The 57008-nt window shown below is 71.9% G+C and carries 50 protein-coding genes (2 of these 50 only partly in view); 19 read left to right on the forward strand and 31 right to left on the reverse strand.

What is annotated here, in order from left to right; translation table 11 throughout:
- From OG753_RS12645 to OG753_RS12655, 3 genes are all read right to left on the reverse strand, one after another.
- On the reverse strand, positions 1–193 hold the beginning of the coding sequence (locus OG753_RS12645; protein ID WP_405788471.1) for an amidohydrolase family protein. The gene continues 917 nt to the left of window position 1, outside the view; 193 of the gene's 1110 nt are visible here — the first part of the coding sequence; the start codon lies at positions 191–193; its stop codon lies off the left edge, out of view.
- A 127-nt stretch (positions 194–320) separates the two neighbouring features.
- Positions 321–689, reverse strand: coding sequence for a hypothetical protein (locus OG753_RS12650; RefSeq protein WP_383190125.1), 369 nt, complete (start codon positions 687–689; stop codon positions 321–323).
- A gap of 24 nt (positions 690–713) precedes the next feature.
- Complete coding sequence (locus OG753_RS12655; RefSeq protein WP_327266720.1) at positions 714–1661, reverse strand: heme o synthase; 948 nt, start codon at positions 1659–1661, stop codon at positions 714–716.
- A 327-nt stretch (positions 1662–1988) separates the two neighbouring features.
- Here OG753_RS12655 and tkt point away from each other — a divergent pair, with 327 nt between their 5' ends.
- The 5 genes from tkt to pgl all read left to right on the forward strand — a co-directional run bounded on the left by tkt (position 1989) and on the right by pgl (position 8779).
- Complete coding sequence (tkt, locus tag OG753_RS12660) at positions 1989–4076, forward strand: transketolase (RefSeq protein WP_405788473.1); 2088 nt, start codon at positions 1989–1991, stop codon at positions 4074–4076.
- Positions 4077–4111: 35 nt separating this feature from the next.
- Complete coding sequence (gene tal, locus OG753_RS12665) at positions 4112–5230, forward strand: transaldolase (protein WP_327261905.1); 1119 nt, start codon at positions 4112–4114, stop codon at positions 5228–5230.
- A gap of 5 nt (positions 5231–5235) precedes the next feature.
- Entirely contained in the window at positions 5236–6762 is a 1527-nt protein-coding gene (gene zwf / locus OG753_RS12670) for a glucose-6-phosphate dehydrogenase (RefSeq protein WP_030016635.1), read from the forward strand.
- Positions 6759–7793 (forward strand): glucose-6-phosphate dehydrogenase assembly protein OpcA, encoded by a 1035-nt coding sequence (opcA, locus tag OG753_RS12675; protein WP_405788474.1) that lies wholly within the window; start codon positions 6759–6761, stop codon positions 7791–7793. Before zwf ends, opcA begins: the two co-directional genes overlap by 4 nt.
- Positions 7794–7996: 203 nt before the next feature.
- Positions 7997–8779 carry a 6-phosphogluconolactonase gene (pgl, locus tag OG753_RS12680; protein WP_327261907.1) on the forward strand — a complete coding sequence of 261 codons (783 nt, stop codon included), beginning with the start codon at positions 7997–7999 and terminating at the stop codon, positions 8777–8779.
- Positions 8780–8846: 67 nt separating this feature from the next.
- Here pgl and pgi read toward each other — a convergent pair whose 3' ends face one another.
- The 13 genes from pgi to OG753_RS12745 all read right to left on the reverse strand — a co-directional run bounded on the left by pgi (position 8847) and on the right by OG753_RS12745 (position 24672).
- Positions 8847–10502, reverse strand: a complete 1656-nt coding sequence (gene pgi / locus OG753_RS12685) for a glucose-6-phosphate isomerase (protein WP_405792625.1) — start codon at positions 10500–10502, stop codon at positions 8847–8849.
- A 150-nt stretch (positions 10503–10652) separates the two neighbouring features.
- Positions 10653–10988: an RNA polymerase-binding protein RbpA gene (locus OG753_RS12690; RefSeq protein WP_010352468.1), complete on the reverse strand. Its 336-nt coding sequence runs from the start codon at positions 10986–10988 to the stop codon at positions 10653–10655.
- A gap of 182 nt (positions 10989–11170) precedes the next feature.
- A complete protein-coding gene (gene secG, locus OG753_RS12695) occupies positions 11171–11401 on the reverse strand; it encodes a preprotein translocase subunit SecG (RefSeq protein WP_327266723.1) in 231 nt (76 codons plus the stop codon).
- Between the two features lie 129 nt (positions 11402–11530).
- Positions 11531–12307, reverse strand: coding sequence for a triose-phosphate isomerase (tpiA, locus tag OG753_RS12700; RefSeq protein ID WP_401281513.1), 777 nt, complete (start codon positions 12305–12307; stop codon positions 11531–11533).
- 6 nt (positions 12308–12313) lie between these two features.
- Positions 12314–13528, reverse strand: a complete 1215-nt coding sequence (locus OG753_RS12705) for a phosphoglycerate kinase (protein WP_327261909.1) — start codon at positions 13526–13528, stop codon at positions 12314–12316.
- 131 nt (positions 13529–13659) lie between these two features.
- Positions 13660–14667, reverse strand: a complete 1008-nt coding sequence (gene gap / locus OG753_RS12710; RefSeq protein WP_314249046.1) for a type I glyceraldehyde-3-phosphate dehydrogenase — start codon at positions 14665–14667, stop codon at positions 13660–13662.
- 231 nt (positions 14668–14898) lie between these two features.
- The gene (locus tag OG753_RS12715; RefSeq protein ID WP_405788479.1) at positions 14899–17859 is read right to left on the reverse strand and encodes a M14 family zinc carboxypeptidase; all 2961 of its coding nucleotides are present in this window, start codon (positions 17857–17859) and stop codon (positions 14899–14901) included.
- A 142-nt stretch (positions 17860–18001) separates the two neighbouring features.
- Positions 18002–18997 carry a DNA-binding protein WhiA gene (gene whiA, locus OG753_RS12720; protein ID WP_037792880.1) on the reverse strand — a complete coding sequence of 332 codons (996 nt, stop codon included), beginning with the start codon at positions 18995–18997 and terminating at the stop codon, positions 18002–18004.
- Positions 18988–20052 (reverse strand): uridine diphosphate-N-acetylglucosamine-binding protein YvcK, encoded by a 1065-nt coding sequence (gene yvcK / locus OG753_RS12725; RefSeq protein ID WP_327261911.1) that lies wholly within the window; start codon positions 20050–20052, stop codon positions 18988–18990. The genes whiA and yvcK overlap by 10 nt, the downstream gene beginning before the upstream one ends.
- On the reverse strand, positions 20049–20996 hold the full coding sequence (gene rapZ, locus OG753_RS12730) for an RNase adapter RapZ (RefSeq protein ID WP_030388929.1): 948 nt from the start codon (positions 20994–20996) through the stop codon (positions 20049–20051). Before rapZ ends, yvcK begins: the two co-directional genes overlap by 4 nt.
- A complete protein-coding gene (uvrC, locus tag OG753_RS12735; protein WP_327261912.1) occupies positions 20993–23008 on the reverse strand; it encodes an excinuclease ABC subunit UvrC in 2016 nt (671 codons plus the stop codon). The genes rapZ and uvrC overlap by 4 nt, the downstream gene beginning before the upstream one ends.
- A gap of 249 nt (positions 23009–23257) precedes the next feature.
- Complete coding sequence (locus OG753_RS12740; RefSeq protein WP_405792627.1) at positions 23258–24058, reverse strand: hypothetical protein; 801 nt, start codon at positions 24056–24058, stop codon at positions 23258–23260.
- A gap of 5 nt (positions 24059–24063) precedes the next feature.
- Complete coding sequence (locus OG753_RS12745; protein ID WP_405788480.1) at positions 24064–24672, reverse strand: papain-like cysteine protease family protein; 609 nt, start codon at positions 24670–24672, stop codon at positions 24064–24066.
- Positions 24673–24901: 229 nt separating this feature from the next.
- Here OG753_RS12745 and OG753_RS12750 point away from each other — a divergent pair, with 229 nt between their 5' ends.
- Positions 24902–25834 (forward strand): hypothetical protein, encoded by a 933-nt coding sequence (locus OG753_RS12750; protein ID WP_327261914.1) that lies wholly within the window; start codon positions 24902–24904, stop codon positions 25832–25834.
- 14 nt (positions 25835–25848) lie between these two features.
- Here OG753_RS12750 and OG753_RS12755 read toward each other — a convergent pair whose 3' ends face one another.
- The gene (locus OG753_RS12755; RefSeq protein ID WP_383197740.1) at positions 25849–26280 is read right to left on the reverse strand and encodes a Rieske (2Fe-2S) protein; all 432 of its coding nucleotides are present in this window, start codon (positions 26278–26280) and stop codon (positions 25849–25851) included.
- A gap of 133 nt (positions 26281–26413) precedes the next feature.
- On the opposite strand from OG753_RS12755, the gene OG753_RS12760 reads away from it, so the two are divergent.
- The gene (locus OG753_RS12760; protein WP_405788482.1) at positions 26414–27289 is read left to right on the forward strand and encodes a carbohydrate kinase; all 876 of its coding nucleotides are present in this window, start codon (positions 26414–26416) and stop codon (positions 27287–27289) included.
- Between the two features lie 14 nt (positions 27290–27303).
- On the opposite strand, the gene OG753_RS12765 is transcribed toward OG753_RS12760, so the two are convergent.
- Complete coding sequence (locus OG753_RS12765; RefSeq protein ID WP_405788483.1) at positions 27304–27921, reverse strand: TetR/AcrR family transcriptional regulator; 618 nt, start codon at positions 27919–27921, stop codon at positions 27304–27306.
- Positions 27922–27987: 66 nt separating this feature from the next.
- On the opposite strand from OG753_RS12765, the gene OG753_RS12770 reads away from it, so the two are divergent.
- Positions 27988–28638, forward strand: a complete 651-nt coding sequence (locus tag OG753_RS12770) for an NAD(P)H-binding protein (RefSeq protein ID WP_327261918.1) — start codon at positions 27988–27990, stop codon at positions 28636–28638.
- A 184-nt stretch (positions 28639–28822) separates the two neighbouring features.
- On the opposite strand, the gene uvrA is transcribed toward OG753_RS12770, so the two are convergent.
- Positions 28823–31813, reverse strand: a complete 2991-nt coding sequence (uvrA, locus tag OG753_RS12775) for an excinuclease ABC subunit UvrA (protein ID WP_405788484.1) — start codon at positions 31811–31813, stop codon at positions 28823–28825.
- Between the two features lie 187 nt (positions 31814–32000).
- Between uvrA and OG753_RS12780 the strand changes: the two genes are divergently transcribed.
- The 3 genes from OG753_RS12780 (at position 32001) to OG753_RS12790 (ending at position 34900) form a co-directional block, all read left to right on the forward strand.
- Complete coding sequence (locus OG753_RS12780) at positions 32001–32690, forward strand: maleylpyruvate isomerase family mycothiol-dependent enzyme (protein WP_405788486.1); 690 nt, start codon at positions 32001–32003, stop codon at positions 32688–32690.
- Positions 32691–32710: 20 nt separating this feature from the next.
- Positions 32711–33367, forward strand: a complete 657-nt coding sequence (locus OG753_RS12785; protein ID WP_327261921.1) for an MBL fold metallo-hydrolase — start codon at positions 32711–32713, stop codon at positions 33365–33367.
- A 216-nt stretch (positions 33368–33583) separates the two neighbouring features.
- The gene (locus tag OG753_RS12790; protein ID WP_405792629.1) at positions 33584–34900 is read left to right on the forward strand and encodes an MFS transporter; all 1317 of its coding nucleotides are present in this window, start codon (positions 33584–33586) and stop codon (positions 34898–34900) included.
- A 62-nt stretch (positions 34901–34962) separates the two neighbouring features.
- Here OG753_RS12790 and OG753_RS12795 read toward each other — a convergent pair whose 3' ends face one another.
- The 4 genes from OG753_RS12795 to uvrB form a co-directional block, all read right to left on the reverse strand.
- The gene (locus OG753_RS12795) at positions 34963–35946 is read right to left on the reverse strand and encodes a TerC family protein (protein WP_327261922.1); all 984 of its coding nucleotides are present in this window, start codon (positions 35944–35946) and stop codon (positions 34963–34965) included.
- 239 nt (positions 35947–36185) lie between these two features.
- Positions 36186–38147 carry a TerD family protein gene (locus tag OG753_RS12800; RefSeq protein ID WP_405788488.1) on the reverse strand — a complete coding sequence of 654 codons (1962 nt, stop codon included), beginning with the start codon at positions 38145–38147 and terminating at the stop codon, positions 36186–36188.
- Positions 38148–38191: 44 nt separating this feature from the next.
- On the reverse strand, positions 38192–38770 hold the full coding sequence (locus OG753_RS12805; protein ID WP_030762430.1) for a TerD family protein: 579 nt from the start codon (positions 38768–38770) through the stop codon (positions 38192–38194).
- Positions 38771–38857: 87 nt separating this feature from the next.
- Positions 38858–41014 carry an excinuclease ABC subunit UvrB gene (uvrB, locus tag OG753_RS12810; RefSeq protein ID WP_327261924.1) on the reverse strand — a complete coding sequence of 719 codons (2157 nt, stop codon included), beginning with the start codon at positions 41012–41014 and terminating at the stop codon, positions 38858–38860.
- Positions 41015–41248: 234 nt separating this feature from the next.
- Between uvrB and OG753_RS12815 the strand changes: the two genes are divergently transcribed.
- The 3 genes from OG753_RS12815 (at position 41249) to OG753_RS12825 (ending at position 44426) form a co-directional block, all read left to right on the forward strand.
- The gene (locus OG753_RS12815; RefSeq protein WP_405788490.1) at positions 41249–42169 is read left to right on the forward strand and encodes a glycerophosphodiester phosphodiesterase; all 921 of its coding nucleotides are present in this window, start codon (positions 41249–41251) and stop codon (positions 42167–42169) included.
- Between the two features lie 83 nt (positions 42170–42252).
- Positions 42253–42825 carry a methylated-DNA--[protein]-cysteine S-methyltransferase gene (locus OG753_RS12820; RefSeq protein WP_327261926.1) on the forward strand — a complete coding sequence of 191 codons (573 nt, stop codon included), beginning with the start codon at positions 42253–42255 and terminating at the stop codon, positions 42823–42825.
- A gap of 362 nt (positions 42826–43187) precedes the next feature.
- A complete protein-coding gene (locus tag OG753_RS12825; protein ID WP_405792631.1) occupies positions 43188–44426 on the forward strand; it encodes an MFS transporter in 1239 nt (412 codons plus the stop codon).
- On the opposite strand, the gene OG753_RS12830 is transcribed toward OG753_RS12825, so the two are convergent.
- Both OG753_RS12830 and OG753_RS12835 read right to left on the reverse strand, forming a co-directional pair.
- Positions 44416–44802: a cupin domain-containing protein gene (locus OG753_RS12830; protein WP_327261927.1), complete on the reverse strand. Its 387-nt coding sequence runs from the start codon at positions 44800–44802 to the stop codon at positions 44416–44418. The genes OG753_RS12825 and OG753_RS12830 overlap by 11 nt on opposite strands.
- Positions 44803–44906: 104 nt before the next feature.
- Complete coding sequence (locus tag OG753_RS12835) at positions 44907–45677, reverse strand: class I SAM-dependent methyltransferase (RefSeq protein ID WP_405788492.1); 771 nt, start codon at positions 45675–45677, stop codon at positions 44907–44909.
- Between the two features lie 82 nt (positions 45678–45759).
- Here OG753_RS12835 and OG753_RS12840 point away from each other — a divergent pair, with 82 nt between their 5' ends.
- Positions 45760–46704 carry a pseudouridine-5'-phosphate glycosidase gene (locus OG753_RS12840; RefSeq protein ID WP_405788494.1) on the forward strand — a complete coding sequence of 315 codons (945 nt, stop codon included), beginning with the start codon at positions 45760–45762 and terminating at the stop codon, positions 46702–46704.
- On the forward strand, positions 46701–47600 hold the full coding sequence (locus OG753_RS12845) for a PfkB family carbohydrate kinase (RefSeq protein ID WP_327261930.1): 900 nt from the start codon (positions 46701–46703) through the stop codon (positions 47598–47600). The genes OG753_RS12840 and OG753_RS12845 overlap by 4 nt, the downstream gene beginning before the upstream one ends.
- A 49-nt stretch (positions 47601–47649) precedes the next feature.
- Here the strand turns inward: OG753_RS12845 and OG753_RS12850 are convergent, their stop codons facing one another.
- Positions 47650–48333, reverse strand: a complete 684-nt coding sequence (locus tag OG753_RS12850) for a uridine kinase (RefSeq protein WP_405788496.1) — start codon at positions 48331–48333, stop codon at positions 47650–47652.
- Positions 48334–48427: 94 nt separating this feature from the next.
- Here OG753_RS12850 and OG753_RS12855 point away from each other — a divergent pair, with 94 nt between their 5' ends.
- Positions 48428–49873 carry a WGR domain-containing protein gene (locus OG753_RS12855; RefSeq protein ID WP_327261932.1) on the forward strand — a complete coding sequence of 482 codons (1446 nt, stop codon included), beginning with the start codon at positions 48428–48430 and terminating at the stop codon, positions 49871–49873.
- Positions 49874–49906: 33 nt separating this feature from the next.
- Here OG753_RS12855 and OG753_RS12860 read toward each other — a convergent pair whose 3' ends face one another.
- Complete coding sequence (locus tag OG753_RS12860; protein WP_405788499.1) at positions 49907–50278, reverse strand: cupin domain-containing protein; 372 nt, start codon at positions 50276–50278, stop codon at positions 49907–49909.
- A 139-nt stretch (positions 50279–50417) separates the two neighbouring features.
- Here OG753_RS12860 and OG753_RS12865 point away from each other — a divergent pair, with 139 nt between their 5' ends.
- Positions 50418–51110: a DUF2293 domain-containing protein gene (locus tag OG753_RS12865; protein ID WP_405788500.1), complete on the forward strand. Its 693-nt coding sequence runs from the start codon at positions 50418–50420 to the stop codon at positions 51108–51110.
- Here the strand turns inward: OG753_RS12865 and OG753_RS12870 are convergent.
- Complete coding sequence (locus OG753_RS12870) at positions 51103–51777, reverse strand: chaplin (RefSeq protein WP_405788501.1); 675 nt, start codon at positions 51775–51777, stop codon at positions 51103–51105. The two genes, OG753_RS12865 and OG753_RS12870, sit on opposite strands and share 8 nt — an antisense overlap.
- 162 nt (positions 51778–51939) lie before the next feature.
- On the opposite strand from OG753_RS12870, the gene OG753_RS12875 reads away from it, so the two are divergent.
- Positions 51940–52488 (forward strand): hypothetical protein, encoded by a 549-nt coding sequence (locus tag OG753_RS12875; protein ID WP_327261936.1) that lies wholly within the window; start codon positions 51940–51942, stop codon positions 52486–52488.
- Here OG753_RS12875 and OG753_RS12880 read toward each other — a convergent pair.
- The 3 genes from OG753_RS12880 to OG753_RS12890 all read right to left on the reverse strand — a co-directional run.
- Positions 52469–53674 carry an SWIM zinc finger family protein gene (locus OG753_RS12880; RefSeq protein WP_405788502.1) on the reverse strand — a complete coding sequence of 402 codons (1206 nt, stop codon included), beginning with the start codon at positions 53672–53674 and terminating at the stop codon, positions 52469–52471. The two genes, OG753_RS12875 and OG753_RS12880, sit on opposite strands and share 20 nt — an antisense overlap.
- Positions 53671–56499: a DEAD/DEAH box helicase gene (locus tag OG753_RS12885; RefSeq protein ID WP_327261938.1), complete on the reverse strand. Its 2829-nt coding sequence runs from the start codon at positions 56497–56499 to the stop codon at positions 53671–53673. The genes OG753_RS12880 and OG753_RS12885 overlap by 4 nt, the downstream gene beginning before the upstream one ends.
- Positions 56500–56608: 109 nt before the next feature.
- Positions 56609–57008: the end of a helix-turn-helix domain-containing protein gene (locus OG753_RS12890; protein ID WP_405788503.1), read on the reverse strand. Its footprint extends 935 nt past the window's final position; only the last 400 of its 1335 coding nucleotides appear in the window; the start codon falls outside the window, past its right edge — the gene reads right to left on this strand; its stop codon occupies positions 56609–56611.

Here is a 57008-nt window from a genome sequence, read left to right on the forward strand (position 1 = left end):
CGTGCGGCTCCAGCCCCAGCAGTGGCGCGCACCAGCGGCGCACCGCGAAGCCGGTCTGCGTGTCGAAGAAGGTGGTGCCCGCGGCGGGCGGGCCCGCCGAGCGCATCAGCTGGGCCTCGAAGGTGCCCAGGCCCAGCTCCGTACGGAGTACTCCGTGGCAGTACTGGTCCACCAGGGGCGGCGTTTCGATCATCCGGGCATCCCGTTGCGGACGTGAGGAAGGGGCTTCCACACGTCCTAACGGGTGAGCGGGGTGTGAGGTGTTGCTCGGGCTGTTGACCGAGACGGCACTCCCCCGCCCCCCGGACGGGTTCTACGGCCTACGCGGCCGGGTTCGCCGGTCCGCCGATCTGGAGACCGGCCATGCGCGTCCACTCGTACGGACCCGTGCGCACGCGCGCGGCGAACTCGCCGTCGAACTCGTCGTGAAGGGTGAGCCCGGCCTTCTCCGCGGCCAGCTGCGCCGTCCCGAAGGTGGGGGCCACGAGGTCGCCCCAGCCGCCGTCCGTGCCCACGAGCACGATCCGGGTGCCGGCCTGGCCGATGTGGGCGAGCTGGCCCTCGGCGCCGCCGTGCTGCTTGGCGAACGCGCCGATCTGCTTGGCCAGCTTCGCGGCCTTGCGGTCCTGCTTCTTGTCCGCGGCGCCTGCGGCGGCCGCGGCGTCTGCCGTGTCTGCGGTGTCTCCCATGGAACCCATGCTACCGGCGAGTAATCAGCGGAGGAAGGGATCCACGGCCACCGCCACGAACAGCAGCGACACGTAGGTGATGGACCAGTGGAACAGGCGCATCTCCTTGAGCTTCACGCCCGTGATGCCGGCCTTGGCCCGGGCGTGCAGCGTGTGCGCCTCCCACAGCCACCAGCCGCCCGCGACCAGCGCGACCGCGGTGTAGAACCAGCCGGTGTACCCCAGCGGGGTCAGCAGCAGCGAGACCGCCACCATCACCCAGCTGTAGAGGACGATCTGGCGCGCCACGGCCCTGTTGCCCGCGACGACGGGAAGCATCGGCACGCCGGCCCGCGCGTAGTCGTCCTTGACCTTCATCGACAGCGGCCAGTAGTGCGGCGGCGTCCAGAAGAAGATGACGAGGAACAGGATGACCGCGGCCCAGGAGACCTCGTTCTTGACGGCCGACCAGCCGATGAGCACCGGCATGCAGCCCGCGATGCCGCCCCAGACGATGTTCTGCGCGGTGCGGCGCTTCAGCAGCATCGTGTAGACCACGACGTAGAAGAGGAGCGCACCGAGCGACAGCGCCGCCGACAGCCAGTTGACCAGCAGGCCGAAGAAGAGGGTGGAGAAGACCGCCAGGGAGAGGCCGAAGGCCAGGCACTCCCGCGGGCTGACCATGCCGGTCACCAACGGTCGCTGCGAGGTCCGGTCCATCAGCGCGTCGATGTCGCGGTCGATGTACATGTTCAGCGCGTTGGCGCCGCCCGCGGACAAGTAGCCGCCGAGGCAGGTCAGGAGGACCAGCCGCAGCGACGGGACGCCCTGCTCGGCAAGGAACATCACCGGCACTGTGGTGATCAGCAGAAGTTCGATGATCCGCGGCTTGGTCAATGCCACGAAAGCCATGACGCGGGTCCCGAGCGGCCGGTGGACGGGGCTCGTCCCGAGCACCCCCGCTGGACGGGATTCGACGGCCGTCACGCACACCCCTGAGAGAGAATCCAGCAAGCTCCGACTCGGACCATTCACAACATGAAGGCCCGGTTAAGGCTTGCGCGTACCACGCCACTGTAGACGTTGCACTTACGTCGCCCTGCGCCGGGGTCGCTTCGTGTTGGGCCGATCGGACCGTGCATATATACGGGAGACGGGCCCCGTCGAACGGCCGTGGGCGGGTGAACACGGATCGGCGGCACGGTGACGGACTGCCTGCACTCGAATAGCTGCACGCCGTTGCGGGGGTAGGCTCGGAATCGCGCCGGTGCACCGTTCGTCACCGGGATTCATACATGTGGAGAGGAGCCCTGACCCACGGTGAGCACCAAGCCGACCACCACAGAGCTCGAGTGGACCGAACTGGACCAGCGGGCCGTCGACACCGCCCGCATCCTGGCCGCTGACGCGGTCCAGAAAGTCGGAAACGGCCACCCCGGTACGGCGATGAGCCTGGCCCCCGCCGCGTACACCCTCTTCCAGAAGGTGATGCGGCACGACCCGGCGGACCCCGAGTGGGTGGGCCGCGACCGCTTCGTGCTCTCCGCGGGGCACTCGTCCCTGACGCTCTACACCCAGCTCTACCTCGGCGGGTTCGGGCTGGAGCTGGAGGACCTCGAGGCGTTCCGCACCTGGGGCTCCAAGACCCCGGGCCACCCGGAGTACGGCCACACCAAGGGCGTCGAGACCACCACCGGCCCCCTCGGCCAGGGCATCGCCAACGCGGTGGGCATGGCCATGGCCGCCCGCTACGAGCGCGGTCTGTTCGACCCGGAGGCCGCCCCCGGCACCTCCCCGTTCGATCACATGATCTACGCGATCGCGGGCGACGGCTGCCTCCAGGAGGGCATCTCGCACGAGGCGTCCGCGCTGGCCGGCCACCAGAAGCTCGGCAATCTCGTCCTGCTGTGGGACGACAACCACATCTCCATCGAGGGCGACACGGAGACGGCCGTCTCCGAGGACACCCTGAAGCGCTACGAGGCCTACGGCTGGCACGTCCAGCGCGTCGCGCAGCAGGAGAACGGCGACCTCGACCCGAAGGCGCTGTTCACGGCCCTCCAGGCCGCCAAGACCGAGACCGGCCGCCCGTCCTTCATCGCGGCCCGCTCGATCATCGCCTGGCCCGCCCCGCACGCCCAGAACACCGAGGCCGCCCACGGCTCGGCGCTCGGCGACGACGAGGTCGCGGCCACCAAGCGCGTGCTCGGCTTCGACCCGGAGAAGACCTTCGAGGTCTCCGACGAGGTCATCGCGCACACCCGCCGGGCCCTGGACCGCGGCCGCGAGGCCAAGGCCGAGTGGGAGAAGGAGTTCTCCGCCTGGCGCACCGCCAACCCGGAGCGCGCCGCCGAGTTCGACCGCATCAACGCCAACGAGCTGCCCGCGGGCTGGGAGGACAAGCTCCCCGTCTTCGAGGCCGGCAAGGGTGTCGCCACCCGCGCTGCCTCCGGCAAGGTCCTCGGCGCGCTCGGCGCGGTCATCCCGGAGCTGTGGGGCGGCTCGGCCGACCTGGCCGGCTCCAACAACACCACCATCGACAAGAACTCCTCGTTCCTGCCGGTGGGCAACCCGCTGCCGGAGGCCGACCCGTACGGCCGCACCATCCACTTCGGCATCCGCGAGCACGCCATGGCCGCGTCCATGAACGGCATCGCCCTGCACGGCCACACCCGCATCTACGGCGGCACCTTCCTGGTGTTCTCCGACTACATGCGCAACGCCGTCCGCCTCTCCGCGCTGATGCACCTGCCGGTGACGTACGTGTGGACGCACGACTCCATCGGTCTGGGCGAGGACGGCCCGACCCACCAGCCGGTCGAGCACCTCGCCTCGCTGCGCGCCATCCCGGGCCTGAACATCGTCCGTCCGGCCGACGCCAACGAGACGGCCATCGCCTGGCGCGAGATCCTGCGCCGTCACACCAAGGTCTTCGGCAAGGGTGCCCCGCACGGCCTCGCGCTGACCCGCCAGGGTGTGCCGACCTACGAACGCAACGAGGCGGCCGCCAAGGGCGGCTACGTCCTGTTCGAGGCCGAGGGCGGCCCGGCGCAGGTCCTCCTCATCGGCACCGGCTCCGAGGTGCACCTCGCCGTCGAGGCCCGCGAGCAGCTCCAGGCCCAGGGCGTTCCCACCCGGGTCGTCTCGATGCCGTCCGTCGAGTGGTTCGAGGAGCAGGACCAGGAGTACAAGGACAGCGTCCTGCCGCCGTCGGTGAAGGCCCGCGTCGCGGTCGAGGCGGGCATCGGCCTGACCTGGCACCGCTACGTCGGCGACGCCGGCCGGATCGTGTCGCTGGAGCACTTCGGTGCCTCGGCCGACGCGAAGGTGCTCTTCCGCGAGTTCGGCTTCACCGCCGAGAACGTGGCGGCCGCCGCCAAGGAATCCCTCGAAGCCGCTGCGCGCTGACGCCGGTACGCAACCCAAGTAGGAGATGTAACCCCATGACAGACGCACTCAAGCGCCTCTCCGACGAAGGCGTCGCGATCTGGCTGGACGACCTGTCCCGCAAGCGCATCACCTCCGGCAACCTGGCCGAGCTCATCGACCAGTCGCACGTGGTCGGTGTCACCACCAACCCGGCGATCTTCCAGAAGGCCATCAGCGGCGGCGAGGGCTACGAGCAGCAGCTCACCGACCTCGCGACCCGCAAGGTCACCGTGGAAGAGGCCCTGCGCATGATCACGACGGCGGACGTCAGGGACGCCGCCGACATCCTGCGCCCGGTCTACGACCGCACCGACGGCCAGGACGGCCGCGTGTCGATCGAGGTCGACCCGCGCCTGGCGCACAACACCCCGGCGACCATCGCCGAGGCCAAGCAGCTCGCCTGGCTGGTGGACCGCCCGAACACGCTGATCAAGATCCCGGCGACCAAGGCCGGCCTGCCGGCGATCACCGAGGTCATCGGCAAGGGCATCAGCGTCAACGTCACGCTGATCTTCTCGCTGCAGCGCTACCGCGAGGTCATGGACGCGTATCTGGCGGGTCTGGAGAAGGCCAAGGCCGCCGGCCTGGACCTCTCCCTGATCCACTCGGTCGCCTCCTTCTTCGTGTCCCGCGTGGACTCGGAGATCGACAAGCGCCTGGACGCGGTCGGCACCGACGAGGCGAAGGCCCTCAAGGGCAAGGCGGCGCTCGCCAACGCCCGTCTGGCCTACGAGGCCTACGAGGAGGTCTTCTCCTCGGACCGCTGGACCGCCCTGGAGCGCGTCGGCGCCAACAAGCAGCGTGCGCTGTGGGCCTCGACGGGCGTCAAGGACCCGGCGTACAAGGACACCCTGTACGTGGACGACCTGGTCGCCCCGAACACGGTGAACACCATGCCGGAGGCCACCCTGGAGGCCACCGCGGACCACGGGCAGATCACGGGTGACACCGTGCGCGGCACCTACGACCAGGCGCGCGCCGAGCTGGACGCGGTCGCGAAGCTGGGCATCTCGTACGACGATGTGGTGCAGCTGCTCGAGGACGAGGGCGTCGAGAAGTTCGAGGCGTCCTGGAACGACCTGCTGAAGTCGACCGAGGCGGAGCTTGAGCGCCTCGCCCCCACGGAGGCCTGAACACCTTGTCTGTGAACGGAGCGAACCCGCTTCGTGACGCACAGGACCGGCGGCTCCCGCGTATCGCGGGGCCGTCCGGCCTGGTCATTTTCGGCGTTACGGGTGACCTGTCGCGCAAGAAGCTGATGCCTGCCGTCTACGACCTGGCCAACCGTGGCCTGCTCCCGCCGGGCTTCTCGCTGATCGGGTTCGCCCGGCGCGAGTGGCAGGACGAGGACTTCGCACAGGTGGTCCACGACGCGGTCAAGGAGCACTCCCGGACGCCCTTCCGCGAGGAAGTGTGGCAGCAGCTCGTGCAGGGCTGCCGTTTCGTCTCGGGCGACTTCGACGACGACGCCGCCTTCGAGACCCTGAAGGCGACCATAGAGGAGCTGGACAAGGCACAGGGCACGGGCGGCAACTTCGCCTTCTACCTGTCCGTCCCGCCCAAGTTCTTCCCCAAGGTGGTCCAGCAGCTCAAGGACCACGGGCTGGCGCAGAAGGACGGCTCCTGGCGGCGTGCCGTCATCGAGAAGCCCTTCGGACACGACCTGAAGAGCGCCGAGGAACTCAACAAGGTCGTCCACGAGGTCTTCCCGCGTGACGAGGTCTTCCGGATCGACCACTACCTCGGCAAGGAGACCGTCCAGAACATCCTGGCGCTCCGCTTCGCCAACACGATGTTCGAGCCGATCTGGAACCGGTCGTACGTCGACCACGTTCAGATCACCATGGCCGAGGACATCGGCATCGGCGGCCGGGCGGGCTACTACGACGGCATCGGCGCCGCCCGTGACGTCATCCAGAACCACCTGCTCCAGCTGCTCGCGCTGACCGCGATGGAGGAGCCCGGCTCCTTCCACCCCAAGGCGCTGGTGGCCGAGAAGCTCAAGGTGCTCACGGCGGTGCAGCTGCCCGAGGACCTGGGCAAGCACACCGTGCGCGGGCAGTACGCGGCCGCGTGGCAGGGCGGCGAGAAGGTCGTCGGGTACCTCGAAGAGGACGGCATCGACCCCAAGTCGAAGACCGACACCTACGCCGCCATCCGCCTGGAGATCAACAACCGCCGCTGGGCGGGCGTCCCGTTCTACCTGCGGACGGGCAAGCGCCTCGGCCGCCGGGTGACCGAGATCGCGGTCGTCTTCAAGCGGGCCCCGTACCTGCCGTTCGAGTCGGGCGCGACCGAGGAGCTGGGGCAGAACGCCCTGGTCATCCGGGTCCAGCCGGACGAGGGCGTGACGGTCCGCTTCGGCTCCAAGGTCCCGGGCACCTCCATGGAGGTCCGGGACGTCACGATGGACTTCGCCTACGGCGAGTCCTTCACGGAGTCGAGCCCCGAGGCGTACGAGCGACTCATCCTCGACGTGCTCCTCGGCGACGCGAACCTCTTCCCCCGTCACCAGGAAGTCGAACTGTCCTGGAACATCCTCGACCCGATCGAGGAGTACTGGGACAAGCACGGCAAGCCCGCGCAGTACCCGTCGGGCACCTGGGGGCCGGTCGAGGCGGACGAGATGCTCGCACGAGACGGACGGAGCTGGCGCCGGCCATGAAGATCGACCTCACGGAGACCAACTCCAGCAAGATCAATGCCGCGATGGTGCAGGCACGCCGGGACATCGGCACGCCGGCCATCGGCATGGTCCTCACGCTGGTGATCGTGACCGACGAGGAGAACGCGTACGACGCGCTCAAGTCGGCGAACGACGCGTCCCACGAACACCCCTCGCGGATCGTCGTCGTCATCAAGCGGGCCAGCCGTTCGCCACGCAGCCGCCGCGACGCCCGCCTCGACGCGGAAGTCCGCGTCGGGGCGGACTCCGGCAGCGGCGAAACGGTTGTGCTCCGCCTTCACGGCGAACTGGTCGACCACGCCCAGTCAGTGGTTCTCCCGTTGCTCCTGCCGGACGCCCCCGTGGTCGTCTGGTGGCCGGACGGTGCTCCCGCGGACCTGGCGGGCGATCCGCTGGGTGCGCTGGGGCAGCGCCGGATCACGGACACGTACTCCTGCGAGGACCCGATCAGGGCGCTCGGCGGGCGGGCGGCGGCGTACGCCCCCGGGGACACGGACCTCTCGTGGACCCGGATCACCCCGTGGCGCTCCATGCTGGCGGCGGCACTGGACCAGCAGGCCCTGTCGGTCGTCTCGGCGACCGTCGAGGGCGAGGACGAGAACCCGAGCTGCGAACTGCTGGCCATGTGGCTGGCGGACCGGCTCCAGGTCCCCGTCAGGCGCACGCTGTCGTCGGGCCCGGGTCTGACGGCCGTACGGCTGTCCACCAAGGACGGCGACATCGTCCTGGACCGGGCGGACGGCGCGCTGGCCACGCTCTGCATGCCGGGGCAGCCCGACCGTGCGGTGGCGCTCAAGCGCCGCGACACGGCCGAGCTGCTGGCGGAGGAGCTGCGCCGGCTGGACCCGGACAACACCTACGAGGCCTCGGTGAAGTTCGGCGTGGCGCGGCTGGAGGCCTCGGCGGCTCCGGCCGAGCCGGCCCCCGCCGATGCTCCGGCGGAGCAGGCCGCGGAGCCGACTCCGACTCCGGCGCCGGCTCCGAAGCCCAAGAGGGCCAAGGCCAAGTAGAGGCCCCTGCGGGACCGTGCTGGGGCTCCTCCCCGGACCCCGCGCCTCGAACGCCGGCGAGGCTGGATCGTCAGCCCGTCCGGCGTTCGAGGACCGGGTCCGGGCAGAGCCCGGGAAACGGAGACAGGGGCGGGGACGTCTCCGCGCAGCGGCACCCGCACCGCATCCCACCCGCACAACCAAGAAGGCGGCAGCACATGGGTATGACGACTCCCCAGGTCGTCGTCCACCGGGACAAGGAACTGATGGCCCAGGCCACCGCGGCCCGGCTCATCACGAAGATCGTGGACGCGCAGACGGCCCGCGGCTCCGCGTCCGTCGTCCTCACCGGCGGACGCAACGGCAACGGCCTGCTCGCGGCACTGGCCGCCGCCCCGGCGCGGGACGCGATCGACTGGGCCCGGCTGGACCTCTGGTGGGGCGACGAGCGCTACGTCCCCGCCGACGACCCCGAGCGCAACCACACCCAGGCCCGCGAGGCCCTCCTGGACTCGGTCCCGGTGGACCCCGCCCGCGTGCACGTGATGCCGGCCTCGGACGGCCCGTACGGGGCGGACGTGGACGCGGCGGCTGCCTCGTACGCGGCCGAGCTGGCGAAGGCGGCCGGCCCCGAGGACCACGGTCCGGTCCCCACCTTCGACGTGCTCATGCTGGGCGTGGGCCCGGACACGCACGTGGCCTCGCTCTTCCCGGAGCACCCGGCGGCCCGCGAGACCGACCGCACGGTGGTCGGCGTTCACGGCGCGCCCAAGCCCCCGCCCACCCGGATCTCGCTCACGCTCCCGGCGATCCGGGCGGCCCGCGAGGTCTGGCTGCTGGCGGCGGGCGAGGACAAGGCCGGCGCGGTCTCCCTGGCCCTCGGCGGCGCGGGCGAGGTCCAGGCCCCGGCGGCGGCGGCCTATGGCCGCTCCCGCACCCTGTGGCTCCTGGACCGCGCGGCGGCGGCCAAGCTGCCGACCGGCATGTACCCGCCTGCCTCGTCCTGACCTGAGCGGTCCGGACGGAGAAGGGCCCGCTCCTCCCGGGGAGCGGGCCCTTCTCCGTCTCTCGGGGTCAGTTCCGGCCGCGCAGCTTCCGGTAGGTGGCCACCAGGGCCTTCGTCGAGGCGTCCAGCCCCGGCACGTCCGCGCCCTCGCTCAGCGCGGGCTCGACGCGCTTGGCGAGCACCTTGCCGAGCTCGACGCCCCACTGGTCGAAGGAGTCGATGTTCCACACCGCGCCCTGGACGAACACCTTGTGCTCGTAGAGCGCGATCAGCTGGCCCAGCACCGCCGGCGTGAGCTCGGTCGCCAGGATCGTGGTCGTCGGGTGGTTCCCGTGGAAGGTCTTGTGCGGGACCAGCGACTCCGCGGCGCCCTCGGCGCGCACCTCGTCCGCCGTCTTGCCGAAGGCCAGCGCCTGGGTCTGCGCGAAGAAGTTGGCCATCAGCAGGTCGTGCTGGGCGGCCGTGGCCGACTCCAGCTCCGCCACCGGCCGGGCGAAGCCGATGAAGTCCGCAGGGATCACCTTCGTCCCCTGGTGGATCAGCTGGTAGTAGGCGTGCTGCCCGTTGGTGCCGGGCGTGCCCCAGACCACCGGGCCGGTCTGCCACTCCACCGGGTTGCCGTCGCGGTCCACCGACTTGCCGTTGGACTCCATGTCCAGCTGCTGCAAGTACGCCGTGAAGCGCGAGAGATAGTGGCTGTACGGGAGCACCGCGTGCGACTGGGCGTCGAAGAAGGCGCCGTACCAGATGCCCAACAGGCCCATCAGGAGCGGGGCGTTCTCCTGCGCCGGGGCCGTGCGGAAGTGCTCGTCCATGGCGTGGAAGCCGCCGAGCATCTCCCGGAAGGCGGCCGGGCCGATCGCGATCATCAGCGAGAGGCCGATGGCCGAGTCGAAGGAGTAGCGTCCGCCGACCCAGTCCCAGAACCCGAACATGTTGGCCGGATCGATGCCGAAGCCGGTGACCTTCTCGGCGTTGGTCGACAGGGCCACGAAGTGCCGTGCCACGGCGGCCTGGTCCCCGCCGAGCCCGGCGAGCAGCCAGCCGCGCGCCGAGGTGGCGTTGGTGATGGTCTCGATGGTGGTGAAGGTCTTGGAGGCGATGATGAACAGCGTCTCGGACGGGTCCAGGTCCCGCACGGCCTCGTGCAGGTCCGCGCCGTCGACGTTGGACACGAAGCGCACCGTCAGATTGCGGTCGGAGAAGGCGCGCAGGGCCTCATACGCCATGGCCGGGCCCAGGTCGGAGCCGCCGATGCCGATGTTGACGACGTTCTTGATGCGCTTGCCGGTGAAGCCCGTCCAGGCTCCCGACCTGATCTGGTTGGCGAAGGCCGCCATCTTGTCGAGGACGGCGTGCACGCCGGGGACGACGTTCTCGCCGTCCACGTCGACGACGGCGTCCGCCGGTGCGCGCAGGGCGGTGTGCAGCACCGCCCGGTCCTCGGTCGTGTTGATCTTCTCGCCGCGGAACATGGCCTCGCGCAGCTCCGCCACGCCCGTGGCCTCGGCGAGCTCGCGGAGCAGGGCGAGCGTCTCGTCCGTGACGAGGTGCTTCGAGTAGTCGATGTGCAGGTCGCCGACCTGCAGGGTGTAGCCGGAGCCGCGGCCGGGATTCTCCTCGAAGAGCTCGCGCAGATGCGTCTGCCCGAACTCCTCCCGGTGCTTGCCGAGTGCCAGCCACTCGGGCGTCCGGGTCAGCTTCGTACGGCTGCCTGCATTCATCTCGGACATCAACCCACTTCTTCCGTCCTGTCGTGCCCCGCCGTTCTCCAACTTAAGGGATCACAAGCGGCACAACGCACACAAAGAGGCCCGGTCCCACAGGAGAAGTTCCTGTGGGACCGGGCCTCACGTCTTGCGTTGCGCGTCGTCTCAGATCTCGCCGCGGAGCTTGGCGAGCGCCTCGGCGAGGATCGCCTCGCCGTCGGCGTCCGAGCGCCGTTCCCTCACGTACGCCAGGTGCGTCTTGTAGGGCTCGGTGCGCGGCGGCGCGGGCGGGTTGTCCCTGTCCTGGCCGGCAGGGAACCCGCAGCGCGGGCAGTCCCAGGTGTCCGGCACCTGCGCGTCGCTGGCGAAGCTCGGCTGCGTCTCGTGCCCGTTCGAGCACCAGAAGGAGATGCGCAGGCGGGGCGCGGACTCGCCGCGCTCTGCCTCACCCATCGGCCCCGCTCCGACCCGGCTACCACGGATCGCGTTGCCACTTGCCACGGTCGTAACTCCCTGCGTGATGGTGCCGCGGAGTGTGAGTGGATATCCCGCCGCGGAGCGCCCAAGTCTACGTAAGGCCCAACGCACGTCCAGTGAGCGGAGTTACTGATTCCACGCGATGAACGCCGGCCCTCATGATAGGCCGGGTGGTGCCGACCGGACTGCCGGAATGGCCAGAACGGTCAGCTGCTCGTCTTCACCAGCAGGCCGAGCGCGACGATGCACGCGAACCACAGCAGACCCACGACCACGGTGATGCGGTCCAGGTTGCGCTCCGCGACGGAGGAACCGCCGACCGACGACTGCATACCGCCGCCGAACATGTCGGAGAGGCCGCCGCCCTTGCCCTTGTGCATCAGCACGAGCAGCATCAGCAGGGCGCTGAAGACGATCAGGGCGATCGAGAACCCCATAATCACGGCTGATTCCTACTTTCTGGCTTTTCAGGCATTCCGGCTTTGCGAGATGTGCGCGGGGGCCAGCGGCTGAAGGTTCAGCCCCTGGCCCCCGCAAGGGTACGACGGATCGGCCCTACCGCATACTCACTGGTCGCGGAAGCGGACGATCTTGACGAACTCGTCCGCATCCAGCGCCGCGCCGCCGATCAGCGCGCCGTCGACGTCGGGCTGGGCCATGATCGCCGCGATGTTCCCGGACTTCACGGAGCCGCCGTACTGGATGCGGACCTTGTCGGCCAGCTCCTGCGAGTACAGCTCGGCGAGACGGCCGCGGATCGCCCCGCAGACCTCCTGGGCGTCGTCGGGGGTGGCGACCTCGCCGGTCCCGATGGCCCAGACGGGCTCGTAGGCGATCACGATGGACTCGACCTGCTCGGCCGGGACGCCCGCCAGGCCGCCGTCGAGCTGGGTCAGCGTGTACGCGACCTGCTGGCCGGCCTTGCGGATGTCCAGGCCCTCGCCGACGCAGAGGATCGGGGTGATCCCGTGCTTGAAGGCGGCCTTGACCTTGGCGTTGCAGATCTCGTCGTTCTCACCGTGGTACTGGCGGCGCTCGCTGTGGCCGACGGCCACGTACGTGCACTTCAGCTTCGACAGCATGGGGCCGGAGATCTCACCGGTGTAGGCACCGGAGTCGTGCGCGGAGATGTCCTGGGCGCCGTACTTGATCTTCAGCTTGTCGCCGTCGACCAGGGTCTGGACGGAACGCAGGTCGACGAAGGGCGGCAGGACCGCGACCTCGACGGCGTCGTAGTCCTTGTCGGCCAGGGCGAAGGCGAGCTTCTGGACGTGGGCGATGGCCTCGAGGTGGTTGAGGTTCATCTTCCAGTTGCCCGCCATGAGCGGGGTGCGCGTGGTCATACGGGTTCAGCCCTCCAGGGCGGCGAGGCCGGGGAGCGTCTTGCCCTCGAGGTATTCGAGGGAGGCGCCGCCACCGGTCGAGATGTGGCCGAAAGCATTCTCGTCGAAGCCCAGGATGCGGACCGCGGCGGCACTGTCGCCACCGCCGACGACGGTGAAGGCACTGCTGTCGAGCAGGGCCTGGGCGACGGCCGTGGTGCCCCCGGCGTAGTCCGGGTGCTCGAAGACGCCCACGGGACCGTTCCAGAAGACGGTCTTCGCGTCGGCGATCTTCGACGCGTACAGCTCACGCGTCTTCGGGCCGATGTCCAGGCCCTCCTTGTCGGCGGGGATCTTGTCCGCGTCGACGACCGTGAAGTCGGCCGGGGTCTTGCCCTTGAGGTCCGGGAACTCCGCGGAGACCAGCACGTCGACCGGGAGGACCAGCTCGACCCCGGTGTCCTCGGCGCGCTGCATGTACTCCTTGACGACCTCCACCTGGTCCTTCTGGAGCAGGGAGATGCCGACCTCGTAGCCCTTGGCGTAGAGGAAGGTGTACGCCATGCCGCCGCCGATGAGGATGCGGTCGGCCTTGCCGAGCAGCTCGTCGATGACGGCGAGCTTGTCGGAGACCTTGGCGCCGCCGAGGACCACCACGTACGGGCGCTCGACCTCGGCGGTCAGCTTCTTCAGGACGCCGACCTCGGTGGCGATGAGGTATCCGGCCGCGTGCGGGAGGCGGGCGGGCAGGTCGAAGACCGAGGCGTGCTTGCGGTGCACCGCGCCGAAGCCGTCGCCGACGTAGATGTCGGCGAGCTCGGCGAGCTGGTCCGCGAAGGCGCCGCGCTCGGCGTCGTCCTTGGAGGTCTCGCCGGCGTTGAAGCGCAGGTTCTCGATGACGGCCACCCGGCCGTCGGTGAGGGCCGCGACGGTCTCCTTGGCGGAGGCGCCGACGGTGTCGGTGGCGAACGCGACGTCCGCGCCGAGGAGTTCACCGAGGCGCGCGGCGGCCGGGGCGAGCGAGAACGCCGGCTCCGTGCCGGTGCCCTTCGGGCGGCCGAGGTGCGATGCCACGATGACGCGGGCGCCGGCTTCGGCGAGCTTCGCGATCGTGGGCTGGACGGCGCGGATGCGGCCGTCGTCGGTGATGTTGCCCTCGGCCAGCGGGACGTTCAGGTCCGCGCGGACGAAGACCCGCTTGCCCTTGACGCCCTCGGCGAGCAGTTCATCGATCGTCTTCATGTGTTTCTACTCCTTTAGCCTTCACTCGAAGGGCGAGGAAGGAAATAACGAGGCAAGCAACAGGGCCCGTGCGGCGCTTCGTTGCGCTGCTCGGACCCTGTGCTCACATCGTGGTGCCTTGCCCTACGTTCTTAGAGCTGACCGCCGACGAAGACGGTGAGGTCGACGAGACGGTTGGAGTAGCCCCACTCGTTGTCGTACCAGCCGACGACCTTGACCTGCGTGCCGTCCTGAACCATGGTCAGGGAGGAGTCGAAGGTGCAGGACGCGGGCCAGTTCACGATGTCGGAAGAGACGATCGCGTCCTCGGTGTAGTCGAGGATGCCCTTGAGCTGCCCCTCCGAAGCCTTCTGGAAGGCCGCGTTGATCTCTTCCACCGTGGTCTCGCGGGAGAGCTCGAGGACCAGGTCGGTGACCGAGCCGGTCGGGACCGGGACGCGCATGGCGATGCCGTCGAGCTTGCCCTTGAGCTGCGGGAGGACCAGCGCGGTGGCCTTGGCGGCACCGGTGGAGGTCGGGATGATGTTCTCGGCGGCGGCGCGGGCGCGGCGCAGGTCCGAGTGCGGGAAGTCCAGGATGCGCTGGTCGTTCGTGTACGCGTGGACCGTCGTCATCATGCCCTTGACGATGCCGAAGTTCTCGTCGAGGACCTTGGCCATCGGCGCCACGCAGTTGGTGGTGCAGGAGGCGTTGGAGATGACGTGGTGGCTGGCCGCGTCGTACTTGTCGTGGTTGACGCCCATCACGATGGTGATGTCCTCGTCCTTGGCCGGAGCCGAGATGAGGACCTTCTTCGCGCCCGCGGCGATGTGCTTGGCGGCGTCGGCCTTCTTGGTGAAGATGCCGGTCGACTCGATGACGATGTCGGCGCCCAGCTCGCCCCACGGGAGGTTCGCGGGGTCACGCTCTGCGAAGGTCTTGAAGGTCTGGCCACCGACGGTGATGCTGTCGTCGGTGTGGGAGACCTCGGCCTTGAGGCGGCCCAGGATGGTGTCGTACTTGAGCAGATGCACCAGGGTCGCGTTGTCAGTCAGGTCGTTGACACCGACGATCTCGATGTCCGCTCCCTGCTCCAGGAGCGCCCGGAAATAGTTACGGCCAATTCGGCCAAAACCGTTGATGCCTACGCGGATCGTCACGAACCGATCTCCTCGTTGGTGCGCCGGTAAGAGCGCCGGCGAGCTGTATGGGATGTCCCCGACCGCTTACGACCCTACCTCTCCGTGAGCTTTTGGGTGACATCGGTCGGGGCCTGACACTCCCCCTACTTCGCGGGGGTACTCCCACGAGGTCCCGTTCCGGACGCTGTGGAACGGGACCTCGTGACCTCGGTTCCCGTCACTCAGGGTGAGTGACGGGAGGGGCTCCGATCAGTGGCGCAGCGCGCGAAGTGCCTTACCGACGAGTACGGCACGGTCCGCCGCCGTGGGCATGTGTTCCAGACCGAAGCCCAGCAGCACGGTGTTACGCGTAGTGACCGCGGCGTAGGACTTGAACAGTTCGCCGGACCGGGCCCAGTCACCTGCCACTTCGGGACTTCCCGCAGGTGCGGCCTGTGCCGTCCAGGCACCGAGGGACGTCTCGAATCCCTCGGCCGGCTGGTCGGCGCCCTTGACGGAGAGGCGCGCCTCGTCCGCGAAGACTCCGCGGCCGCCCGAGCCCGGGTCGGTGATGTAGGCGAGCGAGAGCTCAACGCTCCTGCCCGCGTACGCGCTCAGGTCGAAGGAGACCTGCTTCCAGCCGCCGGAGGATCCGGTGAAGGTGTTCCACTTGCCGCTGGTGCCCTGCGGGGTGCAGCCCCCGGCGTCGAGGGTGAGGTACCGGCGCAGGAAGGGATGGCCGTTCATGAAGAATCCGGCCTCGCACTCCTCCGGGACGGTGGAGCTGGTCAGGCCGCCCGTGTCCGGCAGCGTGGTCCAGTCGTCGCCGCCGGCGGTACGGGCCTCCAGGGCGGCGTGGTCGTAGCCCTCCTCGGTGTTCCAGCTGAGCGCCAGCTTCAGCTGCGGCTGGTCGGCCGCGGTGACCCCGGTGAGGTCGATCGTACGGACGAGGCGCTTCCAGTCGTCGTCGGTGTGCAGGGCCGAGGCCATGCCCGTGCCGGCGTACGGGGCGTACGGGTTCACGACCCCGGTGAAGGCGCCCGCCTGGGCGCTCTTGAACTGCGGGAACTGCGCGGGCGCCAGGGTCTCGGAGGTCACGATGTACGCCCCGGGGGCGTTCAGCGGATTGCCCGCGGCGTCCCCGACGGCGGCCCGCGTCCCGCCCAGGGCCCCGGCGCCGGCGAAGCCGGTGGCTCCGGCGGTGCTCGTACGGCCGTAGGCGCCGAGCCAGTACTGGCTGAAGTCGTTGGTCACGGCGCGGCCGACCTGGGCGTTGCCGCCCGCCAGCTCACCGGCCTCGATCAGCCTGCCGCCCTCGTTCAGGAAGTCGCGCACCGCCAACTGGGTTTCGCCGCCGGGGGTCTTGGCCCCGGTGTAGTGGACGGCCGTTCGGAAGTGGGACAGGACCCCGAGGTGGTGCGGGGCGCCCTGGACGGCGACGTCCCAGACCGCCGCGGACCTGCCGCCCGCCCGCAGGGCGTCGACGTAGGTCTGGGCGTGCTGGGCCTTGGCCCCCTCCTCCGCGATCACCAGGACGTCCGCGCGCGGCCGCTCGGCCACCGTGTACGTGAAGTGCTCGCTGGAGACCTGCTTGCCGGAGCGGTCGCGGCCGGTGAACCAGACCTCGACCTTGTCGCCGGGCTTCGCGCCGTCGACCTCGGCGCGGTACTCGTCGAACCAGTTGTTGTCGTCGCCGCCGTACACCTCGCCGCCCTTCCAGGCCTTGAGGTCCTCGTCGTGCGTGCGGCCGCCGTTGATGCGGTAGTTGAGTTCCTTGTCCTTCAGCGCCTTGCGCGCCGTGACCGAGACCTTCTGGTCCTCGCCGCGAGCGACGTAGGAGGTGGCGAAGGCGTCCACGGTGAAGTCGGCGGCGCTCAGGCCCAGCGAGGACTTCGGACGGTCCGGGGTCGCGGCGCTCTCGCCGACCGAGAGGGCGAAGGGGATGTTCTTGGCGAACTCCGCCTGGATGAGCTTCTCGTCGTCCGGGAAGTTGAAGCCGGAGGCGCAGTCCTCGGGCTTCCACGGGTCGTTCGGGTCGCTCGCCGAGGCGGTCTGGCAGGTGGTCATCTCCGGCGTGAACATCATGATGCCGTTGACGTTGGAGGCGTGGCCGTCGGCCTCGCCGTTGGTGGTGTAGAGCTCGGAGGACACCTGCGGGTAGTAGCCCGGCACGGCGGGGTTCTCCGGGGTGCCGGCGAGCGCCTTGTAGGCGACGTCGTCCGGGGTGGGGGTGGCCACCTGCCAGCCCACGCCGTAGAGGATCAGCTCGGCCGCGGAGTGGTAGTTGATCGCGTAGTCGAAGCCGATGCGCTTCTCGAAGCGGTCGAGGGCTGCGGTCTCGGGCTCGGAGGAGGCGCTCGGGCCGCGGTAGGTCTCGCTCCCCTGGTTCGGCGAGGAACCCTCGTTGTCGTAGCCCCACTTGTAGGCGAAGTTCCGGTTGAGGTCGACCCCGTCGCCGGGGCCGGTCTTCCCGTCGCCGTCGTTGTCGCGCAGGTTCTTGCGCCACAGCCGCTCGCCGTCGGCCGCGTGCGTGTAATCGTACCCGTCCGGGTTGGCCGAGAGCAGGAACCACAGCTCGCTGGAGTCCACCAGCTTGGTGATCCGCTGGTCCTTGCCGTAGTTGTCGATCGTGTGGTGCATCAGCCGCCGGGTCATCTCGGGGGTGATCCACTCACGGGCGTGCTGGTTGGACATGTAGAGGACGGACGGCTTGTCCCCGTCCCTGGTCTTCCCGGCGTTCTTGCTGACCTTCAGGGCGAGGATGTCCTTGCCCTGGACGGTCTTGCCGATGGAGACGACCTTGGTGAGCCCCGGGTTCTCCTGCGCGGTCCGCAGGATCTCCTCCTGGAGACCGCCCTTGCCGCTGTACGGGCGGAACACCCCGTCGCCGGCCGCCTTGGCCCGGGCCAGGCCCTGGGCGGGAACCTTGCGCTCGGCGAGCTTGACGCCCTGGGCGGCGAGTTCTCCGGCCTGGGCGCCGCTGAGGAACAGCTCGACCCGGGCCGTCCCGGTCTCCGGGGCCCGGTGCGTGAGCTCGTGCGCGTCCTGCCCCGCGGCGAGGACGAGCGGGACCTGTTCCCGGGTGATGTCGGCGTCGTAGACCCGTACCTCGTCGGCGCCGGATGCGGCGCCGGGTCCCGGCTGGGCCTGCGCCGCGGCGGGTAGCACGGCGAGTGTGGTTCCGAAAACGAGTGCGCTTGCGGCGAGGATCGATCTCGCGCGGTGACTCATGTGCCCCCCTGGGCGTCGTCTGCCACGAAAGCGTTCGGACGCCAGACTCAAGACCGGCCCATGCTCATGTCAATGGGGCGTGCGGCAAAGGGGCCCGCACGAGTGATCGCGCGGGCCCCTTCGGCCGAATCGACGCCCGTGCCTAGCCGGCCATGTTGTCGGCCAGCTCCTCGCTGAGGTCGAGGTTCGACTCGGTACCCGGAATGCCGAGGTCCTGGGCCCGCTTGTCGGCCATCGCCAGCAGGCGGCGGATCCGGCCGGCGACCGCGTCCTTGGTCAGCGGCGGGTCGGCGAGCGCGCCCAGCTCCTCCAGGGAGGCCTGCTTGTGCTCCATGCGCAGGCGGCCGGCCGCGGCCAGGTGCTCCGGGACCTCCTCGCCGAGGATCTCCAGCGCACGCTGCACGCGGGCTCCGGCGGCCACCGCGGCGCGCGCCGAGCGGCGCAGGTTGGCGTCGTCGAAGTTGGCCAGCCGGTTGGCGGTGGCGCGCACCTCGCGCCGCATCCGCCGCTCCTCCCAGGCCAGCACCGACTCGTGCGCGCCGAGCCTGGTCAGCAGGGCGCCGATGGCGTCGCCGTCGCGGACCACGACCCGGTCCACTCCGCGCACCTCGCGCGCCTTGGCGGCGATGGACAGCCTGCGGGCGGCGCCCACCAGGGCCAGGGCGGCCTCCGGGCCGGGGCAGGTGACCTCCAGGGAGGAGGACCGGCCCGGCTCGGTGAGCGAGCCGTGGGCCAGGAAGGCGCCGCGCCAGGCCGCCTCCGCGTCACAGGTGGCCCCGGAGACCACCTGCGGGGGAAGACCCCGGATGGGGCGCCCGCGGCCGTCCACGAGGCCCGTCTGGCGCGCCAGCTGGTCACCGCCGGCCACGACGCGGACCACGTAGCGGCTGCCGCGGCGCAGTCCGCCGGGTGCCATCACGACCAGGTCCGAGGAATGGCCGAAGATCTCCAGGATGTCCTTGCGCAGCCGTCTGGCCGCGATCCCGGTGTCCAGTTCCGCCTCGATGACGATGCGCCCGCTGACCAGGTGCAGCCCGCCCGCAAACCGAAGGATCGCCGAGACCTCCGCCTTCCTGCAGCAGGTCCGGGTGACGGGCAGGCGGGAGATCTCATCCTTCACCGCAGGCGTCATCGCCATGGGCCGATCCTTCCATGCATCCGAAAAATACGGTCGTACGCGGCGGCCAGCAGCTCCGGGTCGTGTTTCGGAGAGCCGTCCTGTCTGGCCACGGGCGCCAGCTCGACCGCGGCACCGAACCGTTTCGCGGCATCGGCGAGGGACTCGCGGTCGGGCACGGCGGCCTGATCGGCCAGCACCACGTCCAGGGCGAGTTTAGGGGCGTGTCGGGCCAAAACCTCCAAATGACGCTGCGGAGAGAAGCCCTCTGTTTCACCGGGCTGCGGTGCGAGGTTCAGCGAGAGCACTCGCCGGGCCTTCGTCTCCATCAGCGCGTCGAGCAGTTCCGGCACCAGCAGGTGCGGAATGACCGACGAGAACCAGGACCCCGGACCGAGCACCACCCAGTCGGCGTCCAGCACCGCGGCGACCGCTTCCGGTACGGCCGGCGGGTCGCTCGGCACCACCTGTACGGAGAGCACCTCGCCCGGGGTCAGTGCCACCGTGGCCTGCCCGCGGACGGTGTCCACGTCCTCGGGGCGGGCCGGGTGGTGCCCCCTGACCAGGGCCTGCAGCTCCAGCGGGACGGCCGACATCGGCAGCACCCGGCCCTGGGCGCCGAGCAGCTTGCCGACCAGGTCGAGGGCCTGTACGGGATCGCCGAGCTGTTCCCACAGGGCGACGATCAGCAGGTTCCCGACCGCGTGGCCGTGCAGGTCGCCCTCGGACTGGAAGCGGTGCTGGATCACCCGGGCCCAGGTCTGGCCCCAGTCGTCGTCCCCGCACAGTGCGGCCAGCGCCTTGCGCAGGTCGCCGGGCGGGAGCACGCCGAGCTCCTCGCGGAGCCGGCCGCTGGATCCGCCGTCGTCGGCGACGGTGACGACGGCGGTGAGGTCGCCCGTGATGCGGCGCAGGGCTGCGAGGGAGGCCGACAGGCCCTGGCCGCCGCCGAGCGCCACCACCTTGGGCGTGGCGCCGCGCCGGCGGCCGGAACGGCCGGAGCGGCCCACGCCGTCCTCGCCCCGTCCTGGGGTGAGGCGGCGCAGGCGGCTCAGCCGCGGGGTCCGTGCGGTCACTCGCGCCCCATGTCCCGGTGGACTACGACGGTCTCGACTCCCTCGGAGGCGAGGCGTGCGGCGAGCTTCTCGGACATGGCCACGCTGCGGTGCTTGCCGCCCGTGCAGCCGACCGCGATGGTCACGTACCGCTTGCCCTCGCGGCGGTAGCCGGTGGCGATGAGCTGCAGGAGCTCGGTGTAGCGGTCGAGGAACTCCTTGGCGCCGGGCTGGCTGAAGACGTACCCCGACACCTCCTCGTTGAGCCCGGTGAAGGGGCGCAGCTCGGGGACCCAGTGCGGGTTCGGGATGAAGCGGCAGTCGACGACGAGGTCGGCGTCGACGGGAAGGCCGTACTTGTAGCCGAAGGACATGACGGTGGCCCGCAGCTCGGGCTCCTCGTCCCCGGCGAACTGGGCGTCCATCTTCGCGCGCAGCTCGTGCACGTTCAGGCTGGAGGTGTCGATCACCAGGTCGGCGTCGCCGCGCAGCTCGCGCAGCAGGTCGCGCTCGGCGGCGATGCCGTCGGTGATGCGCCCGTCGCCCTGCAGCGGGTGCGGGCGGCGGACCGACTCGAAGCGGCGGACCAGCGCGTCGTCGGAGGACTCCAGGAAGACGATGCGGCGGGTGACGCCCTTGCTGTCCAGGTCGGCGAGGGACTCGCGCAGGGCGTCGAAGAACTGACGGCCGCGGACGTCGACGACGACGGCGATGCGCGCCACGTTGCCCTGGGAGCGGGCGCCGAGCTCGACCATGGTCGGGATCAGGGCCGGCGGGAGGTTGTCCACCACGAACCAGCCGAGGTCCTCCAGACACTTGGCCGCCGTACTGCGGCCGGCCCCGGACATGCCGGAGATGATCACCAGCTCGGGGATGGCCGCCTCGGCGGTCTCGCCGGGCTCCGCTGTCGTGCCGGTACTCACCTGTGCTCCGTCTCGGTCGTGCGTGGTCTCGTGCTCGGTCATTGCTCGGTCCCCCGTTCGGACGATGCTCCTGCTGACGCAGGAGTCTCATCCTCAATGATCTCTCCTGTGGCCGTGTTGACGGCAGGACCGGCGGGAACCGCTCCGGCGAGGGCCGCGGCCACGGTCTCGGCCGTCTTGCGGCCTATGCCCGGGACCTCGCAGATCTGCTCGATTGTCGCCTGTCTCAGCTTCTTCACCGAACCGAAGTGCTTGATCAGGGCCTGCTTGCGGCTCTCGCCGAGGCCGGCCACCTCGTCCAGCGGGCCGGATTTCAGCCGCTTGCCGCGTTTGTTGCGCTGGTACTGGATGGCGAAGCGGTGGGCTTCGTCACGTACCCGCTGGAGCAGGTAGAGGCCCTCGCTGGTGCGCGGCAGCACGACCGGGTCGTCCTCGCCGGGCAGCCAGACCTCCTCCAGCCGCTTGGCCAGACCGCACACGGCCACGTCGTCGATCCCGAGCTCCTCCAGGGCCCGCTTGGCGGCGGCGACCTGCGGCTGCCCGCCGTCGACCACGACGAGCTGGGGCGGGTACGCGAAGCGCTTGGGGCGCCCGTCGTCCTCGGGCACCTCCCCGCCCGCGTCGGCGTCCTCGGGGTCCCACTCCCCCGTCCTGAGCTTCTCCTGGAGGTAGCGGCGGAAGCGCCGGGAGACCACCTCGTGCATGGAGCGGACGTCGTCCTGCCCCTCGAAGGACTTGATCTGGAAGCGCCGGTACTCGCTCTTGCGGGCCAGCCCGTCCTCGAAGACGACCATCGACGCGACGACGTCGTCCCCCTGGAGGTGGGAGATGTCGAAGCATTCGATGCGCAGCGGGGCGCTGTCGAGCTCCAGGGCCTCGGCGATCTCCTCCAGTGCCCGGGAGCGGGTGGTCAGGTCGCTGGCGCGCTTGGTCTTGTGCAGGGCGAGGGACTGCAGCGCGTTGCGGTGGACGGTCTCCATCAGGGCCTTCTTGTCGCCGCGCTGCGGTATCCGCAGGCTGACCTGGGACCCTCGGCGGTCGGCGAGCCACTGGCCCAGTACGGGCGCGTCCTCCGGGAGCGCCGGGACCAGCACCTCCTTGGGGACGGCCTCGCCCTTCTCCTCGCCGTAGAGCTGCTGGAGGGCGTGCTCGACGAGCCCGGCCGTGTCGACGGCCTCGACCTTGTCGGTGACCCAGCCGCGCTGGCCGCGGACCCGTCCGCCGCGGACGTGGAAGATCTGCACGGCGGCTTCGAGCTCGTCCTCGGCCACGGCGATCAGGTCGGCGTCGGTGGCGTCGGCGAGCACCACGGCGTTCTTCTCCATCGCCCGGCGCAGCGCCCCGATGTCGTCGCGCAGCCGGGCGGCCTTCTCGTACTCCATCTCCTCGGCGGCCGCGTGCATGTCCTTCTCCAGCCGGGAGAGGTAGGTGCCGGTGCGGCCGGCCATGAAGTCGCAGAAGTCCTCGGCCAGTTCGCGGTGTTCCTCGGGGGTGACCCGGCCGACGCAGGGGGCGGAGCACTTGCCGATGTAGCCGAGCAGGCAGGGGCGGCCGATCTGGGCGGAGCGCTTGAACACGCCCGCGGAGCAGGTCCGGACCGGGAACACCCGGAGCATCAGGTCGACGGTCTCGCGGATGGCCCAGGCGTGTCCGTACGGACCGAAGTAACGCACGCCCTTCTTCTTGGGCCCGCGCATGACCTGGACCCTCGGGTACTCCTCATTGAGGGTGACGGCGAGGGAGGGGTAGCTCTTGTCGTCCCGGTACTTGACGTTGAACCGGGGGTCGAACTCCTTGATCCACGAGTACTCCAGCTGGAGCGCCTCGACCTCGGTGGACACCACGGTCCACTCGACGGAGGCGGCCGTGGTCACCATCGTGGCGGTACGGGGGTGCAGGCCGGCGACGTCCTGGAAGTAGCTGGCCAGACGCTGGCGCAGGCTCTTGGCCTTCCCGACGTAGATCACCCGGCGGTGCTCGTCGCGGAACTTGTAGACCCCCGGGGAGTCGGGGATCTGTCCCGGCTTGGGGCGGTAGCTGGAAGGGTCGGCCATGCCAACCACCCTACTGGCGCGCACCGACAACGGACCGTACGCCTCCGGCGCGGTCCGCGGATCCGGGCGGTCCGCCGCGCGGGCCTCCGGGGCCCGAGGCCGAGCCCTGCCTTTCAGCCTCGCCGGCGTTTGAGGCGCGGGTCCGGGCAGAGCCCGGCGAACCGGCCCCGCCGGCGTTTGAGGCGCGGCCGCGGCGGCGCGGCCGGACGTGCAGGGCCCGGCCCCATGAGGGCCGGGCCCTGCCGACGGCTATGCCATGGAGCGGCGGCGGCGCAGGAGCAGCACCCCCGCGCCGCCCAGCGCGAGCACACCGGCGCCACCGGCGCCACCGGCCACGGTCGCAACCGGGGTCCCGCCTGCCGCGGATCCCGCCGCGGAGCCTTCGGCGAAGCCGCCGGCCGCGCCGCGCTCGGCGTAGGCGGAGCCGGGGAGCTTGTCCCCGTACGCCGTGACGACCCGGGCCCGGTAGGCGGCCAGGCTCGTGCCCCCGGCGCCCACGGCCCGTACCGCGTCCTCGTCCAGCGGCAGCACCCTGCTGTCCGCCGTCACGTACCAGGCGTCGATCTGCGGCTCCCGGAACACCGTCCCACCGGGCAGTTTCGCCGCGCCGAGCTGCGCGTAGCGGAACTCGTCGTCGCCGGTGGCGATGTTCACCACCTCCCAGCCGACCTCCGTCCGGGCGGTCCACAGGGCGGCCTGCTGGCCGTCGGAGGAGACGGCTCTGCTGGCGAGGAACTCCAGCCGGGCGACGGGCGCGCCCGCCTTGCCCGCGACGAACTCCGGGGAGAGGTGGTTGACCGCGATCGCCTCGCCCTCGATCCGGGGCTGCGCGGCCGTGGCGGAGACCTTGCCCTCCCGGGCGAAGAAGCGGGAGAGCGTGGCCAGGGTGCCGGGCGCGGTGGCCGCCTCGGTGGCGGCGGCCCTGTGCTCGGCGGTGGCGGCCCGGGGCTGCGGGGCCGGGCCCCCCGGGGCGGCGACGGCCTGCGGGGCGAGGCCGAGGAGGGCGGTGGCGGCGATGACCGCGGCGGCGGCAGTGGCGCGCAGGGTCATGGCGGTCACGCCCCGATCCGGTAGAGGGAGTGGGTCCAGGAGAAGGTGCTGTTGTTGACGTACCAGGAGTGCGAGGCCCAGTTGTAGCGGTCGCTGGAGGGCCAGGGATCGCCCCAGTAGACCCAGTTGCTCGCGGTGTCGTAGCCGTAGACGACGTGCATGTGGCCGCCGCCGTTCGACCACTGGATCCGGGTCTCGACCGGCCGGTTCGCGTTGATCTCGGTCTGGACGGTGGAGTACTGGAGCCAGCCGTTGACGTACGAGCCGGGGCTGATGCCGGCCCAGCGCAGTCCGGTCTGGACGTTGCCGAGGGTGGCCTGGTTGTTGGGGCATTCGCTGCCCTGCTGGCGGTTGAAGGCGGCGTTGCAGAACTGGTTCTGGCTGTAGTTCCGGCCGAACCAGCTGGCGATGGTGTTGCCGCCCGCGGCCCAGCACCAGTTGGTCTTCGTCTGGGCCTGCATGGTGATGTTCAGGCGCTTGGCGGCGAGGGCGGATTCACTGCCGGCCTCGGCAGCGGCGGCGGTGCCGGTGCCGAGGGACAGGACGAACAGCAGCGCGGTGAGCACTGCGGTGAGCGCGGCGGCTGGGGAGAGCCGCCGGTTTCGGTTGCGCATCGCGTTCCTCCCAATGTGGGGAATGGGGGGTGGAGGAGCGCGTCCGGACGCTGTTCAGGAGCATCAGGGAGTTGTCGCGATCAGGTCAACACGCTTCAATACGCGGTGACATTGCGGTGTGAACGGTGGGGCTGTGGTGTGAACGGTTACTGCCGTGTCACCTGCTCTCCCGGAGCCGCCCCCGCAACCCCCCGCGCCGGCCCGTGTGAACGTTCACAGAGGAGTCGCCATGCCACCGACCGTCGATACGGCGGAACTCGGCCGGCTGCTGCGGGCCGGCCCCTTCCACCTCGCCCTGCGGGCCGCCCTTGCCGCGCGCGGACTGCCCCTGCACCGGGTGCAGCACCGGCTCGCGGCCCAGGGCATCAAGGTCGGCGTCACCAGCCTCAGTTACTGGCAGCAGGGCGCCCGGCGGCCGCGCCACCCGGAGTCGCTGCGGGCGGTCACCGCCCTGGAACGGATCCTGGAGCTGCCCGAGGGCTCCCTGCTGCGCCTGCTGACCGACCCGGAACCCGGCTCCGGGCCCGCCCGGCCGCCCACCCGCTCGTACCGGGCCCTGCTCAGAACGGGCAGGACCGTGGAGCGGCTGCTGGACGGGATGGACCTTCCGCCGGACGGCGGGCTGCACTCGGTCGGCCATCACGAGCGGGTCCGCATAGGACCGGCGGGCGAGCTGCGGGTCCGCGAGTCGCAGCAGATCGTCCGGGCGCACCGCGACGGGGTCGACCGCTACCTCGCCGTCCACCACGGCGACCCGGGATGCGACGTGTCCCGGATGCGCGTGACGGCGTACGAGAACTGCCGCACGGGCCGGGTGCGCTGCCACCCGGAGGCCGGACTGGTGGTCGCGGAGCTGCTCTTCGACGCTCGGCTGCGGCGCGGGGACACGCACGTCTTCGGCTACGGGATCGAGGACGGCACGGGCGCCCGCAGCCGCGAGTACGTGCGCGGTTTCAGCTACGCCGGCGGCCAGTACATGCTCCAGGTCAGCTTCGACGAAGCGGCCCTGCCGGTGCGCTGCCGGCGCTTCGTCCGCGGCGCGCCCGAGGCCGCGCGCACCGGCCTCGTGGACCTGACGCCGAGCGGCCGGCACCGGGCGGTGCACCTGGTCGAACAGTCGGTGCGGCGCGGGATCCTCGGGATCGCCTGGGACTGGGACTGACGTCCGGCCGCGGGTCAGCCCGCGACGAGCTTGCCGTTCTCGGCCCGGACCGGGACGGCGGGCAGCGGGTCGGAGGCCGGGCCGCGCAGGACCTTGCCGGTGTTCACGTCGAAGCGACTGCCGTGGCAGGGGCAGTTCCCCTCGCCTTCGACGATCTTGTCCAGGACGCAGCCGGCGTGCGTGCACTGGGCGCTGAACGCCTTGTACTGGCCCTCCGCCGGGCAGCTGACGATCAGCTTCTTCTCCCGGTACAGCTTCGCCCCGCCCACCGGGACGTCGGCCGCGGCGCCCAGGTCCACCGGCGCGGTGGGGGTGGCGGGGGTGTTGCCCCCGCTGTTGGTCTCGGTGGAGCAGGCCGCGAGGGTCACTCCGGCACCGGTGGCCCCGGCGAGCGCGGCGGCGCCCTTGAGGACGGTACGGCGGGCGGGCGACTGCGACGCGGACATGCGGTTCTCCTGGGCTGCGGGCGGGAAGCGGGGCCGGGTACGAACCGGGTACGGGCCGGCTGCACGGCCTCGGCCCGGGCCGGGACCCGGCCCACCCGACGATACCTCCGCCCCATGAGGTAGCTTCCCCCGCGTGATCGTCGTCGGCGGAGAAGCCCTCATCGACCTGGTGCCCGTGGCGCAGCCGCCCGGCGCGCTGCTGCCCCGGCCGGGCGGCGGACCGTACAACACCGCGCTCGCGCTCGGGCGGCTCGGCGCAGAGGTGGCCTTCTGCTCCCGGGTCTCCTCGGACGGCTTCGGCGAGAGCCTGCTGGCCGGGCTGCGGGCGGCCGGGGTGGACCTGTCGCTGGTGCAGCGCGGACCGGAGCCGACCACGCTCGCCGTGCCCTCGCTGGCCCCGGACGGCTCGGCCTCGTACGGCTTCTACGTCGAGGGCACGGCGGACCGGCTGTTCACGCTGCCGCCCGCCCTCCCCGAGGGGGTACGGGCCCTCGCGCTCGGCACCTGCTCGCTGGTCCTGGAACCGGGCGCGAGCGCGTACGAGGCCCTGCTGCGCCGGGAGTCGCGACGCGGGCTGCTGACCCTGCTGGACCCCAACATCCGGCCGGCGCTGATCGCGGATCCGGCGGCGTACCGCGCGCGCTTCCTGGAGCGGCTGCTGCCGCACACGAGCGTCCTCAAGCTGTCGGAGGAGGACGCCGCCTGGCTGGGCGGCCGGGTCGAGGACTGGCTCGCGGCCGGACCGTCGGTGGTGGTGCTGACCCGGGGCGCGGCGGGCCTGACGGCCTGGACGCGGGAGGGCGCGGAGCACTCGGCCGCGGCCCGTCCGGTGGCGGTGGCGGACACGATCGGCGCGGGCGACACCGTCAACGCCGCCCTGCTGCACCGGCTCACGGCCGCGCCGGGACGTCCGGTGGACTGGCCGGAGGTGCTGGCGCACGCCGCCCACGCGGCGGCCCTGACCTGCATGCGGGCGGGCGCGGAGCCGCCGTACGCGGCGGAGCTCTGACGGCCCGGCTCGGCTCACCTCAGCGCGGCCCACAGGGTACGGGCGACGGCCGGGGCGAACTCCTCGACGGGCTGGACCACATGGGCCCCGGAGAAGTGCAGGAAGAAGGCCCGCTGGAAGCAGGCTCCGAGCAGCAGCGCCGCGGCGGCCCGCGGGTCGGCTCCGGGCCGCAACCGGCCGGCTTCGAGCTCGCGCCGCAGCCACCCGGCCAGCGCGTCCAGGACCAGGTGCGGGCCCGCCCCGATCTCCAGGACGCCCTCGCGGTGGCGGGTGAGCAGAGCGGGCTCGGCGAAGAGCGAGGCGGCCATGGGCATGGCGTCCGCGTAGAAGAGCGAGGCGTGCCGGGCGATGGCGGTGAGCCCCTCCTCGACCCCGTCCGCGCCTTCCTTCTCCCCCGGTTCGGCCCGCAGGGCGGCCATGAGCGGGCCCGCGTTGGGGGTGCGCTCCATCAGCACGCGGACGAACAGCTCCTCCTTGTTCGCGAAGTACTTGTAGAGCGCGGCCTCCGAGCATCCGGCCTCGCGGGCGATGGCCTTGGTGGTGGCGTTGGCCAGGCCGCTGGTGCGCATGAGCTTCTCCGCGGCGTCGAGCAGCCGCTCGGGAGTGGGGCGGCTTGACTTGGGGGTGAGCATTCGCTCACCCTAGCGGAAGCAGGGGTGAGTAAGCACTCACCCACCTCTCGGTGCGGGGGTAGGGCCATGAAGATCACGGTGTTCGGAGCCACGGGCGGCGTCGGCCGCGAGGTCGTCCGGCAGGCACTCGACGCGGGACACGAGGTGACCGCCGTCGTACGGGACCCGGCACGGCTGCCGCTTCCCGCCCACGCTCGGCTGCGCGTGGCCACGGTGGCCGACGTGACCGACCCGGAGGCGGTGCTGTCCGTGGTGAGCGGACAGGACGCGGTGGTCTCCGCACTGGGCGCGGCGAACAACAAGCAGGCCCGGACGGCACCCGTCGCGGGCCCCGCCCTGAGAGCGATCACCTCGGCCATGGACCGATCGGGAGTGCGCCCGCTGTCGGCCGTGAGCGCCGCACCGGTCGGCCCGCTGCCGGAGGGCGAAGGCGTCTTCACGCGGGCCGTGGTCTACCCGCTGCTGCGCAGACTGCTCCGGGACATCTACGCGGACCTCGCCGTCATGGAGGCGGCGATGGACGCGAGCGGTACCCGGTGGACGGTCGTCCGGCCGCCGATGCTGCAGAACAAGCCGCGCACGGGCACCTACCGCCGTGCGATCGGCGCCAACGTGCGCGGCGGCCGGGTCATCCCGCGCGCGGACGTCGCGCACGCCCTCCTGGCCACCCTGACGGACCCGGCCTGCACCGGCCGCGCGGTGGGCATCGCCTCCTGAGGTCGCGTCCCGTCCGCACAGTCCCGGCCGGCCCGCGACGAAGGGCCCGCCCCGGCGCGGCCCGGGTGTGGCCCGGGCGGACGCGGGGCGCGGCCCGGGCGGACGCGGGGCGCGGCCCGGGCGGACGCGGGAGGGCCCGGCCATCGGCCGGGCCCTCCTGTCGGACACGAACACGGCGCGGCGGCTACGCCTTGCGCGCCCGGGCCGTCGTCTTCTTGGCCGGGGCCGCCTTCTTGGCGGCGGCCTTGGTCGCCACCGCCTTCTTCGCCGGAGCCTTCTTGGCCGGGGCCTTCTTCGCCGCCGGCCCCGCCACGGGCGCCCCGTCCGACACGCGGTCCGCTCCCAGGATGTCCCGCAGGAACTTGCCCGTGTGGCTCGCGCCCACCGAGGCCACCGCCTCCGGCGTGCCCTCGGCCACCACGAGACCGCCGCCGTAGCCGCCCTCCGGGCCCATGTCGATGACCCAGTCCGCGGTCTTGATGACGTCGAGGTTGTGCTCGATGACGATCACCGAGTTCCCCTTGTCCACCAGCCCCGAGAGCACCTTGATCAGCTTCGAGATGTCCTCGAAGTGCAGACCGGTGGTCGGCTCGTCCAGCACGTAGACCGTCCGGCCCGTGGACCGCTTCTGCAGCTCGGAGGCCAGCTTCACGCGCTGCGCCTCACCGCCCGACAGGGTCGGCGCGGACTGGCCGAGGCGGACGTAGCCCAGTCCGACCTCGTTGAGCGTCTTGAGGTGACGCGCGATGGTCGGCACCGCCTCGAAGAAGCCCAGCGCCTCCTCGATCGGCATGTTCAGGACTTCCGCGATGGACTTGCCCTTGTAGTGGACCTCCAGCGTCTCCCGGTTGTACCGGTCGCCGTGGCAGACCTCGCACGGGACGTAGACGTCCGGCAGGAAGTTCATCTCGATCTTGATCGTGCCGTCGCCGGCGCAGTTCTCGCAGCGGCCGCCCTTCACGTTGAAGGAGAAGCGGCCCGGCAGGTAGCCGCGGACCTTCGCCTCCATCGTCTCCGCGAAGAGCTTGCGCACGTGATCAAAGACGCCCGTGTACGTCGCCGGGTTGGACCGCGGCGTCCGGCCGATCGGCGACTGGTCGACGTGCACGACCTTGTCGACGAGCTCGTCGCCCTCCACCCGCGTGTGCCGCCCGGGCACCGAGCGGGCGCCGTTCAGCTCGCGCGCCAGGTGCGTGTAAAGGATGTCGTTGACCAGCGTCGACTTGCCCGAGCCCGACACACCGGTCACGGCCGTGAGGACACCCAGCGGGAAGGACACGTCGATGTCCCGCAGGTTGTTCTCCTTGGCGCCGTGGACGGTCAGCTTGCGCTCCCCGTTCACGGGCCGGCGGATGTCCGGGATCTCGATGGACTTCTTGCCCGACAGGTACTGGCCGGTCATCGACTCGGCGTTCTTCAGCAGGTCCTTCAGCGAGCCGCTGTGGACCACCTTGCCGCCGTGCTCGCCCGCGCCCGGACCGATGTCCACGACCCAGTCGGCCACCTTGATGGTGTCCTCGTCGTGCTCGACCACGATGAGGGTGTTGCCCATGTCCCGCAGCCGCACCAGGGTTTCGATCAGCCGGTGGTTGTCCCGCTGGTGCAGACCGATGGAGGGCTCGTCCAGCACGTAGAGCACGCCGACCAGGCCGGAGCCGATCTGGGTGGCGAGCCGGATGCGCTGGGCCTCGCCGCCCGACAGGGTGCCGGCGGCCCGGTTGAGGGAGAGGTAGTCGAGACCGACGTCCACGAGGAAGCGGAGCCTCTCGTTGACCTCCTTCAGGACCCGCTCGGCGATCTTCTTGTCGCGGGCGTCGAGGCGCATCCGTCCCAGGAAGTCCGCGCACTCGCTGATCGACATGGCGGCGACCTCGGCGATGGACTTCTCCATCACCGTCACGGCGAGCACGATCGGCTTGAGGCGGGTGCCCTCGCAGGTCGGGCAGTTCACTTCGCGCATGTAGCCCTCGAAGCGCTCGCGGCTGGCGTCGCTCTCCGACTCCGCGTGCCGTCGCTTGACGAACGGCACGGCGCCCTCGAAGGCCGTCGTGTACGCGCGCTCGCGGCCGTACCGGTTGCGGTAGCGGACCTCGATCTGCGTCTTGTGCCCGTACAGCAGGGCCTTCTTCGCGCGCACCGGCAGACCGGCCCACGCGATGTCGGTGCGGAAGCCCAGCTCCTCGGCGAGCGCGCCGATCAGCCGCTGGAAGTAGTCCTTGGTGTGGCCGAGCGACCACGGCGAGACCGCGCCCTCGTCCAGGGACTTGTCCTCGTCCGGAATGATCAGCTCGGGGTCCACCTCCATGCGCGTCCCGATACCCGTGCACTCGGGGCAGGCGCCGAAGGGCGAGTTGAAGGAGAAGGAGCGCGGCTCCAGCTCCTCGAAGGACAGGTCGTCGTAGGGGCAGTAGAGGTGCTCGGAATACATCCGCTCACGCTCGGGGTCGTCCTCGGCGAGGTCGACGAAGTCCAGGATCACCATGCCGCCGGACAGGCCGAGGGCGGTCTCCACGGAGTCCGTGAGCCGGCGCTTGGCGCTCTCCTTGACGGTGAGGCGGTCGATGACCACCTCGATGGTGTGCTTCTCCTGCTTCTTCAGCGTGGGCGGCTCGGAGAGCTGGATGGTCTCCCCGTCCACCCGCGCCCGGCTGTAGCCCTTGGTCTGGAGGTCGGAGAAGAGATCGACGAACTCTCCCTTGCGCTCGCGCACCAGCGGCGAGAGCACCTGGAAGCGGCTGCCCTCGGGGAGCGCGAGCACCTTGTCGACGATCGCCTGCGGCGACTGGCGCGAGATGGGCCGGCTGCACTCGGGGCAGTGCGGCTTGCCGATGCGGGCGAAGAGCAGGCGGAGGTAGTCGTAGACCTCGGTGATGGTGCCCACGGTCGAGCGCGGGTTGCGCGACGTCGACTTCTGGTCGATCGAGACGGCCGGGGAGAGGCCCTCGATGAAGTCGACGTCGGGCTTGTCCATCTGCCCGAGGAACTGGCGGGCGTACGACGAGAGCGACTCGACGTAGCGGCGCTGCCCCTCGGCGAAGATCGTGTCGAAGGCCAGGGAGGACTTGCCCGACCCGGAGAGTCCGGTGAAGACGATGAGTGAGTCGCGGGGCAGGTCGAGCGAGACGTTCTTCAGGTTGTGCTCGCGAGCGCCACGAACGATGAGACGGTCGGTCACGCCGGTCCGCACCTTTCTTGAGAGAGCGGGGGCACGGGCCCCCGTCCCAGGGTATGGGGGGCGCCTCTGCGATGGACTTGGTCCTTGGACTTCCGAGCGTATAGCACGCACATTCGATTTACGGCACTCCGCAGACCGCTTCACCCAATCGTGTGGCGGCGCGGGGTGAGCCACTAGGCTCGCCGTCATGACTGATCATGTGCACGACCTGCGATCTGTACGTGAAGCCACGGACCGGCTGCTGACCGCTGTCGCGAAACTGGACAACGCTGCCCTCGCCGAGGAGTCACACCTCCCGGGCTGGACCCGTGGCCACATCCTGGCCCACCTCGCACGCAACGCCGATGCGCTCGTCAACGTCTTCGAGGGACGTCCGATGTACGAGAGCGCCACCGCCCGCGACGCCGACATCGAGCGCGACGCCGGCCGGCCCCTGGAAGAACACCTGACGGACCTGCGTGATTCCGCGGCCCGCTTCATGGCCACCACCGAGCACGACCAGGACTGGTCCCGCACGGTCGAGCTGCGCAACGGCATCACCGACCTCGCGGCCAACGTGCCCTTCCGCCGCTGGGTCGAGGCCGATCTGCACCACGTCGACCTGAACATCGGCTACGAGCTCTCCGACCTCCCGCAGGAGTTCACCGAGCGCGAGATCGTCTTCCTCGCCGACCGCTGGTCCGGCCGCCCCGAGGTGCCGCCCGTGGCCCTGGTCGCGGCCGACGGCCGGACCTGGCGCACCGGCTCCGCCGGGGATCCCGCCGTGACCGTGTCCGGCACCGACGCGGGGCTGCTGGCCTGGCTGGCCGGCCGCGGCAACAAGGGCGCCTCCCTGAGCACCTCGGGCGGCCCGCTTCCCGAGCTCCCCCCGCTCTAGACGCCCCCTAGGATCAGGACATGACGTACACCGGAGAGGTCAAGGTCGGCGGTCCCGCCGACGTGCACGAACTCGCGGACCTGATGATTTCCAAGGTCGCGGTGGGCCCGATGAACAACAATGCCTACCTGCTGCGCTGCCGCGCCACAGACGAGCAGCTGCTCATCGACGCGGCCGCCGAGGCGGGCACCCTGCTCAGCCTGATCGGCGACGACGGCATCGCGTCCGTGGTCACCACGCACCGGCACGGTGACCACTGGGGCGCCCTCGCCGAGGTGGTCGAGGCGACCGGCGCGCGCACGTACGCGGGCGCCCTCGACGCCGAGGGCATCCCGGTGGCGACCGATGTGCCGGTCGCCGACGGGGACACGGTCACGGTCGGCCGGGTCACCCTGACCGCGCGCCACCTGGTCGGCCACACCCCCGGCTCGATCGCCCTGGTCTACGACGACCCGCACGGGCACGCGCACGTGTTCACCGGCGACTGCCTCTTCCCGGGCGGCGTCGGCAACACCCACGACGACCCGAAGGCCTTCGCGAGCCTGCTCGACGACGTCCAGCACAAGCTCTTCGAGCAGCTGTCGGACGAGACCTGGGTCTACCCGGGGCACGGCAACGACACCACCCTCGGCGCCGAGCGTCCGCACCTGGCCGAATGGCGCGAGCGCGGCTGGTAGGCACCGCAACGCGTCAACTTGACGGCGCGACGCACTCCTTCCGGTCGCTTACGACCGAACTCACGTCCTGAGGGGCGGGGAACGGGTATCTGGTGCGGCATGCCACAGGACCCTTCCCCGCCGCTCGCCTCCCCCGCCCCCGAGGCCGCCCCCGCCCCGTCGCCCGCCGTCGCACCCACCGGGGCCGCCGGGGCCGACCGTTCCGCCGGGCCCGGCATGCTGCGCCTGGCCACGGCCTCGCTCGCCGGCACGGCCATCGAGTTCTACGACTTCTTCGTGTACGGGACGGCCGCCGCGCTCGTGCTCGGCCCGCTCTTCTTCCCGTCCTTCTCCCCTGTCGCCGGGACCCTCGCCGCCTTCGGCACCTTCGGCGTCGGCTTCCTCGCCCGCCCGCTCGGCTCGGTGGTCTTCGGCCACATCGGCGACCGCTACGGCCGCCGGCCGGTCCTGCTCGCCTCCCTGCTGCTCACCGGCATCGCCACCGTCGCCGTCGGCTGCGTGCCCACGTACGGCTCGATCGGCATGGCCGCGCCGGTCCTCCTGCTCCTGCTGCGCTTCCTGCAGGGCCTCGGGCTCGGCGGCGAGTGGGGCGGCGCCGTGCTGCTGACCGCCGAGCACGCTCCCGAGGGGCGGCGCGGACTGTGGTCGAGCTTCCCGCAGATGGGTCCGGCGGTGGGCTTCCTGCTCGCCAACGGGCTGATGCTGGGACTGTCCGCGTCGCTGACCGACGCGCAGTTCACGTCCTGGGGGTGGCGGGTGCCGTTCTGGGCGGCCGGGGCACTTGCGCTGGCCGGGCTGTGGCTGCGCCACTCGGTGGAGGAGACCCCGCAGTTCCGGGCGCTCGCCGCGACGGGCCGGCGGGCCGAGGCCCCGCTGGCCGAGGTGTTCCGGGGCCACTGGCGGCTGCTCCTGCTGACCGGCGGGGCGCTCGCCGTGGGGTACGCCGTCTTCTACGCGGTCACCACCTGGTCCCTCGCGTACGCCAACGAGCACCTCACGGTCGGCCGCACAACGATGCTGGCCTGCATCATGGTCGCGGTCGCGATCAAGGGCCTGGTGACTCCGCTGATCGCGATGCTCGGGGACCGCTACGGGCGGCGGCCGCTGTGCCTGGTCGGGTGCGCGCTCTGCGCGGTGTGGATGTTCCCGCTGGTGGCGCTGTTGCGGACGGCCGATCCGCTGCTGATGACGGTCGGCTTCACCGGCGCGCTGATCGGCATGGTGACGATGTTCGCGGTGGTGGCCGCCTACCTGCCGGAGCTGTACGCGCCGAGGATCCGCTGTACGGGCGCGGCCGTCGGCTACAACCTGGGCGGGGTGCTGGGCGGCGCGCTGACCCCGATCGTGGCGACGGCGCTGGCCGACGGTTCCGGTCCGCCGTGGGGCGTCGCGCTCTACCTGACCGGCATCGCCCTGGTCAGCCTGGTCTGTTTCGCGCTGCTGCCGGAGACGGGTCCGGCGGCCGTGCGCAAGCGGGCGGCGGCGGTCCGGGGCGCGGAAACGGGGGCGGCCGAAGCGGCCGCCCCCGTGTAGGTCCGTGGGTCCGTGGATCCGTAGGTCCGTGGATCCGTAGAGCTGTGGATCCGTAGGTCCGGTTACGCGTCGATGTTCTCCGGACGGGCGGCGGCCTCGGCCGCCGCCTGCTTCTTGGAGGCCATCAGGCTGGTGATCGTGGTGATGACCAGGACACCGCAGATGACGCCGAGGGAGACCGGGATCGAGATCACGGGGACGTGCACACCGGACTCGTGCAGGGCGTGCAGCACCAGCTTGATGCCGATGAAGCCGAGGATGATCGACAGGCCGTAGCTGAGGTGGACCAGCTTCTTCAGCAGTCCGCCGATGAGGAAGTACAGCTGGCGCAGACCCATCAGGGCGAAGGCGTTGGCCGTGAAGACGATGTACGGGTCCTGGGTCAGGCCGAAGATCGCGGGGATGGAGTCCAGGGCGAACAGCACGTCGGTGGTGCCGATGGCGAGCATGACGACCATCAGGGGGGTCAGCACGCGCTTGCCGTTGTTCTGGATGAAGAGCTTGGTGCCGTGGTACCGGTCGGCGACGCCGAACTTCTTCTCGACCGACTTCAGGAGGCGGTTCTCCTCGAACTCGTCCTCGTCCTCGTCCTTGCGGGCCTCCTGGATGAGCTTCCACGCGGTGTAGATCAGGAAGGCGCCGAAGATGTAGAAGACCCAGGAGAAGCTGGCGATGATCGCGGCGCCGGCGGCGATGAAGACCGCGCGCAGGACCAGGGCGATCAGTACGCCGATGAGCAGCACGCGCTGCTGGAGGTGGGAGGGCACCGCGAACTTCGCCATGATCAGGACGAAGACGAAGAGGTTGTCGACGCTCAAGGACTTCTCGGTGATGAAGCCCGCGAAGAACTCCTGGGAGGCCTGCGGGGTCCCGAAGAACCAGAGGCCCAGCCCGAAGAGGACGGCGAGGACGACCCAGACGACCGTCCAGGTGCCCGCTTCCTTGATGGACACGTCGTGGGGTTTGCGGCCGATGAAGAAATCGGCGCCGATCAGGAGGGAGAGACCGAGAATGGTCAGCGCCCAAAGGGCCCAGGAAACTTCCATGGTGAAACACGCCTCCGGCGGATGGCTCAGCACTTCGTCAGCGTCATCGCTGCCGGAGGTCTCTTCCACCCTGACGACCTGGAGGCCGTGGGCCGACGCCCCGGGACCTGCTTCGCTCGTTCAGCCGAAGTGGTCCGTATTGACGGGTACGCCGTAGCAGGAAAGCAGGAATACTCCCCTCCGCACACACGAGCATACCCGTCAAAGACGGTTTAGGTAAAGAGAGTCCCAAAGAATGGTCACGGACGGGTAGTGCGCCGGGCCTCCGCCACCCGGTCCAGCGCCTGGTCGAGGACCCGGCTGCCCTGCGGGGGCAGGTCCGGTTCGAAGGTCCAGGCGTGATGGACCCAGGGGTCGGCGAGGTGGTTGTCCGGCACCGGCGACAGCCGCATCAGGGACCGCCACAGCGGGTCGAGCAGCGGCCCGTAGGCCGAGGCCTCGTCGCGGTCCGCGACCATCAGCAGGTGCACGCCCACCGCCGAGCCCTCGTCGGCGAGGTAGCGCAGCTGGGTCACGGCGCGGTCGTCGAAACCGTGCGGGAAGTCGTGCACGATCAGCAGCTGCTCGGCCGTGTCCACGTCCGGGGGCAGGTCCTCGGGAGCACCGGCCCGCAGCGCCATCTGTACGAGGTCCACCCGCCGGGTCAGACGTGCCAGGGTCTGGGTGACCCCGGCGGCCCCGGCGGCGGGGGGCCCGGCCAGCACCCCGGCGCGTACGAGGGGCGCCAGCGAGGCGGATCCGGCCCCGGCCGCGTCGATGACGTGGACCGAGAAGCGGTCGGCGGGGTGGACCGCGAGCAGCCGGACCGCATAGGTGACGGCCATGTCCATGGCGGCCCGGCGCAGCCGGTCGGTGTCCATGGCCATCGCGGCCTCGGAGCCGGTGCGGCCGTTGTCGATCCACAGTCCGCGCTCCAGCGGGACCCGGGTCAGCATGGGGATGCGCAGGTCGGGCCGCTCGGGCAGGTACAGGTCCCCCAGGCGCAGGGCCAGCGGGCTCTCCTCGGGCGTGCGGTGACCGTGCCAGACGGGGTTGTCCCAGCGGGCGTACGCGGCCGGCAGCGCGGGCTCGACGACCTCCGACTCGGCGATGAGCTGGACCAGGTCCCGGTCGAGGACGGCCTGGGCCTGGGCGACGAGCTCCTCGCGACGGGCCCGCGCGGTGTCGCGGGCGGCGTTCCCGGAGCCGCCGAGGCGGTGGCGCGGGTCGGACAGGGCCTCGTCGAGCTCCCGGTCCATGCGGGAGTCTGCGAACTCCACGGCGCTGCGGTAGGCGGCGACCGTGCGGGCCAGGTCCTCGAACATGCCCCAGACCTGGTTGTAGAGCCGCTCCTCCATGGACCAGCCGCTGGCGTCGCCGGCGACGGGCCGCGGGGGCTGTCCGGGCTCCTGGGCCGCGGCGGCCCGCGGCGCGGGCTCGGGCGGCTCGGTGCTGGTGCGGCGGCGCCGGGGGTGGGCGTAGCTGATGGTGGGCGGGGCCCCCGGCGCGTCGCCACCGGGCGCGGGCCCGGGCGTACCGGCGTACGGGTGCCCGGAGACCGGGACCGGGTCCGGCGGCTCGGGGGTGGGCGCGGGGGGCTGCGCCGGGGTCTGCGGGGTGCGCAGGTCTCCGACGAGGGTCGGCATCGCCGCGAGGGTGATGTCGGCCTCGGCGGTGCGGGCGACCGTGCGCAGCGCGGCGGCGGCCAGCTCCGCGGCATGCGGTGCGGGCAGTCCGCCGTCGGCGAGCAGGGCGCCGAGACCCTCGGCGTAGCCCTGGCCGACGGCCCGGACCTTCCAGGCGCCCTGGCGCCGGTACAGCTCCAGGGCGACCACGGCCGTCTCGGCGTCGAGCCCCGTCAGCGTGTACCCGGCGAGCTCGGCGCCCTCCGGGTCGGCGACGGCCACGTAGGAGGCCGGTACCGCGCCGAAGCGCACCGGACCGCCGGGCGGCAGGACCAGCAGGACGGCGAGCCGGTGGACGTCCGCCGCGACCTCGTCGAGGTCGACGGCGAAGGCGTGCCGTTCCGCGAGCCCCTCCGGCGACTGCACGCCGGGGAGGGACCTGGCGCCCGGGTGGGCCAGTATCCCGCTGCCGGAGAACCGGCCCTGTTCGTCGGCGAGCGAGGCCAGGGCGAGCACGGGTGTGCCCGCCGAGACCCTGATCTCCACCCGGCTCTGGGACACGGGGTGGTTCTGCCCCCGGACCAGTTCGGCCGTCATCGTGCAGCCCCTCCCCCGTGCCTTCTTCTCTTGTCCGGTACTGCTTACAGGTGCGGCAGGATCGCCGGCATGAGGTCCTGGAAGGTGCGGCCGTTGGCCGGGTTCCCGAGGGCCGTCATCTGCCAGCCGGCGCCCGCGCGGGACACCTTGGCCATGATCTGCGCGGTGTACTGACCGCCGCCGTCGAGGGTGTAACGAGCCAGTTCCTGGCCGTTGGTCTCGTCGACGATGCGGCAGAACGCGTTCTGCACTTCCTGGAACGTCTGGCCGGTGAAGGAGTTCACCGTGAAGACGATCTGGTCGATGTGCACCGGCACGCGCTGGAGGTCGACGAGGATCGCCTCGTCGTCCCCGCCCTGGCCGACGCCGCCGACGAGGTTGTCGCCGGTGTGGCGCACCGAGCCGTCGTCGCTCTGCAGGTGCCGGAAGAAGACCACGTCCACGGGCTGCTTGTCGGCGAAGAGCACCGCCGAGGCGTCGAGGTCGATCTCCCGGGTGCGCGAGCCGAACAGCCCGCGGCGCTTCGCCGCCTGCCAGCCGAGGCCCATCCGGACCGCGGTCAGCGTGCCTCCGTCCGCCTTCTGCAGACTGATGGCCTGACCCTTGGTCATGTTGACCGTCACGTACTGTCCCCTCTCCCTGGCCCGCCCCATGACGAGCGTGCAGCGTGTACCTGCGGCTGAGACCCAACCCTACTGACAGGCCTCCGGTCAGGCGAGGCCCGCTTCCTTCATCTGCCGCAACTCCTTCTTCAGCTCGCCGACCTCGTCGCGGATCCGGGCCGCGACCTCGAACTGGAGCTCGGCGGCCGCCCCGCGCATGCGCTCGGTCATCTGCTCGATGAGCGCGGCCAGTTCGGCCGCGGGCCGGTCGGTGAGCACCTCGACGCCCGCGGAGCCCTTTGCCCCCTTCGCACCCTTACCACCCGTCTTGGCCGCGGCCGCCCTGCCACCGAGCGCCGGCACCGGGGCCTTGGCCCCCTTGCCGTCCTTCGCCTGCCGGTACCCGGTCCCGAGGAGCTCCTCGGTGTCGAGTTCCTCACGGGCGATGGTGGCGACGATGTCGTTGATCTTCTTGCGCAGCGGCTGCGGGTCGATCCCGTTCGCCGTGTTGTAGGCGATCTGCTTCTCCCGGCGCCGGTTGGTCTCGTCGATGGCCTTCTCCATCGCCGGGGTCATCTTGTCCGCGTACATGTGGACCTGGCCCGACACGTTGCGCGCCGCGCGGCCGATCGTCTGGATCAGGGAGGTCCCGGAGCGCAGGAAGCCCTCCTTGTCGGCGTCGAGGATCGCCACCAGGGACACCTCGGGAAGGTCGAGGCCCTCACGGAGCAGGTTGATGCCGACCAGGACGTCGTACTCGCCGGCCCGCAGCTCGCGCAGCAGCTCGATGCGGCGCAGGGTGTCCACGTCGCTGTGCAGGTAGCGCACCTGGATGCCGAGCTCCAGGAAGTAGTCCGTGAGGTCCTCGGCCATCTTCTTGGTGAGGGTGGTGACGAGGATCCGCTCGTCCTTCTCGACCCGCTGCCGGATCTCGTGAACCAGGTCGTCGATCTGCCCCTCGGTGGGCTTGACCACGACCTCCGGGTCGATGAGGCCGGTGGGGCGGATGATCTGCTCGACGAAGCCGTCGCCGCGCGAGAGCTCGTACTTCCCGGGCGTCGCCGACAGGTAGACGGTCTGGCCGATCCGCTCCTGGAACTCCTCCCACTTCAGCGGCCGGTTGTCCAGGGCGGACGGCAGCCGGAACCCGTGGTCGACGAGGGTCCGCTTGCGGGAGGCGTCGCCCTCGTACATGGCGCCGATCTGCGGCACGGTGACGTGCGACTCGTCGATGACCAGGAGAAAGTCCTCCGGGAAGTAGTCGATGAGAGTGTTCGGCGCGGAGCCTCGCTCGCGGTCGTCCATGTGCAGCGAGTAGTTCTCGATGCCGGAGCAGGACCCGATCTGGCGCATCATCTCCAGGTCGTACGTCGTGCGCATGCGCAGCCGCTGCGCCTCCAGCATCTTGCCCTGCTTCTCCAGCTCGGCGAGGCGCTCGGCCAGCTCCGCCTCGATGCCGCGGACCGCCTTCTCCATGCGCTCGGGGCCGGCGACGTAGTGGCTGGCGGGGAAGACGTACAGCTCGCGGTCCTCGCTGATGACCTCGCCGGTCAGCGGGTGCAGCGTGGAGAGGGCCTCGATCTCGTCGCCGAACATTTCGATGCGGACGGCCAGTTCCTCGTAGACCGGGAAGATCTCGATGGTGTCGCCCCGCACCCGGAAGGTGCCGCGGGTGAAGGCCACGTCGTTGCGCGTGTACTGGATGTCCACGAAGCGGCGCAGCAGCTGGTCCCGGTCGGTCTCCTCGCCGACCTTGAGGGAGACCATCCGGTCGACGTACTCCTGCGGGGTGCCGAGGCCGTAGATGCAGGACACGGAGGCGACGACGATCACGTCCCGCCGGGTCAGCAGCGAGTTGGTCGCGGAGTGGCGCAGCCGCTCCACCTCCTCGTTGATCGAGGAGTCCTTCTCGATGTACGTGTCCGACTGCGGTACGTAGGCCTCGGGCTGGTAGTAGTCGTAGTACGAGACGAAGTACTCGACGGCGTTGTTCGGCAGGAGCTCGCGGAACTCGTTCGCCAGCTGGGCGGCGAGCGTCTTGTTCGGCGCCATGACCAGGGTGGGGCGCTGGAGCTTCTCGATCATCCAGGCGGTGGTCGCCGACTTGCCGGTGCCGGTCGCACCCAGCAGGACGACATCCTTCTCACCTGCACGGATGCGCTTCTCCAGCTCGGCGATGGCTGCCGGCTGGTCGCCGCTGGGCTGGTAGGGGCTGACGACCTCGAAAGGCGCCACCGTGCGTTCGATCTTCGATACGGGCCGCATGGGTCAACCGTACGACTCCCCACTGACACTCATGCAGCCCCTCGGCCCGGCGGCGCGCTCCGGCCGTCCCCCGCCGCCCGCGCGGCCGTCATTCATTCTGGTCCGTTTGTCGTAGTTCGGTGGCGGCTCGGTGATCTTCAGCCCCATGATCGCGGTGAAGTGCATCGCCACAACGTCTGCCGCTCCGCACCCGTCTGACGCAGGAACAGGGCTCACGACCCGAGGAGAACGCACATGTACGTCCGACCCGCCGCCGCGGCAGCCGCCGCATTCCTGGGCTTCACCCTCACCCTGCTGGGCGGGACGGCCTCGTACGCCGCCACCGCCACCGGCCCCGGATCCGCCACCGGCGCCGGCGCCGGCCGGGCAGCGCTGGGGGGCCCTGTCGTGTACGCCCACCGGGGGGCCTCGGCCTACGCCCCGGAGAACACGCTCGACGCGATCGACCTGGCGATGCGGATGGGCTTCGACTGGGTCGAGAACGACGTGCAGCGCACCAAGGACGGCGTGCTGGTGGTGATCCACGACGACACCCTGGCCCGCACCACCGACGTCGAGCAGCGGTTCCCGGGCCGGTCCCCCTGGAAGGTCAAGGACTTCACGGCGGCCGAGATCGCCGGGCTGGACGCGGGCAGCTGGTTCGGCGAGGAGTACGCGGGCGCCTCCGTGCCGACCCTGCGGGAGTACCTCGACCGGGTGCAGCGCAACCAGCAGCGGCTGCTGCTGGAGATCAAGAAGCCGGAGCTCTACCCGGGGATCGAGGAGCAGACCCTGCAGGTACTGGACGAGGCGGGCTGGCTCGACGCGCGCCACGTCGCGCAGCGTCTGGTGGTGCAGAGCTTCAGCGCCGACTGCGTGCGCATCGTCCACGGGCTGCGCCCGGATTTGGTGACGGCCTTCCTGGGCACCCCCGCCGTGGCGGACCTGCCGCGGTACGCGGAGTTCACCGACCGGATCAACCCGTGGCACACCACGATCTCGGCCGACTGGGTCTCGGCGGTGCACGGCCTGCGCGGTGCCCACGGCAGGGCCATGGAGGTGGACACCTGGATCGTGGACGACGCGGCGACCGCCCGGAAGGTGCAGGCCATGGGGGTCGACGGGATCATCACCAACGCCCCCGACGTGGTCCGGGAGGCCGTCGGCGGGTTCTGACCCCGGGACGGGGCGGGACGGGCGGAACGGGCCGTGCGGGCGAACGGGGCGGCGCTGTCGGTCCCTGGCCGTACCGTGGACGCGTGGACAGCACCGAGCGGCCCCGCGGGCCGCACCTCGAATGGACCGTCGTCACCACCGACGGTGTCCTCGGCGGGCCCCTGCTCCTGGCCGCGACTCCGGAGGGTCTGGTCCGGATCGAGTTCCATGCCGAGCCGGACCGTGTCGACCGGATGATCGGCCCGCTCGTCTCCCGGCTCGGTGCCGACGCCCGGCGTCCCGCACCGGGCGAGGAGGAGCTGCTGGCCGAGCCGATACGCCAGCTCGCGGCATACTTCGCGGGTTCGCTGCGGCGCTTCGAGCTGCCGCTGGACTGGCGCCTCAGCTCCGGCTTCAACCGGCAGGTGCTCCAGGAGCTGGACCGTTCCGTGCCGTACGGCTCGGTCGTGGGCTACGGGGAGCTGGCCGCGCGCGTCGGACAGCCCGGGGCCGCCCAGGCCGTCGGCAATGCCATGGGATCGAACCCGCTGCCGCTGGTGGTGCCCTGCCACCGGGTGGTGGAGAACGACGGGGGCATCGGGGGCTTCGGCGGCGGGGTGGAGACCAAGCGACAGCTGCTCGCGCTGGAGGGCGTGCTCCCGCAGCCGCTGTTCTGAGCGCCGACGGGAGGGGTGCGGAGCCTTCCTGCCGGGCGCGGTCGCGAGCATGGCCCTGACCTGCGGATCCGACCGGACGAGCCGGACCGCGGACCGGCCGGAGCCGTGCCGGACTCCCGCCGGGATCCTGCCTGTCTCCTGTCGGACTCGGGCACGGTTTCGCCGGGCGGTAAGGGCTGGCACACTGCGGCGGTGACTACTCCTGCCGCCGCACCCGGCCTCCCCGCGTCCCCCGCGCCCCGTGTCACGCACCCACGAAGCCGGTGTACGGCGTGACCGCCTCGCCCGGCACCGACCCGTCCGTGCGGCCCCTCGGCCCGCCCGAGCTGGCCCGGCTGCAGCGGCGCACCTCCCGGGTCCTCATGGCCGGGCAGGTCCTCGGCGGCCTCGGCGTGCCCATCAGCATCGCCCTGGCCCCCGTACTCGCCACCGAGGTCAGCGGCACCGAGGCGCTGTCCGGCGTCGCCTCCACCGCCGCAGTGATCGGCTCCGCCCTGGTCTCGCTGCCGCTCGCCGCGCTGATGACCGCGCGCGGCCGCCGCCCCGGGCTGGTCCTGGCCTACGGGATCGGCGCGGCCGGAGCGGTCCTGGTCGTCGTCGCCGCCACCGTCAAGAACTTCCCGCTGCTGCTGCTCGGCATGGCCGCCTTCGGCGCAGCCTCCTCGGCGAACCTGCAGGCCCGGTTCGCCGCCGCCGACCTCGCCGCCCCCGACCGTCGCGCCCGGGCCATCTCGCTCGTGGTCTGGGCGTCGACCATCGGCGCGGTGCTCGGCCCCAACCTGTCCGCACCGGCCAGCCGCAGCTTCGCCGGCACCGCGATACCCGAGACGGCCGGCCCGTTCGTCTGGGCCGCCGCCGTCTTCCTCCTGACCGGCGCGCTGATGGGCGTACTCCTGCGACCCGACCCGCTGCTGACGGCCCGGGCGCTCGCCACGCCCGAGGAGCAGAGCCGCGAAGGGCGCTCGCTGCGGGCCGGATTCGCCGCGGTGAAGGCGTCACCGCGGGCCCGCCTCGCCCTCCTCACCGTCGCCGTCTCCCACACCACCATGGTCTCGATCATGGTGATGACCCCCGTGGACCTCGGACACCACGGCGCCGGCCTGGAGCTCATCGGGCTGGTGATCAGCATCCACATCGCGGGCATGTTCGCCTTCTCTCCCGTGATGGGCTGGCTCGCGGACCGGCTCGGCCGGCTCTCCGTGATCGGCCTGGCCGCCGGGCTCCTCTCGGTCGCCGCGCTGCTCGCCGGAACGGCGGGGTCCAGCCACGGCCGCAGCACCCTCGGCCTCTTCCTGCTCGGCCTCGGCTGGTCCGCGGGGATGGTGTCCGGCTCGGCCCTGCTGACCGACTCGGTGCCGCAGCCCGCACGGGCCGCCGTACAGGGACTGAGCGACCTCACGATGAACGCGGCCGCGGGCTTGGGCGGAGCGGCCGCCGGGCTGATCATGTCCGGCGCGGGCTACGGCTGGCTGAACGCCGTCGGCGCCGCGCTGCTGCTGCCGGTGGCGACGCTCGCGCTGTACACGGCGCGCCGCCACCCCGTACCGCCGGCGGCGGCTCCCGCTGCCGCGCCGGCTCCCTCGAAGGGCGTCAGTAGCTGATCTGGTAGGCCTTGCGCAGCGTCTCGTGCACGGTCCAGGTCGTGCGGTCGCCCTCGCGCAGGACGCACGCGGAGCCGGGGCCCACCTCCAGCGTCGCGCCGCCCTCGACCTCGACGGTGGCGCGGCCGCTGACCACCACGAACAGCTCGTCGGCCTCGACGTCGGTGACCACACCCGGGGTGATCTGCCAGATCCCGCGCACCTGCTTGCCGTCCGGCGACTCCCACAGCACCTTGCCGGTGACGACGGGCTCGCCGGAGACGATCTGTCCGGGGTCGAGGTCGTCGGCCTCCAGCTCCACGTCCGCGACGGAGACGGCGAAGGAAGCGGGGGCGGGCGCAGGGGCCGGGGCGGTGGAGTGATCGCTGGTGCTCATGGCGCGCCAGCCTAGTGCGGCCCGCCGGGCGGCGCGGTGACCACAGCGTCCAGGAACGGGCCGCCGCACGTGTCACCCTGTCCAGCGGCCGCGCCCGGCGCCGGTCAGGGTCGGGCCGGGCGCCGGGCGGCCAGTACGGGCTGGTGGAAGCCGGTGTCCGCCGGCGCGTGCCAGAGGGCATCGGCGAAGCCGGCCCGCCGGGCGTACCCGGCCGTCTCCTCCTCGGGCAGCGCCCAGTACGCCGTGCTCGACATCCGCGTGGTCCAGGTGTCGCCGGCCGGCAGCAGCTGGAACAGCTCCAGGTCGTACCGCTCCCCGTCGGCGTGCCAGTGCCACAGCTGGAAGGTGACCGTCCGCCCGTCGGGGCCGTGGTGGACGTGCGGGGGCTCGCTCTGCGGCCGTGCCCGGCGCAGCTCCCCGTACGGGCGCGTGGAGAGCAGGAGCAGTCCGCCGGGGCGCAGCACCCGCAGGGTTTCGGCCAGGGCCGCGGACACGTCCCGGGCGGTCAGCAGGTGCGGCAGGGCGTTGTCGGCGCAGACCACGGCGTCGAAGGAGGCGTCCGCGAAGGGCAGGGCGCGCATGTCGGCGACGGCGACGGGCAGGGCGAGGGAGCGCTGCGCGGCCTCGCGGGCGGCGCGGGCCACGGAGGCGGGGCTGAGGTCGGTCCCGGTGACCCGGTGGCCCAGCACCGCGAGGCCCAGTGCCTGGGTTCCGATGCCGCAGGCGTTGTCGAGCACCGTGTGCGGTCCGGGGCCCAGTGCGGCGGTGAGCAGGGAGTCGAGGGCCCTGCCCTGGCGGGTCGTACTGGCGTCCCAGTCTGCGTAGATGAGGTCGTACCGGCCCGCCAGCTCGTCGTAGAAGCCGCTCGTGTCCATGGGGGAACGCTACTCGGACAGGTTGGGACGGGTGTGGCGCGTGAGCGTTTGGGGGCGGCAATCCCGTGCCATGGATGGGGACATGTCACAGCACAGAGCAACTGCATCCCTGTCCGGTGGACCGGTCCTGTCGGCCGAGGTACGCGAGGCACTCGCCCGGGGAAAGCCCGTGGTGGCCCTGGAGTCGACGATCATCGCGCACGGTCTGCCCCGCCCCCGCAATCTGGCGGTGGGCCTCGAACTGGAGGCCCTGGTCCGTGCGGAGGGCGCCGTTCCGGCGACGATCGCCGTCCTGGACGGGGTGCCGTACGCGGGCCTGGACAAGGAGCAGCTGGAGCGGATCGCGGCAGGCGACGGGGTGCGCAAGCTCGGCCACCGGGATCTCGCCCCCGCGCTGGCGACGGGCGCGACCGGGGCGACGACGGTGTCCGCGACGGCCTTCCTCGCCGCCCGGGCGGGTCTGCGGGTCTTCGCCACGGGCGGGCTGGGCGGCGTGCACCGGGAGTGGGCCCACACGCAGGACGAGTCGGCGGACCTGTCGTTGCTGGCGCGGACCCGGATCACCGTGGTGTGCGCGGGCGTGAAGTCGATCCTGGACGTGCCGGGCACGTTGCAGCGGCTGGAGACGCTGGGCGTGGGGGTGCTCGGCTACGGGACCGACCGCTTCCCCGGGTTCTACCTGGCCGACTCCGGTGAACCGGTGGACTGGACCGTGCACCGGCCCGAGGAGGTCGCGGCGGTGATGGCCGCTCAGGACGCGCTGGGGGGAACGGAGTCGGCGCTGCTGGTGGCCAATCCGGTGGCGCGGGAGGAGCAGCTGGATCCGGAGCTCCACGACCGGGTGCTGGCGCAGGCGCTCGCCGAGTGCCGCGAGCGCGGGATCACGGGGCAGGCGGTGACACCGTTCCTGCTGGGGTTCCTGGTACGGGCGACGGACGGGGCCTCGCTGGAGGCGAACCTGGCGGCGGTGCGCGGCAACGTGCGGCTCGGGGCCCGGATCGCGGGGGCCTGGGCGGCACGGGCATGACCGGACCGGGGGCGTTGCTCGTCGTCGGGGACGTGGTGACGGACGTGGTGGCCATACATCCTGATCCACTGGCTCCGGCCACGGACACCGTGGCCCGCATCCGGACCCTGCCGGGCGGGGCCGGGGCCAACGCGGCGTGCTGGGCGGCCCGTACGGGGAGCGCGGAGGTACGTCTCCTGGCGCGGGTGGGCGCCGAATCGGCGCGCTGGCACGAGCGGGCGCTGGTGGACGCGGGGGTGCGGCCGCGGCTGGTGATCGACGTGCAGGAGCCGACCGGGACGGTCGTCGCCCTGGTCGGCAAGGACGCGGAGCGGACGTTCCTGACGGACAGCGGGGCCTCGCTGCGGCTGTGCCCCGCCGACTGGGCCCCGTCCCTGCTGGACGGGGCGGCCCATCTCCACCTGTCCGGTTATCTGTTCTTCGCCGACAGCAGCCGGGAGCTGGCCATGGTCGCGCTGCGGGCGGCCCGGACGCGGGGGGTGCCGGTGAGCGTGGACCCCGCCTCGGCCGGGTTCCTGGCCGCTCTGGGGCCGCAGCGCTTCCTCGACGCCGTGGCGGGGGCGGAGATCCTGCTGCCCAACGAGGACGAGGCCCGGCTGCTGGCCGGACTGCCGGAGCCGGCCGGGGTGGCCCGGGCGGCGGCGGAACTCAGCCGGCGGGTGCCGCTGGTGGTGGTGACCCGGGGCGCGGCCGGGGCGCTGATCGCCGAACGCGGGCGGATCACCGCCGAGGTGGAGGCGGAGCAGGCCGAAGCGGTGGACTCCACGGGCGCCGGGGACGCCTTCACCGGGGGCTTCCTGGCGGCCCGGCTGGAGGGCGCGGACCCGGCGGAGGCCGCCCGCGCCGGGTGCCGGGCCGCGGCGCTGGCGGTGACCCGGCCGGGCGGCCGGCCGTAGCGGACGGCGCAATGCGCATGTCGTGGCCGGCGGCGTCGGCGGCGGGCCGTCAGCGGTTCCGGATGCCCGTCCAGGCGGGATGGCGGGGGTCGTCGGCCCGGACCACGGCGTCGGCGGCCGACACCGGGTCGGTCTCGGCCTCGTAGCGTGCGAAGGCGGGCAGCGTCCAGCGCGCGGACTCCTCGGTGCGGCGGGCGAGCGCCCCCGCGGAGAGCCGGATGTGGACGCTCAGGTCGAAGGGGTACCAGTGGCCCAGCAGCAGCGGGCCGTGCACGAGCAGCACGCCGCCGGGCGGGAGTTCGGCGTAGGGGCTGCGGGTGGCCCGGTCGGTCACCGGGTCCCAGAGGTCGGGGAGCACCCGCCCGGTGCCACCGGGGTCGGTCGGGCCGAACACCTCCCGCCAGAGCGCGGCCGTGTCGTACCAGCCGCCGAGGTAGGAGTCCACGTCCTGGCGGCCGAACTCGAAGCGCAGCGAGGCCGGCCGCAGGAAACCGTCGGCCGCCACCACCAAAGACGGGCGTCCGCGCAGCCGCAGCGCTTCGGCGAGCCGGCCGGCGAGCGCGCCGGTACCGGCGACGGGCGCTCCGTCAATGCCCACCCGCTGCCAAGTGCCCTGCTCGGGGGCGTTGTCGCGGTCGTTGTCGCGGTCGTTGTCGAGGTCGTTGTCGAGGTCGTCGAGGTGACCGGCGAGCCGCTCGGCCATCCGCTGCCATGTGATCGATTCCCACTGCACCGGCCCATTGTCAGTGGTGGGCCTTAGCGTTTTTCACGAGGGATCACCGGCCGCAAAGGAAGTCGGCGGCCCGTGCTTTGGGGAGAGGTTTGTCATGGCTCGGGAGACCACGTATCTGGAGCTGTCGCAGGACGACGGCGGGGCGCACAAGTTCTACGAGGTGACCGTGGACGGCACGGCCGTCTCCGTGCGGTACGGACGCATCGGCGCGGACGGCCAGCTGCAGACCTCTTCCTTCCCGAGCGCCGAGAAGGCCAGGGCGGCCGCCGCGAAGAAGATCGGGGAGAAGGTCCGCAAGGGCTACGCCCCGGCCGTGCAGGGGCAGCGCGCCGCCCGGTCGGTGACCCGCCGCCAGGTGGCCTCGGCGCCGTCGACGGCGCGTGCGGTGGCCCCGGTGCTGTGGCGTTTCCGTACCGGGTCCTCGGCCTTCGGCATCCACGTGGACGAGGACCGCTGCTGGGTCGGCAATCAGGCCGGCGATGTCTACACGCTGAGCCACGGCGGTGAGGTGCTGGCCCGGTATTCGCTGCCGGACGGGGTGAAGTGCCTGGTGGCGGACGAGTTCTGGATATACGCGGGCTGCGACGACGGCACGGTGTACGACCTGTCGTCGAAGGTCCCCTTCGGGGCCTACGCGATCGCCGCGGACGTGGACATCTACTGGCTCGACATCCACGAGGGCGTGCTCAACGTCTCCGACGCGAACGGCGGCCTGACCGTCATCGACCACGAGGACGAGCACCAGTGGTCACGCAAGTCCGCCGGCGGCGGCGCCTGGATGGTCCGGGCGGACGAGCGGGCGGTCTACCACGGGCACAGCGGCGGTGTGACGGCCTACGCGGCCAACGGCACCGGGCAGTTGTGGCACACCAGGACGCCCGGCGGGGTGCTGTTCGGCTGGCAGGAGGAGCACTCGGTCTATGCGGGCACGGTCCGCAACACCGTGCAGCGGCTGTCGAAGGCGACCGGGGCCGTGGAGGCCTCCTACGCGTGCGACGCGGCGGTGTACTCGTGCGCGACCTCGCCCGACGGACGGCACGTCTTCGCCGGCGACTCCTCCTCCTCGGTCTACTGCTTCGACGCCGACGGACGGCGGCTGTGGAAGCTGGGGACGGGCGGCGGGTCGGCGCTGTCGATGCAGTACCTGGACGGGCGGCTGTACCTGGTCACCACGGACGGATCGCTGGTCTGCGTGGATGCGACGGAGCAGGCGATCGCGGCGGCCCAGCAGGGCTCGGTGCCCGCGCCGATGGACGTGAAGTCGGCGGAGGCGCTGCCGGTGTTCACCCCGGCCGCGTCGGCCTCGGCGGTGGCGACGATATCGATGGCCGCGGCCCCGGCGGGCGGCGTGGTGGTGGAGTGCGTCCAGCAGGGCAACCGGATGCGGGTGCAGGTGGTGTCGGGCGGCTTCGACCCCTCGTGGAACGTGCAGTTCCCCCGGGGGATACGGGAGGCGGGCGCCCGGTACGTGGTGGACGGGCTGCACGCGGCCTCGGGCGGCTTCTACCGGGTCCGCGGGGAGATCCGCCGGCTGGTGTGAGGCTGCCGCCCGCGGGTCCTGCCCGGCCGGGGTTCAGTGGCTGTGCGGTCCGCAGACCTCCGGTGTGATCCCGGGCAGAGCCGGGGTGGGTATCGCGAAGGGGGCGCCCTCCGGGAGCGCGGGAGTCACGCGGAGCACCACCGGCTCGGTACCGAGGTTGTGGCCCAGGTGGATGTGCCGGATGCCCGCGGGTTCCACGAAGCTGGTCCCCGCCGGATGCACCTCGACGGTGCGGTCGTGCAGGACCCGCGTCAGGGTCCCTGCCAGGACCACCGCGTCCAGCCGGACGCGGTGGAAGTGCCAGCCGGTGCAGCCGCCCGGCGGGATGACTATCTCCCGGCCATTCGGGAAGGTGGCCACGCACGCCCCGCTCGGCCGTACCGCCATCGCCTGCCGCCCACCCATGTGCCCTCCTCGGCCGGACCCCGGTCGGTCCACCGCTCCACCGTAAAAGGACCGTGGGGCATCCAGGAACAGTCGACGAAACATCAACATGCCTTCTTCACCAGGTGATATGAGGGTCATACAGCGGTATCACACGTCTATGAGCCTGGTGGTTTTTGAGTCGCTGAAGCAGATCCACTGCGCCGACTGCCGGCAGGGCCCGCTCCGGCACCTCGTGCGCGAGTCCGGCGTACCCCGCTGCCTGGACTGTACGGATCTCGGCCATCTCGTCTATCTCCCGCGCGGGGACACGGCGCTCACCCGCCGCTCCCGCGAGGCCAGTTCGCTGTGCGCCGTCGTCGTCCGCTTCAACAGGCGCCGCCACCGCTACGAACGCCTGGGGCTCCTCGTCGAGGAGGCCGCCCTGGCCCGCGCGGAACGCGCCTGTCTCGCGGACTCCGAGGCGCGGGCGCGCCGCCGGGAGCGCGACCGGCGGCGCCGCGCGGCCGAGGACACCCGGTTCACGGCGGCGTTCGCCGCCGAGATCGTGCGGCTGTTCCCCGGATGTCCCGCCGACCGGGCCGTGGCGATCGCCACCCATGCCTCGGTGCGCGGCAGCGGCCGGGTGGGCCGTACCGCGGCCGGCCGCGCCCTCGATGAACTGGCGGTGTCGGTCGCGGTACGAGCGGCGGTGCGGCACACGGACACCGAGTACGACGCGCTGCTGATGGCGGGAGTGCCGCGTTTCGCGGCCCGCGCCCGGCTGGCCCCGCGGATCGATGCCATTCTGGACGGATGGCGTACGCAGCCCGGGACGCAGCCTCCCGCGTCCGCTCCTCAGCCGATCAGTTGAGGCGGAAGCGGCGGTAGAGGAGGACACCGCCCAGGAGGAGCGCTCCGCCGCCGGGCAGCAGGTACCCGACGCCGTCGGAGCCGGTGTGGGCGAGCGCCGTCGCCTCGCTGTGCCGCGGCGGGGCGGGCCGGGGGGCCGGCTCGGCGGGCCGGACCGGAGCCGGGGGCGTGGTCACGGGCTCTTCGACGACGGGCGGCTGGACGGGCTTGCCACCCGTGGGCTCCTCGCCGTTGACGGACGTGTTGCCCTGCGAGGAGTTGCCGATGCCGACCACGCTCACCGCGTTGCCGCTGATGTTCAGCGGGAGTTCGACCGGGAGCTGGAGGCCGTTGCCGGAGAGAACTCCCGGCGAATCCTTTCCGCGACCCTCGGCGACCGCCCCTCCCCCGTTCCCGGACCGTGACGTCGAGGAATCCGCGGCCCTCGACCCGGAATGCCCTCCGCCACCGGCCGGCGCCTCATTGGCACAGCGGTTCCCGGCGGCCGAGTTGAGGACGCCGACCACGCTCACGGTGTTCCCGCACGCGTTCACCGGTACGTGCACCGGCAGTTGGATGAGGTTTCCGGACAGCAGACCCGGCGAGCGCTCGGCCCGGCCGGCCGCGTCCGCGTCGGCATGGGCGAATCCGCCCACACCCGCGACCGCCAGTCCGCCTCCCGCAACCACCGCCGCGATCAAGCCATTCCGACGACTGTGACGCATCAGTTTTCCTGCCTTCCGGACGAGTTCGCGGGTAATGTCCCCGCACCGGAAACAACGCGTCGACCCCATTCGGGTTATAGAGACGGTAGGCATTTCACTCAATCGTGTACTGGGTACTGGGACTTCATGACTGAACGCCCGCTGCTCCTCCTCGACGTGGACGGCCCTCTCAACCCCTTCCGGTCCCCTCTCGCCGGCCTGCGCGGATACCGGAGCCACCGGATGTGGCCGGACGTCTGGCTCTCCTACCGCGACCCCGAGTCCCGCAGGGCCCGGCGCGGCGCCCGGGTGCGCCTCCACCCCACGCACGGCGCCCGGCTGCTGGCCCTGCCGTTCGAGCTCACCTGGGCCACCGCCTGGACCCACCAGGCCAACACGATGATCTCCCCGCACATCGGGCTGCCGGGCGACCTCTCCGTCGTCGAGTGGCCCGAACTCTTCGCCGAGGACCCCGACGGGCTCTCGTGGAAGACCCGCCACCTGCGCGACTGGGCGGCCGGCCGGCCCTTCGCCTGGGTCGACGACATGATCACCCCGCGCGACCGCGCCTGGGTCGCCGAACACCACCCGGGCCCGGCCCTCCTGCTGCGCATCCACCCGCGTCACGGCCTGCGCGACCGCGACTTCACCACCCTGACCCGCTGGGCGGAAGGCATCAGCCCAGCAGCGCGCTGACCGGGTCCGTCGAGGGCAGGCCCCTGGGCCACCAGTCGTTGTCGCCCAGCCGGTCCTCGTAGCAGTACCAGAGGCCGTCGCGGCCGAGGCGGAGCTGGCGGGTGTGGATCGTCAGGCGGTTGCGGTCGGGGCGGAAGGCGCCCTGGCCTGCTGCGAGGAGCGCCGGGCGGGCCCGGTCGAAGGGACCGGCCGGCGGGTCCCAGGGCTCTTCGAGGGCGTCGAGGGCCGGGCGGCCGCCCTGGCGCCAGGCCGCCGCGGCCCGGGCGAGGTCGGTGGTGCTGCGGCCGGTGGCCCGGGCCAGGTCCCGGTAGAGGGTGCGGGCCGCGCCCGTCAGTCCGGCCGTGGGGTGCGCGGAGGCCAGCCGGACGGCGTCCTGCCACAGGGTGAGTCCGGCGATCGGGTCCTCTCCGGTGGTGAGCAGGGCGAGGGCGCGGGCGGCCGCGTCGGAGGCGAGCTGGTCCAGTGCCAGCGGGTCCGGCGCCGCCGGGTCGGCCGGGCAGGCGGGCGGCAGGCCCACCGCGGCCGGCACGGGAAGCGACGCGGGCAGCAGCGGCAGACCGGTCCGGGTGAGCGCCGCCCGGGCCGGAACGCCGGGGAAGCCGGGCGCCGCATCGGGCTGTTCGCGCGCGGCATGGGCGGCATTGCGGCGGGTGAGCTCGTCGAGGAGCTCCCGCTCCCCCCGGCCGCGCAGGAGCAGCAGGACGAAGGGGTCCTCGTCCAGGAGCCGGGCCGCCCGGTAGCAGAGGGCCGCCGCGTGCTTGCACGGCGGACGCCCGAAGTCCGGGCAGGAGCAGTGCGGGACGAGCTCGCCCGCGCCGGGCAGGACGCTCTCCGCGAGCGACTGCGGAACCTCCCGCTCCAGCAGGGCGGCGAGCGCCGCGGGGTCGGCCGCGACGGCCTCCAGCAGTTCGCTCCACTCCCGGTCCGCGAAGGCGGGCAGGGTCAGCTCGGTGCGGTACGGGCGGGGCCGGCTGCCCCGGACGTACGCCACGATCCGGCCGGGGGTGACCGTGACCGCGTCGACGTGCCCCGCCTCGGCGTACCCACGCCCCCGGGTCAGGCGGGCCGTGTCGTGGGAGACCTCCTCCAGCGCCGACACCCAGGCCCGGCCCCACCAGCTGACTGCCTCGGCCCCGGCGGGCACGGTCTCGAAGGTACGGCGGCGGTCGTCCCGTGCGGTGATCATCCGGGCCTCCGCAGGGAGACGAGGTCGGCCAGCTCGCGGTCGGTCAGCTCCGTCAGCGCCGACTCCCCGGAGCCCAGGACGGCATCCGCCAGGGCCCGCTTCGCCTCCAGCATCTCGGCGATCCGGTCCTCGACGGTGCCCTCGGCGATGATCCGGTGGACCTGGACGGGCTGGGTCTGGCCGATGCGGTAGGCGCGGTCGGTGGCCTGTTCCTCGACGGCCGGGTTCCACCAGCGGTCGAAGTGGATGACGTGCCCGGCCCGGGTGAGGTTCAGGCCGGTGCCGGCCGCCTTCAGGGACAGCAGGAAGACCGGGACCTCACCCGCCTGGAAACGGTCCACGAGCTCCTCGCGGCGCGGCACCGGCGTCCCGCCGTGCAGCAGCTGGGAGCTGATCCCGCGGGCCTGCAGGTGCCGTTCCATCAGGCGGGCCATCGTCACGTACTGGGTGAAGACCAGCACCGAGCCGCCCTCGGCCAGGATCGTGTCCAGCAGCTCGTCCAGGAGGGCGAGTTTGCCCGAGCGGTGCGGGATCCGGGGCTGCTCCTCCTTCAGGTACTGCGCGGGGTGGTTGCAGATCTGCTTGAGCGAGGCCAGCAGCTTCATGATCATGCCGCGCCGTTCCATGCCCTCGCTCGACTCGATCACGGCCATCGCCTCGTCCACCGCGGCCCGGTAGAGCGAGGCCTGCTCCCGGGTGAGGGAGACCGGGTGGTCGGTCTCCGTCTTCGGCGGCAGCTCGGGCGCGATGCCGGGGTCGGACTTCTTGCGGCGCAGCAGGAACGGCCGCACGAGCGCCGACAGCCGGGCGACCGCCGCCTCGTTGCCCCCGTCCTCCTCCGTCTGGTGCTCCACCGGCCGGGCGTGGCGGGCCCGGAAGGCGGTGAGCGGGCCCAGCAGTCCCGGCGTGGTCCAGTCGAGCAGGGCCCACAGCTCGGAGAGGTTGTTCTCCACCGGGGTACCGGTCAGCGCCACCCGGGCCGGTGCCGGCACCGTGCGCAGCGCCTTCGCCGTCGCCGAATGCGGGTTCTTGACGTGCTGCGCCTCGTCGGCGACGACCATGCCCCAGCTCTGTTCGGCGAGCAGGGGTGCGCTCGCGCGCATCGTCCCGTACGTGGTGAGGACGAACCCGCCCGCACACGCCGTCAGGTCCTCGATGCTGCGGCTGCCGCCGTGGAAGCGGCGCACGGGTGTGCCGGGGGCGAACTTCTCGATCTCCCGCTGCCAGTTGCCGAGGAGGGACGCGGGGCACACGACGAGCGTCGGCTCGGGCCGGTCCCGGTGCAGGTGCAGCGCGATCAGCGTGACGGTCTTGCCCAGGCCCATGTCGTCGGCGAGGCAGCCGCCGAGCCCGAGGGAGGTCATCAGGTCCAGCCATGCCAGGCCGCGCGCCTGGTAGTCGCGCAGGGTGGCCTTGAGGGCGGCGGGCTGCGGCAGCGGCGGCTGCTCCCCGGTCAGCCGGTCCCGCAGGGCGGCCAGCGCCCCCACCGGAACCGCCTCGACGGGCTCGCCACCGATGTCGGCCGTCCCGGTCAGCACGGTGGCCAGCGCGTCGACCGGGTCCAGCACGCCCAGCTCCCGCTTGCGCGCCTTGCGCACCAGGTCCGGATCGACCCGCACCCACTGGTCCCGCAGTCGGACGACGGGCCGGTGCGCCTGGGCCAGCGCGTCCATCTCCCCCGGGGTGAGCCGGTCGCCGCCCAGCGCCAGCTCCCAGGAGAAGGCGAAGAGGTGCTCGGCGTCGAAGAAGGCGGTCCCGTCGGTCGCCGAACCGGGGGCGGTGGACCGTACGACGGCGGTCGCCGAGAGCGTACGGGCCAGCTCGCGCGGCCAGTGGACCAGGACTCCGGCGGCCGCCAGCCGGCTCGCGGCCACCCCCAGCAGGTCCTCCAGCTCCGGGTCGGACAGGGCGAGCGCATCGGGCACGGGCTGGTCCAGCAGGCGCAGCAGGGGCGGCCAGACCCGGGCGGCCCGGCGCAGCGCGAGCACGGCGTCGATCCGGGCGCGCGGGCCGAAGCCGGCGGCCGCCGTGCCCGCCCACAACTGCCCGGCATCGGTGACCAGGGTCGGATCGGCGAGGCTGTGCACCTGCACGACGGCGGCCCCGGCACGCCGGGTGTCGTCCTCCTCGGCCTCGTCGAAGAGGCGGAAGGAGGACAGGTCGAGCCGGAGCGAGATCCCCACGCCCGTGTCGGATCCGGCCGCGACCTGCGCGGCCCAGTCCCTTATCCCGGGCACCTGTTGCGGCTCCCGCGCGGCGAACGGACGCCCGGCGGCCACGGCAGCGGCCGGGGTACGGGGCAGACCGTCGGCGACGGCGTCGAGGAAGGCGCGGACCAGCGCCTCCGGTTCGGGCAGCTGGAGCGGACGGCGCCCGGCCAGGGGCGTCGCGTACCCCTCGTGCGGCAGCGCGGCGGCGACCGCGCGCAGATGGTCGATGTCGGCGGCGTCCAGCGGCCCGGCCCGCCAGGCGTCGACGCCCTCGGGGGTGAGCCCGGGAAGCAGCCGGCCGCGGGCGGCGAGGGTGAGCGCCTGCCGGGCGGCGGTGCCCCAGGCTCGGGTGGCGGGATGCGCGGCGGGGCTGCGCGGGGCCTGCGCGAGCAGGGGCAGGGCGGAGGCGACGGAGAAGGTCACCGCGGGCACGGTCCGGCTGCGGACCCCGTCGCCGTGCGGGCGCACGACGGTGAGCGGCCCCTGCCTCCCGGTCTCGGGCAGGGCGTCCCCGTCGGGCGCCCAGAAGGCGACCCGCCCCTCGCGGGGGACGGCGGCGGGCAGGAAGACCGCGGCGTGGCGCAGCAGTGCGCCGGCGTGCGGCTGCGGTGTCATCGTGTCCCCCTCCCCTTCGGTTCCCATCGGTACCTGTTGGTCCCTGTGGGTGTGACCCTGTGCCGACGAGTCTAGGCGCGACCACCGACAACACCCCCTGACCTGCGGTTCAGCGGGCCCAGCGGCCCTGCTCCGGCGCGTACCCGTACACGGGCCGGCCGGTGGCGGCGCTCGTGCGCAGCGGGCGTCCGCCGTCGTCGATGCGCAGGGTGCCGGACCCGGCCGGGCCGGTCCACCGGAGGTCGAGGGACCAGTCGCAGTCGCACCCCGAGGTGGCCGCCTCCACCCGCAGGACGACCGGCTCGGACGCCGAGACGCGCAGCGGGAAGGCGGGCGCGGGCAGCCTGTTCCCGCCGTCGTTCCCGGCGACGGGCCGGGCGAGCGGGCGCGGCGCGTCCAGGTTGACGGCGAAGACGGCAGGGGTGAGCCCGCCGCCGCAGCCCTGCGACATCTGGTAGACGTTCCAGGCCGGCGGCTTGCGGCGGGCGGCCACCCGTACCTCGAGGGCC

It is taken from the genome of Streptomyces sp. NBC_00029 (assembly GCF_045160505.1).
Classification (GTDB): Bacteria; Actinomycetota; Actinomycetes; order Streptomycetales; family Streptomycetaceae; genus Streptomyces.

Excerpts from the sequence above, each read along its gene's own strand:
- secG (WP_327266723.1), bottom strand. The coding sequence starts at position 11,401 with ATGGGGTTCTCGATCGCCCTGATCGTCTTCAGCGCCCTGCTGATGCTG.
- OG753_RS12845 (WP_327261930.1), top strand. The coding sequence starts at position 46,701 with ATGACCGGACCGGGGGCGTTGCTCGTCGTCGGGGACGTGGTGACGGAC.
- OG753_RS12825 (WP_405792631.1), top strand. The coding sequence starts at position 43,188 with ATGGCCGGGCAGGTCCTCGGCGGCCTCGGCGTGCCCATCAGCATCGCC.
- OG753_RS12880 (WP_405788502.1), bottom strand. The coding sequence starts at position 53,674 with ATGATCACCGCACGGGACGACCGCCGCCGTACCTTCGAGACCGTGCCC.
- whiA (WP_037792880.1), bottom strand. The coding sequence starts at position 18,997 with ATGGCGATGACGCCTGCGGTGAAGGATGAGATCTCCCGCCTGCCCGTC.
- OG753_RS12855 (WP_327261932.1), top strand. The coding sequence starts at position 48,428 with ATGGCTCGGGAGACCACGTATCTGGAGCTGTCGCAGGACGACGGCGGG.
- OG753_RS12755 (WP_383197740.1), bottom strand. The coding sequence starts at position 26,280 with ATGTCCGCGTCGCAGTCGCCCGCCCGCCGTACCGTCCTCAAGGGCGCC.
- OG753_RS12780 (WP_405788486.1), top strand. The coding sequence starts at position 32,001 with ATGACTGATCATGTGCACGACCTGCGATCTGTACGTGAAGCCACGGAC.
- OG753_RS12705 (WP_327261909.1), bottom strand. The coding sequence starts at position 13,528 with ATGAAGACGATCGATGAACTGCTCGCCGAGGGCGTCAAGGGCAAGCGG.
- OG753_RS12745 (WP_405788480.1), bottom strand. The coding sequence starts at position 24,672 with ATGCGCAACCGAAACCGGCGGCTCTCCCCAGCCGCCGCGCTCACCGCA.
- tpiA (WP_401281513.1), bottom strand. The coding sequence starts at position 12,307 with ATGACCACGCGCACCCCGCTCATGGCGGGCAACTGGAAGATGAACCTC.
- OG753_RS12715 (WP_405788479.1), bottom strand. The coding sequence starts at position 17,859 with ATGAGTCACCGCGCGAGATCGATCCTCGCCGCAAGCGCACTCGTTTTC.
- OG753_RS12815 (WP_405788490.1), top strand. The coding sequence starts at position 41,249 with ATGTACGTCCGACCCGCCGCCGCGGCAGCCGCCGCATTCCTGGGCTTC.
- uvrC (WP_327261912.1), bottom strand. The coding sequence starts at position 23,008 with ATGGCCGACCCTTCCAGCTACCGCCCCAAGCCGGGACAGATCCCCGAC.
- rapZ (WP_030388929.1), bottom strand. The coding sequence starts at position 20,996 with ATGACCGAGCACGAGACCACGCACGACCGAGACGGAGCACAGGTGAGT.
- OG753_RS12750 (WP_327261914.1), top strand. The coding sequence starts at position 24,902 with ATGCCACCGACCGTCGATACGGCGGAACTCGGCCGGCTGCTGCGGGCC.
- opcA (WP_405788474.1), top strand. The coding sequence starts at position 6,759 with ATGAAGATCGACCTCACGGAGACCAACTCCAGCAAGATCAATGCCGCG.
- OG753_RS12795 (WP_327261922.1), bottom strand. The coding sequence starts at position 35,946 with ATGGAAGTTTCCTGGGCCCTTTGGGCGCTGACCATTCTCGGTCTCTCC.
- OG753_RS12650 (WP_383190125.1), bottom strand. The coding sequence starts at position 689 with ATGGGAGACACCGCAGACACGGCAGACGCCGCGGCCGCCGCAGGCGCC.
- OG753_RS12785 (WP_327261921.1), top strand. The coding sequence starts at position 32,711 with ATGACGTACACCGGAGAGGTCAAGGTCGGCGGTCCCGCCGACGTGCAC.
- pgl (WP_327261907.1), top strand. The coding sequence starts at position 7,997 with ATGACGACTCCCCAGGTCGTCGTCCACCGGGACAAGGAACTGATGGCC.
- OG753_RS12860 (WP_405788499.1), bottom strand. The coding sequence starts at position 50,278 with ATGGGTGGGCGGCAGGCGATGGCGGTACGGCCGAGCGGGGCGTGCGTG.
- tal (WP_327261905.1), top strand. The coding sequence starts at position 4,112 with ATGACAGACGCACTCAAGCGCCTCTCCGACGAAGGCGTCGCGATCTGG.
- OG753_RS12865 (WP_405788500.1), top strand. The coding sequence starts at position 50,418 with ATGAGCCTGGTGGTTTTTGAGTCGCTGAAGCAGATCCACTGCGCCGAC.
- OG753_RS12765 (WP_405788483.1), bottom strand. The coding sequence starts at position 27,921 with ATGCTCACCCCCAAGTCAAGCCGCCCCACTCCCGAGCGGCTGCTCGAC.
- OG753_RS12770 (WP_327261918.1), top strand. The coding sequence starts at position 27,988 with ATGAAGATCACGGTGTTCGGAGCCACGGGCGGCGTCGGCCGCGAGGTC.
- OG753_RS12830 (WP_327261927.1), bottom strand. The coding sequence starts at position 44,802 with ATGAGCACCAGCGATCACTCCACCGCCCCGGCCCCTGCGCCCGCCCCC.
- OG753_RS12740 (WP_405792627.1), bottom strand. The coding sequence starts at position 24,058 with ATGACCCTGCGCGCCACTGCCGCCGCCGCGGTCATCGCCGCCACCGCC.
- OG753_RS12790 (WP_405792629.1), top strand. The coding sequence starts at position 33,584 with ATGCTGCGCCTGGCCACGGCCTCGCTCGCCGGCACGGCCATCGAGTTC.
- OG753_RS12835 (WP_405788492.1), bottom strand. The coding sequence starts at position 45,677 with ATGGACACGAGCGGCTTCTACGACGAGCTGGCGGGCCGGTACGACCTC.
- OG753_RS12840 (WP_405788494.1), top strand. The coding sequence starts at position 45,760 with ATGTCACAGCACAGAGCAACTGCATCCCTGTCCGGTGGACCGGTCCTG.
- uvrB (WP_327261924.1), bottom strand. The coding sequence starts at position 41,014 with ATGCGGCCCGTATCGAAGATCGAACGCACGGTGGCGCCTTTCGAGGTC.
- pgi (WP_405792625.1), bottom strand. The coding sequence starts at position 10,502 with ATGAATGCAGGCAGCCGTACGAAGCTGACCCGGACGCCCGAGTGGCTG.
- OG753_RS12800 (WP_405788488.1), bottom strand. The coding sequence starts at position 38,147 with ATGACGGCCGAACTGGTCCGGGGGCAGAACCACCCCGTGTCCCAGAGC.
- OG753_RS12885 (WP_327261938.1), bottom strand. The coding sequence starts at position 56,499 with ATGACACCGCAGCCGCACGCCGGCGCACTGCTGCGCCACGCCGCGGTC.
- OG753_RS12875 (WP_327261936.1), top strand. The coding sequence starts at position 51,940 with ATGACTGAACGCCCGCTGCTCCTCCTCGACGTGGACGGCCCTCTCAAC.